56 protein-coding genes and 2 tRNA genes (2 of these 58 cut by a window edge) are annotated in these 57671 nt (G+C 42.5%); 49 read left to right on the top strand and 9 right to left on the bottom strand.

The window, feature by feature from the left end:
• Window positions 1-370, bottom strand: partial view of a 1-deoxy-D-xylulose-5-phosphate synthase gene (locus NBH01_RS10315; RefSeq protein ID WP_225680886.1) — the start only. Its footprint begins 1388 nt before the window's first position; 370 of the gene's 1758 nt are visible here — the first part of the coding sequence; the start codon lies at window positions 368-370; its stop codon lies beyond the left edge, outside the window.
• 405 nt (window positions 371-775) lie between these two features.
• Here NBH01_RS10315 and NBH01_RS10310 point away from each other — a divergent pair, with 405 nt between their 5' ends.
• The 3 genes from NBH01_RS10310 to NBH01_RS10300 are packed head-to-tail and all read left to right on the top strand — an operon-like array spanning window position 776 to window position 3901.
• Window positions 776-1807, top strand: coding sequence for an alpha/beta hydrolase (locus NBH01_RS10310; RefSeq protein WP_225694335.1), 1032 nt, complete (start codon window positions 776-778; stop codon window positions 1805-1807).
• 48 nt (window positions 1808-1855) lie between these two features.
• The gene (locus tag NBH01_RS10305; protein WP_225680833.1) at window positions 1856-2719 is read left to right on the top strand and encodes a DUF3737 family protein; all 864 of its coding nucleotides are present in this window, start codon (window positions 1856-1858) and stop codon (window positions 2717-2719) included.
• 3 nt (window positions 2720-2722) lie between these two features.
• A complete protein-coding gene (locus tag NBH01_RS10300) occupies window positions 2723-3901 on the top strand; it encodes a MalY/PatB family protein (protein WP_225680831.1) in 1179 nt (392 codons plus the stop codon).
• A gap of 13 nt (window positions 3902-3914) precedes the next feature.
• Here the strand turns inward: NBH01_RS10300 and NBH01_RS10295 are convergent, their stop codons facing one another.
• Complete coding sequence (locus NBH01_RS10295) at window positions 3915-4823, bottom strand: helix-turn-helix domain-containing protein (RefSeq protein WP_225694336.1); 909 nt, start codon at window positions 4821-4823, stop codon at window positions 3915-3917.
• A gap of 175 nt (window positions 4824-4998) precedes the next feature.
• On the opposite strand from NBH01_RS10295, the gene NBH01_RS10290 reads away from it, so the two are divergent.
• The 8 genes from NBH01_RS10290 to NBH01_RS10255 all read left to right on the top strand — a co-directional run bounded on the left by NBH01_RS10290 (window position 4999) and on the right by NBH01_RS10255 (window position 12702).
• Window positions 4999-6045: a cyclophilin-like fold protein gene (locus tag NBH01_RS10290; RefSeq protein ID WP_048697713.1), complete on the top strand. Its 1047-nt coding sequence runs from the start codon at window positions 4999-5001 to the stop codon at window positions 6043-6045.
• 172 nt (window positions 6046-6217) lie between these two features.
• Window positions 6218-7426 (top strand): cupin domain-containing carboxymuconolactone decarboxylase family protein, encoded by a 1209-nt coding sequence (locus NBH01_RS10285; protein ID WP_048697717.1) that lies wholly within the window; start codon window positions 6218-6220, stop codon window positions 7424-7426.
• A 716-nt stretch (window positions 7427-8142) separates the two neighbouring features.
• Complete coding sequence (locus tag NBH01_RS10280) at window positions 8143-9267, top strand: OmpA family protein (RefSeq protein WP_250700084.1); 1125 nt, start codon at window positions 8143-8145, stop codon at window positions 9265-9267.
• A gap of 54 nt (window positions 9268-9321) precedes the next feature.
• Entirely contained in the window at window positions 9322-9837 is a 516-nt protein-coding gene (locus NBH01_RS10275; RefSeq protein WP_008762379.1) for an outer membrane beta-barrel protein, read from the top strand.
• Between the two features lie 102 nt (window positions 9838-9939).
• Window positions 9940-10908: a manganese catalase family protein gene (locus NBH01_RS10270; RefSeq protein ID WP_008762380.1), complete on the top strand. Its 969-nt coding sequence runs from the start codon at window positions 9940-9942 to the stop codon at window positions 10906-10908.
• Between the two features lie 885 nt (window positions 10909-11793).
• Window positions 11794-12048, top strand: coding sequence for a GlsB/YeaQ/YmgE family stress response membrane protein (locus NBH01_RS10265; protein ID WP_008762382.1), 255 nt, complete (start codon window positions 11794-11796; stop codon window positions 12046-12048).
• 40 nt (window positions 12049-12088) lie between these two features.
• Window positions 12089-12385, top strand: a complete 297-nt coding sequence (locus tag NBH01_RS10260; RefSeq protein WP_022469990.1) for a YtxH domain-containing protein — start codon at window positions 12089-12091, stop codon at window positions 12383-12385.
• 128 nt (window positions 12386-12513) lie between these two features.
• Window positions 12514-12702 carry a hypothetical protein gene (locus NBH01_RS10255; RefSeq protein WP_008762384.1) on the top strand — a complete coding sequence of 63 codons (189 nt, stop codon included), beginning with the start codon at window positions 12514-12516 and terminating at the stop codon, window positions 12700-12702.
• A 70-nt stretch (window positions 12703-12772) separates the two neighbouring features.
• Here NBH01_RS10255 and NBH01_RS10250 read toward each other — a convergent pair whose 3' ends face one another.
• Window positions 12773-13705, bottom strand: coding sequence for a YihY/virulence factor BrkB family protein (locus NBH01_RS10250; protein ID WP_008762385.1), 933 nt, complete (start codon window positions 13703-13705; stop codon window positions 12773-12775).
• A gap of 254 nt (window positions 13706-13959) precedes the next feature.
• Here NBH01_RS10250 and NBH01_RS10245 point away from each other — a divergent pair, with 254 nt between their 5' ends.
• From NBH01_RS10245 to NBH01_RS10205, 9 genes are all read left to right on the top strand, one after another.
• A complete protein-coding gene (locus NBH01_RS10245; RefSeq protein ID WP_172685142.1) occupies window positions 13960-15093 on the top strand; it encodes an OmpA family protein in 1134 nt (377 codons plus the stop codon).
• A 211-nt stretch (window positions 15094-15304) separates the two neighbouring features.
• Window positions 15305-15766 (top strand): DUF2867 domain-containing protein, encoded by a 462-nt coding sequence (locus tag NBH01_RS10240; protein WP_080979907.1) that lies wholly within the window; start codon window positions 15305-15307, stop codon window positions 15764-15766.
• Between the two features lie 8 nt (window positions 15767-15774).
• The gene (locus tag NBH01_RS10235) at window positions 15775-16338 is read left to right on the top strand and encodes a Crp/Fnr family transcriptional regulator (protein WP_008762388.1); all 564 of its coding nucleotides are present in this window, start codon (window positions 15775-15777) and stop codon (window positions 16336-16338) included.
• A 91-nt stretch (window positions 16339-16429) separates the two neighbouring features.
• Entirely contained in the window at window positions 16430-16756 is a 327-nt protein-coding gene (locus NBH01_RS10230; RefSeq protein ID WP_016267201.1) for a DMT family transporter, read from the top strand.
• A gap of 230 nt (window positions 16757-16986) precedes the next feature.
• On the top strand, window positions 16987-18351 hold the full coding sequence (locus tag NBH01_RS10225; protein WP_055299424.1) for an MATE family efflux transporter: 1365 nt from the start codon (window positions 16987-16989) through the stop codon (window positions 18349-18351).
• A 37-nt stretch (window positions 18352-18388) separates the two neighbouring features.
• Window positions 18389-18937 (top strand): Crp/Fnr family transcriptional regulator, encoded by a 549-nt coding sequence (locus NBH01_RS10220; protein WP_055299426.1) that lies wholly within the window; start codon window positions 18389-18391, stop codon window positions 18935-18937.
• Between the two features lie 123 nt (window positions 18938-19060).
• The gene (locus tag NBH01_RS10215; protein ID WP_055299503.1) at window positions 19061-19939 is read left to right on the top strand and encodes an AraC family transcriptional regulator; all 879 of its coding nucleotides are present in this window, start codon (window positions 19061-19063) and stop codon (window positions 19937-19939) included.
• Window positions 19940-20032: 93 nt separating this feature from the next.
• On the top strand, window positions 20033-20452 hold the full coding sequence (locus NBH01_RS10210; protein WP_048697730.1) for a pyridoxamine 5'-phosphate oxidase family protein: 420 nt from the start codon (window positions 20033-20035) through the stop codon (window positions 20450-20452).
• 151 nt (window positions 20453-20603) lie between these two features.
• On the top strand, window positions 20604-21440 hold the full coding sequence (locus NBH01_RS10205) for an aldo/keto reductase (protein ID WP_055299428.1): 837 nt from the start codon (window positions 20604-20606) through the stop codon (window positions 21438-21440).
• A 206-nt stretch (window positions 21441-21646) separates the two neighbouring features.
• Here NBH01_RS10205 and NBH01_RS10200 read toward each other — a convergent pair whose 3' ends face one another.
• From NBH01_RS10200 to NBH01_RS10190, 3 genes are all read right to left on the bottom strand, one after another.
• Window positions 21647-22240, bottom strand: a complete 594-nt coding sequence (locus NBH01_RS10200) for a type 1 glutamine amidotransferase family protein (RefSeq protein WP_008764908.1) — start codon at window positions 22238-22240, stop codon at window positions 21647-21649.
• A gap of 252 nt (window positions 22241-22492) precedes the next feature.
• Window positions 22493-22566, bottom strand: a tRNA-Asp gene (locus NBH01_RS10195).
• Between the two features lie 53 nt (window positions 22567-22619).
• Window positions 22620-22693: transfer RNA gene (locus tag NBH01_RS10190), tRNA-Asp, on the bottom strand.
• A gap of 443 nt (window positions 22694-23136) precedes the next feature.
• On the opposite strand from NBH01_RS10190, the gene purU reads away from it, so the two are divergent.
• The 9 genes from purU to NBH01_RS10145 all read left to right on the top strand — a co-directional run bounded on the left by purU (window position 23137) and on the right by NBH01_RS10145 (window position 30917).
• The gene (purU, locus tag NBH01_RS10185; RefSeq protein WP_008762395.1) at window positions 23137-23994 is read left to right on the top strand and encodes a formyltetrahydrofolate deformylase; all 858 of its coding nucleotides are present in this window, start codon (window positions 23137-23139) and stop codon (window positions 23992-23994) included.
• The gene (hisH, locus tag NBH01_RS10180) at window positions 23994-24584 is read left to right on the top strand and encodes an imidazole glycerol phosphate synthase subunit HisH (RefSeq protein WP_016267206.1); all 591 of its coding nucleotides are present in this window, start codon (window positions 23994-23996) and stop codon (window positions 24582-24584) included. The genes purU and hisH overlap by 1 nt, the downstream gene beginning before the upstream one ends.
• Before the next feature lie 193 nt (window positions 24585-24777).
• On the top strand, window positions 24778-25497 hold the full coding sequence (gene hisA / locus NBH01_RS10175; RefSeq protein WP_008764911.1) for a 1-(5-phosphoribosyl)-5-[(5-phosphoribosylamino)methylideneamino]imidazole-4-carboxamide isomerase: 720 nt from the start codon (window positions 24778-24780) through the stop codon (window positions 25495-25497).
• Window positions 25498-25604: 107 nt separating this feature from the next.
• On the top strand, window positions 25605-26360 hold the full coding sequence (gene hisF / locus NBH01_RS10170; RefSeq protein WP_008762398.1) for an imidazole glycerol phosphate synthase subunit HisF: 756 nt from the start codon (window positions 25605-25607) through the stop codon (window positions 26358-26360).
• Between the two features lie 62 nt (window positions 26361-26422).
• On the top strand, window positions 26423-27034 hold the full coding sequence (gene hisIE, locus NBH01_RS10165) for a bifunctional phosphoribosyl-AMP cyclohydrolase/phosphoribosyl-ATP diphosphatase HisIE (RefSeq protein WP_008762399.1): 612 nt from the start codon (window positions 26423-26425) through the stop codon (window positions 27032-27034).
• A complete protein-coding gene (locus tag NBH01_RS10160; RefSeq protein ID WP_008762400.1) occupies window positions 27019-27744 on the top strand; it encodes a cell division ATP-binding protein FtsE in 726 nt (241 codons plus the stop codon). Before hisIE ends, NBH01_RS10160 begins: the two co-directional genes overlap by 16 nt.
• A 13-nt stretch (window positions 27745-27757) precedes the next feature.
• Window positions 27758-29077: an aspartate kinase gene (locus tag NBH01_RS10155; RefSeq protein ID WP_008764912.1), complete on the top strand. Its 1320-nt coding sequence runs from the start codon at window positions 27758-27760 to the stop codon at window positions 29075-29077.
• A 78-nt stretch (window positions 29078-29155) separates the two neighbouring features.
• Window positions 29156-30316, top strand: a complete 1161-nt coding sequence (gene lysA, locus NBH01_RS10150) for a diaminopimelate decarboxylase (RefSeq protein WP_008762402.1) — start codon at window positions 29156-29158, stop codon at window positions 30314-30316.
• A gap of 121 nt (window positions 30317-30437) precedes the next feature.
• Window positions 30438-30917: a ferritin gene (locus NBH01_RS10145; protein WP_008762403.1), complete on the top strand. Its 480-nt coding sequence runs from the start codon at window positions 30438-30440 to the stop codon at window positions 30915-30917.
• Between the two features lie 98 nt (window positions 30918-31015).
• Here the strand turns inward: NBH01_RS10145 and NBH01_RS10140 are convergent, their stop codons facing one another.
• Both NBH01_RS10140 and kbl read right to left on the bottom strand, forming a co-directional pair.
• Entirely contained in the window at window positions 31016-31423 is a 408-nt protein-coding gene (locus NBH01_RS10140) for a DUF2721 domain-containing protein (protein ID WP_008762404.1), read from the bottom strand.
• Window positions 31424-31543: 120 nt separating this feature from the next.
• The gene (kbl, locus tag NBH01_RS10135; RefSeq protein ID WP_008762405.1) at window positions 31544-32731 is read right to left on the bottom strand and encodes a glycine C-acetyltransferase; all 1188 of its coding nucleotides are present in this window, start codon (window positions 32729-32731) and stop codon (window positions 31544-31546) included.
• A gap of 137 nt (window positions 32732-32868) precedes the next feature.
• On the opposite strand from kbl, the gene NBH01_RS10130 reads away from it, so the two are divergent.
• From NBH01_RS10130 to NBH01_RS10110, 5 genes are all read left to right on the top strand, one after another.
• Entirely contained in the window at window positions 32869-33825 is a 957-nt protein-coding gene (locus tag NBH01_RS10130; protein ID WP_008762406.1) for an NAD-dependent epimerase/dehydratase family protein, read from the top strand.
• Entirely contained in the window at window positions 33822-34670 is an 849-nt protein-coding gene (locus NBH01_RS10125; RefSeq protein ID WP_008762407.1) for a DUF4348 domain-containing protein, read from the top strand. The genes NBH01_RS10130 and NBH01_RS10125 overlap by 4 nt, the downstream gene beginning before the upstream one ends.
• 19 nt (window positions 34671-34689) lie before the next feature.
• Window positions 34690-35685 carry a UDP-N-acetylmuramate dehydrogenase gene (gene murB / locus NBH01_RS10120; RefSeq protein ID WP_008764915.1) on the top strand — a complete coding sequence of 332 codons (996 nt, stop codon included), beginning with the start codon at window positions 34690-34692 and terminating at the stop codon, window positions 35683-35685.
• The gene (locus tag NBH01_RS10115; protein WP_011107742.1) at window positions 35682-36440 is read left to right on the top strand and encodes an MBL fold metallo-hydrolase; all 759 of its coding nucleotides are present in this window, start codon (window positions 35682-35684) and stop codon (window positions 36438-36440) included. The genes murB and NBH01_RS10115 overlap by 4 nt, the downstream gene beginning before the upstream one ends.
• A gap of 83 nt (window positions 36441-36523) precedes the next feature.
• A complete protein-coding gene (locus tag NBH01_RS10110; RefSeq protein WP_011107741.1) occupies window positions 36524-38101 on the top strand; it encodes a DUF3352 domain-containing protein in 1578 nt (525 codons plus the stop codon).
• A gap of 601 nt (window positions 38102-38702) precedes the next feature.
• Here the strand turns inward: NBH01_RS10110 and NBH01_RS10105 are convergent.
• On the bottom strand, window positions 38703-39077 hold the full coding sequence (locus NBH01_RS10105) for a DUF3127 domain-containing protein (RefSeq protein WP_008764919.1): 375 nt from the start codon (window positions 39075-39077) through the stop codon (window positions 38703-38705).
• Between the two features lie 152 nt (window positions 39078-39229).
• Between NBH01_RS10105 and dnaN the strand changes: the two genes are divergently transcribed.
• From dnaN to NBH01_RS10030, 15 genes are all read left to right on the top strand, one after another.
• Entirely contained in the window at window positions 39230-40354 is a 1125-nt protein-coding gene (dnaN, locus tag NBH01_RS10100) for a DNA polymerase III subunit beta (RefSeq protein WP_008762412.1), read from the top strand.
• A gap of 133 nt (window positions 40355-40487) precedes the next feature.
• Window positions 40488-41267, top strand: coding sequence for a 3'-5' exonuclease (locus NBH01_RS10095; RefSeq protein WP_008762413.1), 780 nt, complete (start codon window positions 40488-40490; stop codon window positions 41265-41267).
• Complete coding sequence (gene coaBC, locus NBH01_RS10090) at window positions 41267-42469, top strand: bifunctional phosphopantothenoylcysteine decarboxylase/phosphopantothenate--cysteine ligase CoaBC (RefSeq protein WP_008764920.1); 1203 nt, start codon at window positions 41267-41269, stop codon at window positions 42467-42469. The genes NBH01_RS10095 and coaBC overlap by 1 nt, the downstream gene beginning before the upstream one ends.
• 37 nt (window positions 42470-42506) lie before the next feature.
• Window positions 42507-44174: a DNA repair protein RecN gene (gene recN, locus NBH01_RS10085; RefSeq protein ID WP_008764921.1), complete on the top strand. Its 1668-nt coding sequence runs from the start codon at window positions 42507-42509 to the stop codon at window positions 44172-44174.
• 33 nt (window positions 44175-44207) lie between these two features.
• Window positions 44208-44951 carry a 23S rRNA (guanosine(2251)-2'-O)-methyltransferase RlmB gene (gene rlmB / locus NBH01_RS10080; protein WP_008762416.1) on the top strand — a complete coding sequence of 248 codons (744 nt, stop codon included), beginning with the start codon at window positions 44208-44210 and terminating at the stop codon, window positions 44949-44951.
• Between the two features lies 1 nt (window position 44952).
• Window positions 44953-46659 carry a serine protease gene (locus NBH01_RS10075; protein WP_008764922.1) on the top strand — a complete coding sequence of 569 codons (1707 nt, stop codon included), beginning with the start codon at window positions 44953-44955 and terminating at the stop codon, window positions 46657-46659.
• Window positions 46660-47210: 551 nt separating this feature from the next.
• Window positions 47211-47783, top strand: coding sequence for a UpxY family transcription antiterminator (locus tag NBH01_RS10070; protein ID WP_008764923.1), 573 nt, complete (start codon window positions 47211-47213; stop codon window positions 47781-47783).
• A 45-nt stretch (window positions 47784-47828) separates the two neighbouring features.
• Window positions 47829-48197, top strand: a complete 369-nt coding sequence (locus tag NBH01_RS10065; RefSeq protein ID WP_151879444.1) for a UpxZ family transcription anti-terminator antagonist — start codon at window positions 47829-47831, stop codon at window positions 48195-48197.
• Between the two features lie 15 nt (window positions 48198-48212).
• Entirely contained in the window at window positions 48213-50624 is a 2412-nt protein-coding gene (locus tag NBH01_RS10060; protein WP_192938733.1) for an SLBB domain-containing protein, read from the top strand.
• A 14-nt stretch (window positions 50625-50638) separates the two neighbouring features.
• Entirely contained in the window at window positions 50639-51760 is a 1122-nt protein-coding gene (locus NBH01_RS10055) for a GumC domain-containing protein (RefSeq protein ID WP_008764926.1), read from the top strand.
• Window positions 51761-51788: 28 nt separating this feature from the next.
• Window positions 51789-53711, top strand: a complete 1923-nt coding sequence (locus tag NBH01_RS10050; protein ID WP_008764927.1) for a polysaccharide biosynthesis protein — start codon at window positions 51789-51791, stop codon at window positions 53709-53711.
• Window positions 53708-54760: an NAD-dependent epimerase gene (locus NBH01_RS10045; RefSeq protein WP_008764928.1), complete on the top strand. Its 1053-nt coding sequence runs from the start codon at window positions 53708-53710 to the stop codon at window positions 54758-54760. The genes NBH01_RS10050 and NBH01_RS10045 overlap by 4 nt, the downstream gene beginning before the upstream one ends.
• A 20-nt stretch (window positions 54761-54780) precedes the next feature.
• Window positions 54781-56094: a UDP-glucose dehydrogenase family protein gene (locus NBH01_RS10040; RefSeq protein ID WP_151879447.1), complete on the top strand. Its 1314-nt coding sequence runs from the start codon at window positions 54781-54783 to the stop codon at window positions 56092-56094.
• A 90-nt stretch (window positions 56095-56184) separates the two neighbouring features.
• Window positions 56185-57315 (top strand): DegT/DnrJ/EryC1/StrS family aminotransferase, encoded by a 1131-nt coding sequence (locus NBH01_RS10035; RefSeq protein ID WP_234141613.1) that lies wholly within the window; start codon window positions 56185-56187, stop codon window positions 57313-57315.
• Window position 57316: 1 nt separating this feature from the next.
• A protein-coding gene (locus NBH01_RS10030; protein WP_055230236.1) for a GNAT family N-acetyltransferase crosses the window boundary here: on the top strand, window positions 57317-57671 show its 5' portion. Its footprint extends 191 nt past the window's final position; the window shows 355 of its 546 coding nt (coding positions 1-355); the start codon lies at window positions 57317-57319; its stop codon lies beyond the right edge, outside the window.

Below are 57671 nucleotides of genomic sequence, written 5' to 3'. Positions count from 1 at the left end.
CGCTTGCCAAGCTGACAGAAGTAGAAGTATGACCGATCACAAAGAAATCATGTTCACTTTCCTGTGGTTCTGAGTAGCCGGATACATGATCATATTCAGCAGGATGGAGAAAAGCATCTTTACGTCCGGTCAGCATCTTATGTACGTAACTCTGATGTGACACATCATATACAATTTTATCTTTCGGTGAATTGAAAACATAGTGCAGGGCAATGGTCGCTTCTACCATTCCGAAGTTAGGGCCGAAGTGCCCGCCATGTTCACTCAGTTTTTGTAAGAGGGATGCACGGATTTCATGACTTAAATCATTTAGTTCCTGAAACGATAACTTCTTTACGTCTGCGGGAGAGTAAATATTTTCTAAATACATATCAATTTGTTTTTTATGTTTATACCTATATTTTTATTTCACTGCAAAGATACTGCCGGATTTGAAATCTGTTTGTATATGAATTACGGATTCTTTTACCTATATTACAGTTCTGCTAAAAATGGGCTTGATAAAACATAAAATACGACTTCCTCTATATCAACCATATGCTCTTTTGCAAGCTTGATTCTTTTCTCCTGAATATACTTTGGATAAGGTATCACGCACGCGTAATCATTATATATAATAGTATATACTCTTATGTGCGGCAAAAAGATAAAACCGATAATCCGTAATTGGGGTAATAATGTCAGTAATTCATCTACAAACACTCTCTTTATTTTACCGTATTTTTGCCATGTAGAAAGTAGACAATCAATTCATTAATAATTAAATGTAAGAGATATGAAACGAATACTATTATTAACCGTTGTATTTATTATGATGCTTGGAACCAGTTTTTCTTTCGCACAGGCTGATGCGGATAATTTTTATAAAAGTGATTGGGTAAAGGTAGAAAAGGTTTCTTTTTCTAACCAGTATAAAATGAAAGTAGCCGGTAATCTGTTTTTGCCGAAGACCATGAAAGGGGGAGAGAAATATCCTGCCATCATTGTCGGACATCCGATGGGAGCGGTCAAGGAACAGAGTGCGAATCTGTATGCTACTAAAATGGCGGAACGTGGTTTTGTAACGCTGTCCATCGACTTGTCTTTTTGGGGTGCAAGTGAAGGTGAGCCGCGCAATGCTGTTTTGCCGGAGATATATGCGGAGGATTTCAGTGCCGCAGTAGATTTTCTGGGTACACGTCCGTTCGTTGACCGGAATAATATTGGTGTAATCGGAATTTGTGGCAGCGGAAGTTTCTCTATCAGTGCGGCCAAGATAGACCCTCGTCTGAAAGCGATTGCAACCATCAGCATGTACAATATGGGTACAGCCAGCCGCAACGGACTGAAACATGCGCTGACTTTAGAACAACGGAAACAAATCATGGCTGAGGCAGCAGAACAGCGCTATGCAGAGTTTTTGGGCGGAGAAACTAAATATATCGGTGGCACTGTACACGAAGTGACAGAAAACTCCGGTCCGATAGAACGCGAATTTTATGAGTTCTACCGCACTCAGAGGGGAGAGTTTACTCCCGAAGGAGCAACCCCGATGACTACCACACACCCTACACTTTCAAGCAACGTGAAATTCATGAATTTCTATCCTTTCGCAGATATTGAGACTATTTCGCCCCGTCCTATGCTTTTCATAACCGGAGAAAATGCCCACTCACGCGAATTTAGTGAAGATGCCTACCGACTGGCTGCCGAACCCAAAGAACTGTACATTGTACCCGGTGCAGGTCATGTAGACCTTTACGACCGTGTGGGGTTTATACCATTTGATAAATTGGAATCCTTTTTTAAGGAATATCTGAAGAAATAAGTATGAACAGGGAAAACAGATAACTATTCAATAAAAGACAATCGAATCATGAAACAAATTAAAAATACACATTACGAAGGCGAACGTCCTTTGTTCGCATCCCACGGGCTTTATTTGGAAGAAGTAACCATTCATGCCGGTGAATCGGCACTGAAAGAGTGCAGTGATATAGAAGCGGTAAACTGTCGTTTCGAGGGAAAATATCCGTTTTGGCACAATGATGGTTTTGTAGTTAAAAATTGCCTTTTTACCGAAGGAGCACGTGCCGCACTTTGGTATTCCAAAAATCTGAAGATGAAGGATACATTAGTGGAAGCACCGAAGATGTTTCGCGAAATGGACGGAGTCGAACTCGAAAATGTACAGTTGCCTAATGCTTTGGAAACACTCTGGTATTGCCGGAATGTAGAATTGAACAATGTGAAGATAGATAAAGGAGACTATCTCTTTATACATGGAGAAGACATCCGCATCAAGAATTTTGTATTGAATGGCAATTACTCCTTCCAATATTGCAAGAACGTAGAAATCCGCCATGCTGAAATCCATTCGAAGGATGCATTTTGGAATACGGAGAATGTGACTGTATATGATTCGGAACTGAATGGTGAATATCTGGGCTGGCATTCCAAAAACTTACGTTTAGTGAATTGTAAGATCTCGGGCACGCAGCCACTTTGTTATGCACACGACTTGATAATGGAAAACTGCACAATGGCGGATGATGCCGATCTTGCTTTCGAACATAGCAGTGTGAAGGCAACGATTAAAGGCCCGGTGCACAGCGTGAAGAACCCACGTACGGGACATATCATTGCCGAGAGTTACGGAACGATTATTTTGGATGAAAATTTGAAATCTCCGGCAGATTGCGAACTGAAACTTTGGGATGACCTGACTTGTTTTGATTGAGATATGCGGTATAATTTCGATGAGATAATTCCGCGCAGAGGCACGAACTCTTATAAATGGGATTCTGCCGCAGATGCCGATGTGTTGCCAATGTGGGTGGCTGATATGGATTTTCGCACGGCTCCCCCCGTCGTGGAAGCATTGAAGAAACGGGTGGAACATGGCATCTTTGGATATGTGCGTGTGCCCGATGCTTACTATGAGGCGATAATAGGATGGTTTGCCGGACGTCATGGCTGGCAGATTGAAAAAGAATGGATTATTTATACGACCGGAGTAGTACCGGCCCTGTCAGCTGTCATCAAGGCGCTGACAACTCCCGGTGATAAAGTAATCGTGCAGACACCTGTCTATAACTGCTTTTTCTCCTCCATCCGCAATAACAGATGTGAGGTTGTTGCAAATCCATTGATTTACATGAACGGAACGTATCAGATAGACTTTATTGATTTGGAACGAAAGGCGGCTGACCCGAGTGTAAAAGTCCTGCTATTATGCAATCCGCACAATCCTGCCGGAAGAGTCTGGACAAAGCAGGAACTGACTCGCTTGGGAGAAATCTGTCTTCGGAATAATATATGGGTAGTAGCGGACGAGATTCATTGCGAACTTGTCTTCTTTGGACACACCTATATCCCTTTTGCATCTGTCTCAGAAGAGTTTTTGATGCATTCCGTTACTTGCACCTCGCCTAGTAAAGCCTTTAATCTGGCGGGGCTTCAGATTGCCAATATTGTTTCTGCCGATGCTGATATCCGTATGAAAATAGACAAAGCAATCAATATCAATGAAGTCTGTGATGTAAATCCGTTTGGCGTTGAAGCCTTGATAGCTGCCTACAATGACGGGGAAGAATGGCTGGAAGAACTTAACCAATACCTGTTTGCCAACTACCATTATTTAAGGGCTTACTTTGATGAATATCTTCCCGAATTTCCGGTGATGCCATTGGAAGGTACCTACTTGGTATGGGTAGATTGCTCGGCTTTGAAACAATCGTCGGAGGATATAGTGAAAACTCTGCTGGAGAAGGAAAAACTTTGGATGAACGAAGGCAGCCTGTATGGAGAGGCTGGTGAAGGATTCATCCGCATCAATATCGCTTGTCCGCGGCAACGGCTGATAGAAGGATTAAACAGAATGAGGCGGGCGTTATCATCGCCTATTACCTCATTCACCTAACCAAGATAGCGTTTCAGGGTTGCAGACGAAATTTATTGGGAGTCATCCCGACAATCCGTTTGAACATCCGACTAAGGTGCTGTGGATACTGGAATCCGATTTCGTAAGCAATCTGGCTGGTGGTCTTGTCCGTAGACAACAGCTGCTCCTTCACTAATCCGATCATTTTATCCTGAATATATTCAGAGACGGTTTTACCGGTCTGTTTACGTACCATGTCACTGAAATAGTTAGCGGAAAGGAATACTTTATCAGCGAAGTACTTGACCGATGGCAACCCTTGTTTTTGCGGGGCATCTCCTTCGAAATATTCGTTGAGCAGATGTTCGAAGCGGACAATGATGTCTTTGTTTACTCCGTTTCGTGTGTCGAACTGGCGTTCGTAAAAGCGCATACAGTAGTCGAGCAGCAATCCTATGTTGGCGCAGATCAGTCGGCGGCTGTGTTTGTCGATGGAATGTTCCAGTTCGATGGTGATTTTTTGCAGGCAGTCCATCACTGTTTGCCGCTCTTCTTCGGAAATATGGAGGGCTTCGTTGGTTTCGTAGGAGAAGAAGGAGTATTTCTTTATTTCTTGTCCGAGTGCAGTGCCACGTATAAGGTCGGGATGAAAAAGAATACCATGCGCGTTGGGCTGAATATTTGGCAGCATTTCCAGGTCGGTGATTTGTCCGGGAGCAAAACAGACGATGGTTCCGTCTTGGTAGTCGTAATATTGGCGGCCGTATTTAATATCACCACATTTTACATTTTTCAAGTATAGTGCATATACTTCGTAACGAAACCACGCACGTGTGGGCCACGTAGTGGATTTGGCCAGATCGATGATGCTGACTAACGGATGTCTGGTTTCAAGCCCGAAGATTTCGTTGTAACGGTCAACGCTGTCTATTACAATCATTTCTTTAGTATTCTCTTCCATATCATAATCTGTTTTTTTAATGCGTTACAAATATAATTCTTTTCTCTTTAAAATTTTTACTCTCCCATCAAAATCCATGATTGGGGTATAAATATCCGTAAATCGTCTACATCCGGGCTGGACCATTCCCCGTAACTTTGTAACCGGTAATTTAACATTGAAAAGAGATAGTAATATGAAAAAGATTCTATTAATTCCATTGATGATGCTGACGATGATGCCGATGGCGGCTTGCGACGGCTCAAACGCTGATCCGATTCTTCCGGAACAGCCGGGACAACCGGGAAATTCCGATGGTGGAGACGAGGATGATTCTACAGACCCGACAAACCCCATTCCGGGCGGTAACGGGCGATATCTGGTACTTTACTGTTCGCGCACCGGCAGCACGGAGCGTATGGCGCAACAGATTCAGCAAACACTCGATTGCGATATCCTGGAAGTGGAACCGCAAACACCTTATGAAAGCGATTATAATGGGATGCTCAACCGTGCACAGGAAGAACTGGCTGCTATCCGTCAGGGGAATTATCCGGCGATTAAAACTTCGGTTGAAGATTTCGGCAACTATGATATCGTGTTTGTCGGCTATCCGATTTGGTACGGTAGCATGGGCACACCGATGCAGACATTCCTGCATAATCATGCCTCGAAACTTGCAGGTAAGCGTATCGCTCTTTTTGCCAGCAGTGGCAGCAGCGGCATCTCTGCATCAGTTGACGAGGTGCGGACACTTTGCTCCGGTGCCACTTTCACCGAAACATTGCTTCTGACTTCTTCGACACTTTCGCAGATGGGAAACCGGATACGGACATGGCTCGAAACACTCGGTGCGAGTCGAGAAAACAATCATCCGTCCACTTCTATGCATGTGAAGATTACAGTCGGTAACCGTACCATTACTGCTACGATGGAAGACAATGCCGCAGCGCAGGACTTTCTTTCGCGTCTGCCGCTTGAAGTGCCGCTGAATGATTATAATAATATCACAGAGAAAATTTTCTATCCGTCGCCTGCACTGACTACGACAGGGGTGACCCGTGGCTGTGCGCCTGTGCCCGGTGATATTACAATCTATGTGCCGTGGAATAATGTGGCGATCTTCTGTAAAAGCGGGTCACAAAGCAATGACTTGATAAAGATTGGCCGCATTGACGGTGACGGAATAGATGCATTGAACGTTCCGGGCAATGTGGCAGTGAAATTCGAACGACAATCATGATTGATGCTACGCCACTCATTCCCGAACTAAAGATGAAGTAAATGACAGGCAGTACTATAAATCCGTAATTTTGGTTTTTATATCCGTAATTTGTATTATAAAGAGTTGGATCAGAACAGCTAACTTTACATTATCGGAGAGTTCTTAAATAGTAAACCATAGACGTCACAGTATGAGAGAATTATATTTTATTTTTGTAACAGTCATCGGATTTCTGCAAATCCCGATGCAATCTATAAATGCACAGAGTATGAAAAAAGAAGAAGTACCTCAGAACATCAGCGCATTTCCGTTAGGAAAGGAAAATACGGGATTCAAGCAATATTTTACAGGAGAATCCTGGCTGGCACCGCTGACCGGTAACAAAGACTTGAATGTACCCATGTCCAACGTTACTTTTGAACCCGGTTGCCGAAATAACTGGCACAGCCATACGGGCGGACAAATCCTCATTGCTGTCGGAGGTGTGGGATATTATCAGGAACGTGGCAAAGCGGCACGTCGACTGCTCCCCGGTGATGTGGTTGAAATAGCACCGGACATAGAACATTGGCATGGTGCTGCCCCCGATAGTTGGTTTTCGCATCTGGCTATCGGCTGCAATCCGCAGACCAACAAGAATATTTGGCTGGAACGGGTAGACGACCGGCAGTATGCCGAAGCTACGAAAGATAACGGAGGAACCGGATTAAGCGCCACCGACCCCGAACTGGATGCAATATTCGGCAATTTCACAAAGGAGGTGCAGCAATACGGCAACCTGGATACTAAAACCCGCCTTATGATAACATTGGCATCCAATATTGCTTCACAGGCACAGACCGAATACCGGATGATGCTTGAAAGCGCTCTCAATGCAGGTATCACTCCGATAGAAATAAAGGAAATCCTTTACCAGGCAGTAGCCTATGCAGGCATGGCTAAAGTGATGGACTTTGTCGGCATCACTAATGAGGTGCTGCTTGCCCACGGTGTACGTCTTCCTTTAGAGGGACAAGCGGTCGTTTCTGCCGAAACCCGTTTCGACAAAGGACTGGCGTTGCAGAAATCCATTTTCGGCGAACGGATAGACCAAATGCATAAAAATGCTCCCGAAAACCAAAAGCATATCCAGCGTTATCTCTCCTCCAACTGCTTCGGAGACTACCAGACACGCGGTGGACTGGACGTGAAGACACGGGAACTGCTGACGTTCTCCATCCTTGTTTCCTTGGGAGGCTGTGAATCACAGGTGAAAGGGCATATACAGGGAAACGTCAATGTAGGTAATAGTAAAGATACCTTGCTGGCTGTCGTGACGCAGCTCTTGCCTTACATCGGCTATCCGCGCACTCTCAATGCCATAGCTTGTTTGAATGAAGTGATTCCGGAAGATAAATGAATTTAAAATAAGGAAATACATGCGTGATATATATACTGACCGAACTGTTGGATGGGGGGATTTATATATATTAACTATGTTCTGTTTTTAAGATTTTTATTGGGCGAATCAGATATCTTTTAAAGTCAGATAGAGAGAGTACTGCATAAAATTATGAATAAATATCTAGTTTAAAGCTCTGCTAGTGCAAAGAAATTGATTATTTATGCATAATAACTAGCAGTGTTTGTGTCTGTTTCTTTTAAAGGAACACTTCGTTCCTTTAAAAGAAACGGAATGTTGGTCGGTGAGGAAGCTACTAAACCTTTAAAAGGAGTGAATGAATTTCTATTTTGTCTGTATAGATTCCCTGGTTTACTTTATTTTATGAAAGGAAAGGAACTGTTAATTTGAATGGATTATATTCCTTTTTGTAACCATTCTAAATGAATTTGAACTAAAATTGTTTCCTATTGAAGGATAAAGCTTAATATAACTATTCTTTGAATACTTCTAAAATAAAAATCCTGCCGTTTTCTGTATCTATCATTAGGCTTTCTTGCATATTTTGCATAAGAAACAAGTTAGATGGTCGTTATTTCATATATGTGCTGTTTTTTAGATTTTAAGACTGTAAAATAGATGTTAATGCAAAACTAAAACTACGAACTATTTTTTTATAGGATATGTTTTTTTTGAGTGAATAGCAAACAAAACTTCACATAAATATTTTAATTATGAAAAGAACTATTATTTTATTAGCTTGTGCATTAGGTATATTTACTGCAAATGCTCAATCGGTGGTAGAAAGTACTAAATTTACAGATAACTGGTCTGTAGGAATCAATGCTGGTGCGATTACACCTCTCACTCACAGTGCTTTTTTCAAGAGTATGCGCCCTGCTTTTGGAGTAGGGTTCTCTAAACAGTTAACACCTAATTTCGGTTTGGGATTTCAAGGTATGGGGTATGTTAATACTACCCGGAGTAAGACAGCTTTTGATGTTTCTGATGTAAGTTTATTGGGAAAGGTCAATCTGATGAATTTGTTTGGAAGCTATTTGGGTACTCCGCGTGTCTTTGAAATAGAAGCTGTGGCCGGAATGGGTTGGTTACATTATTATGCAAGCAGCGATGGAGACCAGAATTCTTGGTCCACCCGTTTTGGAATGAATTTTAATTTTGACCTTGGAGAAAGTAAGGCCTGGACCCTTGGACTTCAACCAGCTATCGTGTACGATATGCAAGGTGATTTTAATAGAGCAAAAAGCCGTTTTAATGTCAATAGTGCGGCTTTTGAAATAACAGCCGGGCTGACTTATCATTTCAAAACAAGTAACGGAAACCATTACTTCACCAAAGTGAAAGTTTATAATCAGGCAGAAATTGATGATCTGAATTCTTCTATCAATGCCCTACGCGGTGAAGTGAATAATAAAAACAGTGAACTGAATAATGCTGTCCAAAGAATCAGTGGATTGCAGCGTGATCTGGAAGATTGCCGCACAAAGACTGTTCCCGCTGCTGTGGTAAAGACAAGCAGGGTTCCGGAATCTATCATTACCTTTAGACAAGGCCGCTCGGTGGTAGATGCTTCGCAACTTCCGAATGTGGAACGTGTAGCTTCTTATATGAAGAAACATCCTGATACAAGAGTCGTTATCAAAGGATATGCTTCTCCAGAAGGTAGTATAGAAGTAAATGATAGAATAGCAAAAGCGCGTGCCGAGGCTGTGAAGAATATTTTAGTCAAGAAATATAAGATTAATATAGACCGCATAACGGCCGAAGGCCAAGGAGTAGGCGATATGTTCACTGAACCGGATTGGAATCGTGTAAGTATCTGTACTATCGAAGATTAATGACTTAGAAGTTCTCTTTTCAATTAAATAGATTATTAACTTAATACCTGAATTATGAAAAAGTTATTATTATCAGTAATGGTTGCACTTGCAGCTTTAGGAATGAATGCCCAGACAAAAAAGGGAGAAGGTTCGTTGATGGGAAGTCTTGGATATCAAACCAATTATGAAAGGTTCGGTTTGCAGGCACAGGGACGTTATGTGATAGCTGACAATCTTCGGATTGCGCCTGATCTCACATTTTTCTTTCCGAAAGATAAAGTGACGGGATTGGATGTAAATGTAAACTTTCATTATGTCTTCAATTTCAGTAAAGACGGGCAAGGATTCTCTGTCTATCCGCTTGCGGGAATAGGCATGCAGAATAATTTCTATGGAAAACAGAAAGTGGAAGTTGACGGTGTGACTACCGAATTAGATAGAAGCAATACTACAAAGTTTGCTTTCAATCTCGGAGGCGGTATTACGTTACCTTTATCAGAACGTAGTTATTTAAATGCAGAGGCGAAATTCATGTTTGCCAACGATGATAATGTCGTCATCATGTTGGGTTATGGTTATAAATTTTGATTCTTGATGTGTGCCGGACAGCTTTTTGGTGCTGTCCGGCCTATTAAAATATAGATGTACATCTCAACCAACCTGAATTATTAACTTTAAAATGAATCAATTATGTTTTATCATGTAAAAGATTTGCAATTCAATGCCCGCGTATCCAAACCGGATCCGCGTTTTGCCCGTATATTGCTCGAAGCATTCGGCGGTGCTAACGGTGAATTAACCTCAGCCATGCAGTATTTTGTACAGGCTTTTAGTTGTCATAATCCGTTTCCTGATAAGTATGATATGCTTATGGATATCGCTACGGAAGAATTGACGCATCTCGAAATAGTAGGAGCTACCATACAAATGCTTCTCGGTCCGGTAAACGGTAAAATGAAGGATGCTGTTGAAACGATGGAGATTAGCAAATTAATGGAAGGTAAATCTGCAAAAGAGGAATATATCCATCAGGCATTTACCAATCCCCAATGTGTAGTTGTTGCTCCCGGCAGTCCTATGCTGACAGATAGTAACGGGAATCCTTGGTGTGCTACATATGTATCTGCCAATGCGGAATTGACGGTGGACCTTCAGTCTAATATGGCTAATGAGTGTCGTGCCAAAATAGGATATGAAAATCTGCTTTCGTTTACAGAGGATCCATTTGTCAAAGAAACCCTTACATTCCTTATGACTCGTGAGATTACTCATTTTCAACAGTTTGAAGCTGCACTGTCAACTATCCAGCCCAACTTCCCTCCCGGTACTTTACAAACTTCACCTAAATATAGTAATCTTTATTTTAACTTGTCAAAGGGTGGAGATTCCCGTGGTCCTTGGAACGAAGGTGAGAGCACGAGACTGAAAGAAGAATGGCAATATATTGATGATCCATTGCAAGAAGTAAGAAATACGAATGGATTGGTGGACAGAAAGCCAGAAGGTACCGAGCGTACCGAAAAGCAAGTACGTGCAATGGACCAAAAGCTAGCGAAAGAACGTAGCAGCCAGGTTCTGTCGGCAACTCCTGATAAGGATTTGACATGGTGTGACTACCAGAAATCTACATCTTTTGGTAAAAAGTCGGATAAGAAATAAGATTACCATTTCTTAAATGAATCTTTTATATTATTCCCGGTCGAAGAATTCGAAGATATCTTTTACCGGGAATTTAAGTTCTTACCTAAATATAACAATTTAATCGGGAATATATAAGATAATTATTATTTATAGCATGGGTGATGGCATGTGCTATTACCTTGGTAATGACATCTTGCGGGGATAAAATACTCAAGACAAGGTTAACAACCGTATCGAGAATGTGAAAAAAGATACAGAGAGAACTCTTTTTATTTAGGTTTCCAGTTTGTATAGCTCCAACTTGAATTGGTTTAAATACCAGCAATTCCCATCACATGTTTTTTTGGAAAGGGCTCCGAAGATTGTCCGACTCATACATCTGTTGCCAAACAGATTACTACAACGTAATCTGTATGCTTCAATAGCGAGTGACCTTTCTACCATACGCCCTTTAGTATATGCATTCGAACACATTCTGTGTATATCATCATAGTCAGGATGATTAAGAAGAAATAGATTGTCATTATTTTCCATATTTATATATTTTAAAAGTCTTATATTTAGTAAAACATCTTGCTTGTAATAGAAGTTTGTCAGAAGAATATAATCATTCTTAAAATCGTAATAATTTAGTTGGATCATATTCTGAAAGTTATGAAAGTGTGATATAAAACGAAATATGTGTTAAACGCAAGTGCTAAAATAGAACTAAATGATACTGAATGGTGTTTATTTTTAAATGAATGACATTATTAATAGTTGAATGAAAAACAGGATCTAAATTAGCGAGATGTTTGGATAGCTTGTTCTTTGGTTTATAAACTAAATAGAAAATGCAGTTTTGGTTTGAGAAAAATATGAACCTTTTTTGAAATGTAAATATAAACCTAAATTTTAAACATTATGAGTGTAATTTGGTACATTATTATTGGAATCGTTTCCGGTTTTATAGCCGGGAAGATTATGAGAGGAGGAGGTTTCGGTCTCCTGATTAACCTTCTTGTAGGTATCATTGGTGGTCTCTTGGGAGGCTGGGTATTCGGACTGCTGGGTATTGCTACTGGTGGCATTTTGGGTAGTCTTATTACTTCGGTTGTAGGTGCAGTATTGCTTTTATGGATTGTATCTTTATTCAGAAGGCATCCGAACGAAGGGTGAAGAACTTTGATTTATTAATAATTTAAACTAAAACTTGATTATGGAAAGAGGAAAATCTAATTTAATTATTGGGCTGGGAGTAGGCTCGGTAGTTGGAGCGCTTGTTTATCATTTTTGGTGTTCTCCTAAGGGCAAGAAGATGAAAGAAAAAGTAAATCATGCCTTTCAGAAAGTAACTGGTGAAGGCATAAACATGATTGATACGGTGAATGATAAAGTATTGGATGCTGGGGTTGAAGTGGCCGATAAGGTAGCGGACGGAACCTTTCATATAGCAGAAAAAGCAGATGATGTAAGAAACAAAGTTCATACTTTCTCGGATAAAGCAAAAAAATAGCTAGGTGTTTGTTGTTCAAAAGTGGGAGGACGGTGTAAATGATAGCTGTTCTCCCCTTTTTGTCATAAACAATCAGAGAGAGTGGAAACGACATTATTTTATATGTTTAACCGTTAACACAATTAATTATGAAAACCGGTAGTTTTAATTTATGGATCAGGCTGACACTAGGTTCAGCAATAGGAGCTCTTATTTATCATCTCTCGCCAGAATCTAAAACAAAGAAATTACGGAAAATGGTGCGTGCTAAACAGCATAGAAGAGAAAATGATATAAAAAGTGAAATCTATACACTTTCTGCCGATGCCCGGAGGTAAGTAGCTGATTAATCGTTTGTCACTAAGTCCGGCTGTATTCGGTTACCGGAACTTAGTGACACTACCCACCCTATGTAAGCGATTTCTTTTCTTCGTGTATCTCTATTATTTTAGTTGCCACCGCATATTCGTCAGGGAAAATCTTTCCTCCCAGCTCATTTGCCCAAGCCTTGGTAAATTCTGCACCTGTATATATGATAATGGCAGAGTAGTAAATCCATATGATGAAAATAGCCATGAATGCCGCAGCTCCGTAAACTGTTTCAATGTTTGCAATAGCTATATAGAACGATATTCCCCACTGACCTGCCAATAATAGTACAGTAGTTACGAGTGCTCCGATAAATACGTCTTTACTTTTAATCTTTGCATCGGGTAGTATTTTAAAGATTAGTGTGAATATGATAGTTGTTACTACTATGTTAACAAATATGCCTATAACTTTTACTAATGATTCGGCTACATCCGGATTGTTGGCAATATATCTGTTACTCAAATCTGTGATAAGGTTAGTAATGGTAAATGTGATCAATAAAATGAAAGCAAATACGAGGATAACAGAAAAAGAGAGTAATCGGTTTTTAATATATTTAAGCCAACTTTTCCGGGGGACTGCCTTTATGCCCCAAATAGTATTCAGTGAACTCTGAATTTCTGCAAAGACAGTAGTTGCACTAAATATAGTAACTCCAACGCTAATAATTGTTGCAAAAGAAGATACGTCTGCTTCTGTCGCGTTCTCGATGATGGATCGGAGCGCCTCGACAACTTTTGGACCTACGACTGGTTCTATCTGGGTATATAATTGATCAGTTAGATCAATCTGAAGAAAGACTCCAATAGTAATTAATAGAGAAAATAATGGAATGATAGAAAATAGGGTAGCGTATGCCAAAGATGCACTCAGTCTCATTACATTGTCATCAACAAATCCTTGAACCGTATCTTTTATTATTTTAAAGGCTAAGGATAGTTTTTGTTTACTTGTAGATAAGGTATTCATTTTTCTTGTTTTTATTGTCTTAACGAATGGATTTAATTATTTGTTCGAATGGAGATGCTGTTGTTGATCATAGGTTCTATGAGACTTTTAAATATCAAATAGTTGTTAATTCAGATAGATGGTCGTGAACTAATATTTGATATAGTATGTTGTTTAAAGTGAATAACAAAATAAATTATAAACTAAAAAATTAGGCATGAGCAGATAAAACATTTCTAATGATTTAGCAAATGGAACATTACAATTTAAAACGTATGATTATGAAGAAATCTATTATTTTATTAGCTATGGTATTGGGTGCATTTACAGCAAATGCTCAATCCGTTGTAGAAGGTACAAAACTTACAGATAATTGGTCTGTAGAGGTAAATGCCGGTGCAATCACTCCTCTTACTCACAGTGCTTTCTTTAAGAATGCACGCCCCGGATTTGGAATTGGGGTTTCAAAACAATTGACTCCTATTTTTGGTTTAGGATTGCAGGGAATGGGATATATTAATACTACTTCAAGTAAAACGGCTTTTGATGCTTCAGACATTAGTCTGTTGGGTAAAGTAAACTTGATGAACTTATTTGCAGGTTATAATGGCACTCCTCGTTTGTTTGAGGTAGAAGCTGTAGCTGGAGCAGGCTGGCTACATTATTATGTGAATGGTGATGGCGACCAAAACTCATGGTCAACTCGTTTCGGATTGAATCTGAACTTTAATCTAGGCGAAAGCAAGGCCTGGACGTTGGGACTGAAACCTGCCATCGTATATGATATGCAAGGGGATTTCAACCAGGCAAAAAGCCGTTTCAATGCTAATAATGCAGCATTTGAACTGACTGCCGGACTGACTTACCACTTCAAGAGCAGTACAGGAAACCGTTACTTCACTAAAGTAAGAGTTTACAACCAGGGAGAAATCGACGATCTGAATGCTTCTATCAATGCCCTCCGCGGACAGGTGAACAATAAGGACGGTGAACTCAACAGTGCTAATCAGAGAATCAGCGGGTTGCAGCAAGAACTGGAAGAATGTCGTACCAAGGTCGTTCCGGTGGAGACTGTAGTGAAAACTGCCCGTGTTCCTGAATCTATCATTACTTTCAGACAGGGTAAATCATCGGTTGACGCTTCACAGTTGCCGAATGTGGAACGCGTAGCTTCTTATATGAAGAAATATGCTGATGCAAAAGTAGTCATTAAGGGGTATGCTTCTCCGGAAGGTAGTGCTGAAGTCAATGCAAGAATTGCCGCTGCACGTGCGGAAGCCGTAAAGACTATTCTGGTCAATAAATACAAGATCAATGCTTCTCGTATCACTGCCGAAGGTCAGGGCGTAGGTGACATGTTTACCGAACCGGATTGGAATCGTGTAAGTATATGTACGATTGAAGACTAAAAACAAGAGATGTAAATAGAATGGTGAGGGCTGCTCCGTAAAAGGGCAGCCCTTGCTGTATATATTCATTTATGACCTTCAGTTTGTGAATAAGTAATAGTAATATCTGTCGGACGGGCAGGAGATAATAGCAGAAAATCGGGCAAAGTCATTGTTTGTCTATCTAAAGTGACTACTTTTGGCAAACCATACTATTAAGGTATGGCTGAAGATGATGAAAGAGCAGAATATACCCCAGGACAGTTTGATAGCCGGCTATCTTCCGGCAGATTATTGCGATTCTTTTTCAAGGAATGTGGTCAGTGAAAAAGCAATCACTTCCGACGAGTTCTTTGATATGGCTTTTAACCACTCTCCGGCGTGGGTGAATGGGCTGATGAAGTTAAGGAATACGATAGTCAAACCGTTAGGTCTGGAAGTTGGTATGCGCTTTGCCGATACGATATGTGAGCAGAATGCACAGGAGATTGTTTTCGGTATGCCCGATAAACACCTGACGTTTCATGCTTCATTATGGTGTGGAGAGAAGGAGCCCGGCGGGCAGACGTTTACAATCACGACCGTTGTAAAGTTCAATAATCGACTGGGCCGGTTGTACTTCTTCTTTATTCGTCCTTTTCATAAAGTCATCATCCGTTCTATGCTGAAAAGGGTAGCAAAACGATTGAAATAAAACAGCTTATGGATATAAATGATATCATAGACTCGATTTACAAGTTGCCGGATGCTTCAAAGGAGGCTTTACTGAGCGATGCTCCCGAAGTAGCCTATCCTAAAGGCTTCCATCTGTTCCGGGCAAACCATAAAAGCTCTAAGTTCTATCTGATGAAGAAAGGGATGCTGCATGCCTATACTCATCAGTCGGATAAGAAGGTTACCTTCTGGTTCGGGAAAGAAGGGGATGCAATCTTCCCTTTGCAAACTCTTTATGATAATCGGGCAGGATATGAGAATATTGAACTTTTGGAAGATAGTGTCCTGTATGAACTCAGTGTCGATAAACTGCACAATCTCTATCTGGAAGATATACATATAGCCAACTGGGGACGGAAGTTTGCCGAGAGAGAATACATCAAATCGGAAAAGCTGTTTATATCAAGGCAATTCAAAACTTCATTGGAGAGGTATCAGGAACTGATATCCGAATATTCCGATATACTTCAACGTGTGCCATTGGGTATTATAGCTTCCTATTTAGGCATCTCACAGGTCAATCTAAGCAGAATTCGTGCGAAGATAAGATGATTTTTTAAACTTTGTAAAATCCCTTTTTTACAAATGTAAAATGAAGGGTGCCGGAAATTCATGACCTTTGCAATCAAAAAAAAGAAGTGTTATGAATTGGATTCTTTTGATTTTGGCGGGATGCCTTGAATTGGTCTTTACTTTCTGTCTGGGAAAAATAAACAGAGTAGTAGGAGCAGAGAAATATATGTGGTCATTAGGGCTGCTGATATCCCTGTGTGTCAGTATGCTCCTTCTCATAAGGGTTACCAAAGCATTGCCCGTTGGTACGGCTTATGCTATATGGACCGGTATCGGTGCCGCCGGTACGGTGCTGATCGGTATCTTTTTCTTTAAAGAGCCGGCAAGTTGGGGCAGAATTTTCTTCATCTTCACATTGATTTGCTCCATTGTCGGTCTGAAATTGGTATCACATTGATACCTTATGGTATCATAAAAAAATAATTATCGATTATAATTTGGTAGTTATGAAAACAAAGCCCATATTTGCACCCCAAAAATAGGGACAGGCATAGAAAATCCTCATCGGAGGGTGCTATAATAGATAATTATAGTGCTGGATAAGATGAATGGTGTGAATCATTCAGCTTGTCCGGCACTTTTTTATTTTGTAACAAGTAAGATAAGAGGAGTAAGTATTGAAAAACTATGAAAGAGTTAAATTTGACACAAGGGAGTGTTCCGAAAGTATTACTGCAATTTGCGGTTCCTTTTCTGATTGCCAATGTGCTTCAGGCACTTTATGGCGGGGCCGACCTTTTTGTGGTAGGACAATACGATGATTCTGCAAGTGTGGCGGCTGTGGCCATCGGTAGTCAGGTGATGCAGACAATCACGGGGATTATTCTTGGCATTACGACAGGAACAACCGTTCTGATTGCCATAGCTACCGGAGCAAAGGATGACAAGAAAGTAGCTTTCACCATCGGTTCGTCCGTATGGTTGTTTTCAATAATCGGGGTGTTGCTTACTTTGGTCATGGTGTTTTTTCATGGTCGGATAGCAGAGTTGATGCATACGCCGATAGAGGCGATGGCGGATACGAAAAGTTACATCCTTGTATGTTCGGCCGGGATATTGTTTATAGTAGGATATAACGTCGTATGCGGTATTTTGCGCGGATTGGGAGACTCCAGAACGCCGCTTTATTTTGTAGCACTGGCGTGTGTGATTAATATTGTACTCGATTTTATACTGGTAGGATATTTCCATTTGGGAGCTACAGGAGCGGCAGTTGCCACCATAACGGCGCAAGGAGTCAGCTTCATGATCTCTCTTTGGTTCTTATATCGGCACGGATTTCATTTTGAGTTTACCCGGAAAGATATCCGGTTGAACCGGAACCTGGCCAAGAAAGTCATGACATTGGGAGCGCCTATTGCGTTGCAGGATGCGCTGATCAATATCTCGTTTCTGATCATCACCGTTATAGTCAATCAGATGGGAGTGATCGCATCGGCTTCTTTGGGTGTCGTAGAGAAGATTATAGTGTTTGCCATGCTGCCTCCGATGGCAATCTCATCGGCAGTAGCGACGATGACGGCACAGAACTACGGAGCCGGACTTATACAACGGATGAACCGCTGTCTGGCTTCGGGGATAGGAATTGCACTTGTTTTCGGTGTATCGGTTTGTGTGTATTCACAATTCCTGCCGGAAACGCTTACCGCATTCTTTACCAAAGATGCTGCGGTGGTATCAATGGCGGCGGAGTATCTGCGGGGATATAGTATCGACTGTATCGTTGTAAGTTTTGTGTTCTGCATAAACTCTTACTTCAGCGGACAGGGAAATTCATTATTCCCGATGATTCACAGTCTGATAGCGACTTTCCTGTTCCGGATTCCGTTGTCGTACTGGTTTAGTCAGATAGACAGTTCTTCCCTGTTTATCATGGGCTTTGCACCGCCTGTTTCAACAGTGGTTTCATTGTTGATCTGTATCTGGTATTTAAGATATACCCGGAAGAAAGTTTATTTGAAAGGCACCATGATGCCTGCTATGTCGAATTAGGTGTTTTAAGTGGATATATTAACTAAAATCAATTTGTATGGAAGCTTATTTGAAGAAACTCTGTTTTGAGTATCAGGTTGAAGAAAAGGAAGTGAAAGAGCTGTTGGCTCGCATGGAAAGAGTGTATCTGGATAAAGGAGAAACGATTGCTTCTGCTACAATGCCCGAGCAGAGCTTGTACATTATCGTTTCCGGTATCCTGCATACATTTACTACCCGGCAGGGAGAGGACAAAACCGTCAGATTCCTGTCCGAAGGTGATGCTATATTGTGCTATAATACAAGTAAGCATTCTGTCAAAACACTGACAAGGTGTGTGGCCTATTACATCAGCGAAGATGAGATCGAGGAATTGTGTGCAACGTCCATCACGTTTTCCAATCTGGTTCGTCAGATGATGGAATATCAGTTTTACCTTAAAGAGGAAATGAGTGTGAATGCACGTAAACTGACGATCAGGGAAAGATACCTTTCTTTATTATCAGAAATTCCCGATATTCTGTACAGAGTCCCTTTGAAGTACATTACTTATTATTTAGGGGCTGATGTGACAAGTCTGGGATATCTGGCCGGAAGCTGTAAATAAGAAATGTCTCATTCTCTATATTTGAAGATATTCCTTGTTGAATAGTCTATTGTTATCCCGGTGCTTCTCAAAACCGGAAAGTCTTTGGATTATTTGATAAGGAATATTATTTTTGTAATCGAAATGAAAAACTTGATTCCCCGATATACTTTCTACAAGAATAAGTATGGAAGTGAACTTTTGATAGATGTCGTCGAACTGAAATACGTAAAGAAGTTCCTCGCTCAGAGTTCAGTCCACACGTTGACTTACTATGATATCACGTTTGTCACGGAAGGGGAGGGCAGGTTTTCGATAGATAATCAGACTAACGAGGCGACTTCCCGTGATGTGTTTTTCTCTAAACCGGGAGAGATTCGGAACTGGGATACCCGCCACATAGTCAATGGTTATGCTTTGATCTTTGAAGATGAGTTTTTATCTTCCCTTTTTAAGGATTCTCTCTTTGTGCAGCATCTTTCATTCTTCCAGTCGGGAAAGCCATCATCCAAATTACGGTTGCCGGATGAACTTTATATGCGTATCCTTCAGATATTGCGCAATATTAAAACAGAGATTGATACATACAAACAGAATGATGTGTATGTATTAAGGGCATTACTTTATGAAGTCCTGATGTTGTTGGACCGGGAATATAAGAAAGTGAATATGGAAGAAGAGACTACATCCAAAGAGGTCGGCAATATCCATATCAACAAATTTATGAAGTTGGTTGAGAGCCATTTGACAGAGCAGCATTCTGTTCAATATTACGCGGATAAACTTTGTATTACCCCGAATTATCTGAATGAGATTGTAACCTCAACAAAAGGGATTAGTGCGAAGCAATATATCCGGAATAAAGTAATGGATGAGGCGAAGAGACTGCTTACTTATACAGATTTCCCTATATCGGATATTGCGTTTGAACTTCATTTCTCAACCGTCTCTTATTTTATCCGTAGCTTCCGGCAACATACTGGAGAAACGCCATTGCTCTATCGAAAAACGCATAAACCGTAAAAAGTGATATTTCTCCCTTTCTTTTTGTTGCACTGATTGTCTTCTATATCCCTACTTTCGCGTCAGATAATAACCAATTAAAATAACTGAACGATGAGAGATGCGGAAAAAACAGTAGGAAACATGATTGATAAGCTGAAAACGGCCTTTATCGGTTCCATAGACAGTGAAGGATTTCCTAATATGAAAGCTATGTTGCAACCCCGAAAGAGGGAAGGGATAAAGACAATTTATCTGACTACAAATACTTCGTCAATGCGTGTGGCCCAATATCGTGAGAACAATCATGCCTGTATTTACTTTTGTGATACGCGGTTCTTTAGAGGGGTGATGCTGCGCGGTACTATGGAAGTGCTGACCGATCCTGCCAGTAAAGAGATGATATGGCAGGAAGGGGATACGATGTACTATCCCGAAGGAGTGACAGACCCCGATTATTGTGTTTTAAAATTTACAGCGATTTCCGGAAGGTTTTACAGTAACTTTAAGTCGGAAAGTTTCACTGTTGAATAGAATCAGTAATAATGGTTGAACAACCCGTAATTTATCTACTGTCAGATGTATGTTTCTTCCTTAATTTTGTACTGCAATAAGATCAATTCGACTATCGATCTTGTTATTGATAGGTATATAGATATTGAATATAATAATTAAAAGTATATTTATGGAAACAATAAGATTGAACAACGGTGTTGAAATGCCGATTTTAGGCTATGGTGTATATCAGGTGACTCCTGAAGAGTGTGAGCGCTGTGTGCTGGATGCTATTAGTGTCGGTTATCGTTCTATTGATACAGCACAGGCATATTATAATGAAGATGGAGTGGGGAATGCAGTCAGGAAATGCGGGGTACCACGTGAAGAACTGTTTATCACCACGAAAGTATGGATTTCGAACGGTGGATACGAAAAAGCAAAAGTTTCTATTGACGAATCCTTGCGTAAGCTCCAAAGTGATTATGTTGATTTGCTGCTTATTCATCAGCCTTTCAATGATTACTATGGTACATACCGTGCCATGGAAGAGGCTTACAAGGACGGAAAAGCTCGTGCCATTGGCGTCAGCAATTTCTATCCGGATCGTTTTATCGACCTGGCGGAATTTTGTGAGATTAAACCGGCGGTGAATCAAGTTGAAACACACGTCTTCAACCAGCAAGTGAAACCGCAGGAGATTATGAAGAAATACGGTACGAAGGTCATGTCATGGGGACCATTTGCGGAAGGACGCAATAATTTTTTCTCTAATGAAGTATTGAAAGCAATTGGAGAACGGTATGGAAAATCGGTTGCACAGGTAGCTCTGCGCTTTCTTATTCAGCGTGATATCATCGTTATCCCGAAATCGACTCGCAAGGAACGCATGATAGAAAACTTCGATGTATTTGACTTCACCTTGTCTGCAAAGGATATGGAAGAGATTGCCGGACTCGATAAAAAAGAAAGTCTGTTCTTCTCCCATTATGACCCTGAAATGGTTAACTTTCTGATTAATTTATAATAGAGGGAATATGTAGGCGGAAGATGTTTAGAAAAGAATCGTCAGGAAAGATTAATCTCTTCTGACGATTCGGAATATTGGAACGTAGCGAAAAATGGAACTTTATTATCCCAATGTTCTCCGTATGTTTTGTCTATTTGGGTATGAGGCTATTTTTATATCTAATGTTAGTTATCCGGTAATTGTTAAACTTAACCTTGCTTTTATTACTCCGGACAGAATCCGTTTTTATAAAACAGATAACTTTTTTCTATTGCTTCGGCTGTATCAGCTTCTAATGCATATAGTATTTCCCTGCAAAATTCCAGTTGTCCGGTTCCGTTAGCGGTTATGATCTTTCCATCTCTTACAGCTTGCTGATCAACGTAGTTCGAATCACCTGTATATCTCTCTCCGACATGTTGTTTCAGATAATCGATTGTATTACTCGTATGCTTTACGTTATTGAGAAATCCATGCATAGCAAGGAAAACGGAAGCATTGCATATTCCGCCAACTACTTTCTTATCTTTGATAGCTTTTTCTACCAGCGGGACTATTAATTCAGCTTCTGGTGAAAACCAGCTCATGCCGCCAATTAATATCAGACCTGCATAATCTTCCGGCATATCTTTCAAATCATAATCAGGCAATACTCTGAATCCCCCTATTGAAGAGACAGGCTCTTTGGTTATAGACAAGGTTTTCACTTTATAAGGAACAGGACTTCCGGGCATAACACCCTGATTCAGGCAGGCAGCTATAAATGCGCCTTCCCAGTCGGCGAACTCATTTAATAATACAAAAATTACTTCTTTCATATATCATTCTATTTTCTTTATGTATGCAAAGGTGCTATTTAAAATTGAATAACCCAGATGATGCAGTGAATTATTATCTTTTTTATATATGACTTTATAGGTCTGATGTCCGATGGCGGGTAACAGAATGTTTAAGATATCCGTCAGTCTTAGTCGTAGACTGTAGCTGTTAGCGATCTTGGTTTCGTGTAATGCATAAAAAAAGTCTTTGATTATCAATGTAATCAAAGACTTTTTTACTTTCTTAAGAAGCGGTGCGTACGGGACTCGAACCCGTGACCCCATGCGTGACAGGCATGTATTCTAACCAACTGAACTAACGCACCAAATATTAAAGACTAATTCATTTTATTTCTCTTTGCTTCTTACTTAAAAGAAGCGGTCCGGACGGGACTCGAACCCGCGACCCCATGCGTGACAGGCATGTATTCTAACCAACTGAACTACCGAACCAGAATTTCATTTTGTTAATCTGCATCTCTCTCGATTGCGGGTGCAAAGGTAGTTGTTTTTTGTAAATCTGCAAATGTTTTGATGAAACTTTTTTCCAATAAAAAGCAAGAAAAAAGCTTAGTGTCTCATTTTGAGTACTTTTATAATGAAAAAAAATATTAGTTTTTTCTTCAGTCAGGATGGTGACACTATCCGGTCGTCATAGTGACACTATCACGATGGGATAGTGTCATTATCCGGAGGCGATAGTGTCACTATCCTGAAGTTTGTCATCTTCTTCTTTGGAAATAGTCTTGGATATCTTTCTATCTGTAAGAAATCACCGTTTTTATATCAACTTTCTGCTTGAATAATTCGTAGTTTTGCAATAAATCGTTATTTTTGCGCACTAAAATTAGATAGGTGGAAGAATTTCCGCCCGGAATAGTAAATTAGTAAAAAGAATGATGACTACAGCCAAACTGTTATTGCACTGTCCCGACAAACCGGGAATCCTCGCGGAAGTGACAGACTTTATTACGGTAAACAAAGGAAATATTATCTATCTGGATCAGTATGTAGACCATGTGGAGAACATCTTCTTCATGCGTATAGAATGGGAATTGAAAGATTTTCTGGTTCCGCAGGAAAAGATTGAAGATTATTTCAGAACGCTATATGGGCAGAAGTATGAAATGGATTTCCGTCTTTATTTCTCGGATGTGAAACCGCGTATGGCTATATTCGTTTCTAAAATGTCTCATTGCCTGTTCGATATGTTGGCTCGCTACACGGCAGGAGAGTGGAACGTGGAGATACCTCTTATTATAAGCAACCATCCGGACTTGCAGCACGTGGCAGAGCGTTTCGGTATTCCTTTCTATTTGTTCCCCATCACCAAGGAGACCAAAGAAGAACAGGAACGCAAAGAAATGGAATTGCTTGCCAAACATAAAATTACATTCATCGTGTTGGCACGTTATATGCAAGTGATTTCCGAACAGATGATCAATGCGTATCCAAATAAGATTATCAATATCCATCATTCCTTCCTACCGGCATTTGTGGGGGCGAAACCTTATCATGCCGCATTCCAGCGTGGAGTGAAAATTATCGGTGCGACCAGCCATTATGTGACGACTGAGCTGGATGCAGGCCCGATCATCGAGCAGGATGTAGTGCGCATTACACATAAGGATTCTATAGAAGATCTTGTAAATAAAGGAAAGGACCTGGAAAAGATTGTTCTTTCGCGTGCGGTACAAAAGCATATCGAACGTAAGATTTTGGCTTATAAAAATAAAACAGTAATATTTAGCTGATGAAAGTAGCAGTTGTAAAATACAATGCCGGAAATATCCGTTCTGTGGACTATGCTCTGAAGCGGTTGGGGGTAGAAGCGGTGATTACTGCCGATAAAGAAATACTTCAATCTGCCGATAAAGTGATTTTCCCCGGAGTGGGAGAGGCGGGAACTACCATGAATCACCTGAAAGCAACAGGGCTCGACGAACTGATCAAGAATCTGCGTCAGCCTGTGTTCGGAATTTGCCTCGGTATGCAGTTGATGTGCCGACACTCCGAAGAAGGTGAGGTGGACTGCCTGAATATCTTTGATGTAGACGTGAAGCGTTTTGTTCCGCAGAAGCATGAAGATAAAGTGCCGCATATGGGCTGGAATACGATTGGTAAGACAAACAGCAAATTGTTCGAAGGATTCACCGAAGAAGAGTTTGTCTACTTTGTACACAGTTTCTATGTGCCGGTTTGTGACTTCACTGCTGCTGAAACCGATTATATCCATCCGTTCAGCGCGGCATTGCATAAAGATAACTTTTATGCCACCCAGTTCCATCCGGAGAAAAGCGGGAAGACAGGTGAAAGGATTCTGAGGAACTTTCTGGATCTCTAATAAACGTTGCAACAGTTTATAATAAACTCCGCTATAGTTTATAATAAACTCCGCTATAGTTTATAATAAACTCGGTCATCGTTTATAATAAACTATTTCCGGCTTTTCGGAGAAGAAGAAAAGGACAGGTATAAGAAGATGGAGTGAACAGCTAAAATAGTAAATCGTAAATGATCAAATTGTATATAAACAGATGATAGAAATTATTCCAGCCATTGATATTATTGACGGGAAATGTGTACGCCTTTCTCAGGGAGATTACGATAGTAAGAAGGTATATAACGAAAATCCGGTGGAAGTAGCCAAGGAGTTTGAAGCGAACGGGGTTCGCAGGCTTCATGTGGTAGATCTGGACGGAGCTGCTTCTCACCACGTAGTCAACCATCGGGTATTGGAGCAGATTGCTACGCGTACCTCTTTAATAGTAGATTTCGGTGGTGGAGTAAAGAGTGACGAAGATTTGAAAATAGCTTTCGAAAGCGGTGCTCAGATGGTGACAGGCGGAAGCGTTGCCGTGAAAGATCCGGAGCTGTTCTGTCATTGGCTGGAAGTATATGGCAGTGAGAAAATAATCCTCGGAGCAGATGTCAAGGAACATAAGATTGCCGTAAACGGCTGGAAAGACGAAAGCGCCTGCGAGCTTTTCCCATTTCTCGAAGACTATATAAATAAAGGTATTCAGAAAGTCATTTGCACTGATATTAGTTGTGATGGAATGCTGAAAGGTCCTTCTATCGATTTGTATAAAGAAATGCTGGAGAAGTTTCCGAATCTCTACCTGATGGCTAGTGGCGGAGTGAGCAATGTGGATGACATAATCGCCTTGAATGAAGCCGGAGTTCCCGGAGTCATCTTCGGTAAAGCATTGTACGAAGGGCATATAACATTGAAAGATTTGCGTATATTTTTATAATCAGGAGTGCTAAAATAAAATGGAGCGCCCTGTTATAATGAAAAATAAAGAAGCAGGTTCTCGGATTAGTAGAATCTAAATTGTCAAATAGTAAATAAGATAGAATTGTGTTAGCAAAAAGAATCATACCCTGTCTGGATATAAAAGACGGACAGACCGTAAAAGGAACGAACTTTGTCAATTTGCGCCAGGCCGGTGATCCGGTAGAGCTGGGGCGGGCTTACAGCGAACAAGGAGCAGATGAACTTGTGTTTCTGGATATTACTGCAAGTCATGAAGGACGTAAGACTTTCACGGAATTGGTAAAGCGGATTGCTGCCAATATCAATATCCCGTTTACCGTGGGCGGTGGCATCAATGAATTGAGCGATGTAGATCGCCTGCTGAATGCCGGAGCGGATAAGATCTCGATCAATTCTTCCGCCATTCGCAACCCTCAGCTGATTGATGACATTGCCAAGAACTTCGGTTCTCAGGTTTGTGTTCTGGCAGTAGATGCCAAGCAAACAGAAAACGGCTGGAAGTGTTATCTGAACGGCGGGCGTATCGAAACCGATAAAGAATTACTGGCATGGACCAAAGAGGCTCAGGAGCGTGGAGCAGGCGAAATCCTGTTTACGAGCATGAACCATGATGGGGTGAAGACCGGTTATGCGAACGAAGCGCTTGCTTCCTTGGCCGATCAACTCTCTATTCCCGTGATCGCTTCGGGTGGGGCAGGGCTGAAAGAACACTTCCGTGATGCTTTTTTAGTAGGAAAAGCAGATGCGGCGTTGGCTGCCAGCGTTTTTCATTTCGGAGAAATTAAAATTCCCGAATTAAAATCGTATCTTTGCGGCGAAGGAATAACCATCAGAGGGTGAGGCGGCATGGGCTCACACAAACGGTATAGTAAATTGAAATAGTAATTAGAACTTAATATAAGATGGAATTGGATTTCGATAAGATGAACGGACTTGTTCCGGCTATCATACAGGACAACGAGACACGCAAAGTCTTGATGCTGGGCTTTATGAATAAGGAAGCCTATGATAAAACGGTGGAAACCGGAAAAGTAACTTTCTTCAGCCGTACCAAAAATCGTCTTTGGACGAAAGGAGAAGAAAGCGGCAACTTCCTTCATGTGGTATCTATCAAAGCGGATTGTGACAACGATACCCTGTTGATCCAGGCAGATCCGGCAGGTCCTGTTTGTCATACAGGCACAGATACTTGCTGGGGTGAGAAAAACGAAGAACCGGTTATGTTCCTGAAAGCATTGCAGGATTTCATTGACAAACGTCACGAAGAAATGCCCCAAGGTTCTTACACCACCAGCCTGTTCGAATCCGGAATCAACAAGATCGCTCAGAAAGTAGGTGAGGAAGCTGTCGAAACAGTGATCGAAGCTACGAATGGAACAAACGAACGTCTGATCTATGAAGGAGCCGACCTGATTTATCACATGATTGTATTATTAACTTCAAAAGGCTATCGGATCGAAGACCTTGCACGCGAATTGCAGGAAAGACATAGCAGTACATGGAAGAAGCATTAATTCAATATAAAAACGTAGAAATCCATCAACAGGAACTCTGTGTACTGAGCGATGTCAATCTGGAATTGCACAAAGGAGAGTTCGTCTATCTGATCGGGAAGGTAGGTTCGGGGAAAACGAGCCTGCTCAAAACCTTTTACGGCGAACTGGACGTAATCGACGGCGAAGCGGAAGTGCTGGGCTATAATATGCGTTCAATCAAACGCAAGCATATCCCTCAGTTGAGAAGAAAGCTGGGAATTGTGTTTCAGGACTTTCAGCTGCTGACGGACCGTACCGTTTACAACAATCTGGAATTTGTGCTTCGTGCCACTGGCTGGAAGAACAAACGGGAAATTCAGGAAAGAATAGAGGAAGTGCTCGACCTCGTGGGAATGTCCAACAAGGGCTATAAACTCCCCAACGAACTTTCCGGCGGCGAACAGCAACGCATCGTTATCGCACGTGCCGTGCTCAATTCTCCGGCTATTATCCTGGCAGACGAGCCGACCGGAAATCTGGATGTGGAAACAGGCAAGTCCATCGTTGAATTGTTGCACAACATCTGCGAATCCGGTTCGTCGGTAGTGATGACAACGCACAATCTGCAATTGCTGAAAGAATATCCCGGCAGTGTATACCGCTGTTCCGAACATCGTATAACGGATGTGACAGACGAATACATGCCCAGACAGAGAACAATAGAAATAGATTTAAATATAGATAACTAAAACAGTAACGAAAATGAAAGTTTTAAAGTTTGGAGGAACTTCCGTGGGTTCTGCTCAGCGGATGAAGGAAGTAGCCAAATTGATTACCGATGGTGAACAGAAGATTGTTGTCCTTTCTGCAATGTCAGGAACAACAAATACATTGGTGGAAATTTCGGACTATCTGTATAAGAAGAATCCGGAGGGTGCCAACGAGATTATCAATAAGCTGGAATCAAAATATAAACAGCACGTTGATGAGCTTTTTGCAACTCAGGAATATAAACAGAAAGGTTTGGAAGTCATCAAGTCTCACTTCGACTACATCCGCTCCTATACTAAAGACCTTTTCACTTTGTTCGAAGAGAAAGTGGTTTTGGCACAGGGAGAGCTTATTTCTACGGCTATGGTCAACTTCTACCTGCAGGAATGCGGTGTGAAGTCCGTATTGCTTCCGGCTTTGGAATTCATGCGTACTGACAAGAACGCGGAACCGGACCCTGTATATATTAAGGAGAAACTGCAGACACAACTGGAACTGTATCCGGATATGGAGATTTACATCACACAAGGTTTCATCTGCCGCAATGCTTACGGTGAGATAGACAACCTGCAGCGTGGTGGCAGCGATTACACCGCATCCTTGATCGGTGCTGCCGTAAAGGCTTCCGAAATCCAGATATGGACGGACATCGACGGTATGCACAATAACGACCCGCGCATTGTGGACAAGACAGCGCCGGTTCGTCAGCTGCATTTCGAAGAAGCAGCCGAGCTGGCTTACTTCGGTGCAAAAATCCTGCACCCGACTTGCATCCAGCCTGCTAAATATGCCAATATACCTGTACGTCTGCTGAATACAATGGACCCGGATGCTCCCGGAACACTAATTTCTAATGACACGGAGAAAGGTAAGATTAAAGCCGTAGCTGCCAAAAACAATATTACAGCTATCAAGATCAAATCAAGCCGTATGTTGCTTGCTCATGGTTTCCTGCGTAAAGTATTCGAGATCTTTGAAAGCTATCAGACTTCTATTGACATGATCTGTACTTCAGAGGTCGGTGTATCTGTTACAATAGACAACACCAAGCATCTGAACGAGATTCTGGACGACCTGAAAAAATACGGTACTGTCACTGTTGACAAGGATATGTGTATTATCTGTGTAGTAGGTGACCTGGAATGGGAGAATGTCGGTTTCGAAGCTAAAGCGCTTGATGCGATGCGGGATATACCTGTACGAATGATTTCCTTTGGAGGAAGTAACTACAACATTTCCTTCCTTATCCGGGATTGCGATAAGAAGACGGCGTTGCAGTCGCTGAGCGATATGCTTTTCAACAACAAATAATTCCACAAATAATACGAGCGCTTTTATTGATACTGATAAAAGCGCTCTTTTTAACTAACTAAACAAGTTTCTTGAATTATGAAAGGAATATTTCCAATCGATAAATTCCGTACTTTGCAGACACCTTTCTATTATTATGATACGAAAGTGCTGCGTGATACATTGTCGGCTATTAACCAAGAGGTTGCCAAATATCCTAGCTATTCCGTACATTATGCCGTGAAGGCGAATGCCAATCCGAAAGTACTTACCATTATCCGTGAAAGCGGAATGGGAGCAGACTGCGTGAGTGGCGGAGAAATCCGTGCCGCTGTCCGTGCCGGATTCCCTGCCAATAAAATCGTTTTTGCCGGAGTCGGGAAAGCGGATTGGGAGATCAACCTCGGACTGGAATATGGCATCTTCTGTTTCAATGTAGAGTCTATCCCCGAACTGGAAGTCATCAACGAACTGGCTGCCGCTCAAAATAAGATCGCTAATGTCGCTTTCCGTATCAATCCGGATGTCGGGGCGCATACGCACGCCAATATCACCACCGGTCTGGCTGAAAACAAATTCGGTATCAGTATGCAGGACATGGACAGGGTGATCGATGTGGCTTTGGAAATGAAGAATGTAAAATTCATCGGTCTGCACTTCCATATCGGTTCGCAGATATTGGATATGGGCGATTTCATCGCTCTTTGTAACCGGGTGAATGAATTGCAGGACAAGCTCGAAGCCCGCCGTATTCTGGTAGAGCATATCAATGTCGGTGGTGGTCTGGGCATTGACTACGGTCATCCTAACCGCCAGTCCGTTCCGGACTTCAAAAGCTATTTTGCTACCTATGCCGGACAGCTGAAACTGCGTCCTTATCAGACATTGCACTTTGAATTGGGACGTGCGGTGGTAGGACAGTGCGGCTCTCTGATATCGAAAGTGCTGTATGTAAAGCAGGGAACGAAGAAGAAATTTGCCATCCTCGATGCAGGTATGACAGACTTGATTCGTCCGGCTTTGTATCAGGCTTACCACAAGATGGAAAACATCACTTCAGAAGAACCTGTAGAGGCTTATGACGTAGTAGGTCCGATCTGTGAATCATCAGACGTTTTCGGTAAAGCGATTGACCTGAACAAAGTGAAGCGGGGAGACCTGATTGCACTTCGTTCCGCAGGTGCCTATGGTGAGATTATGGCATCCGGATACAACTGTCGTGAACTGCCGAAAGGATACACTTCGGACGAGCTGGTGTAAATAAAATGTGAATGTAGTTTAAAAATGCAGGGAGCTTGGAACAATTTTAACTGAAATCTTGTTATTTTTGTAATGAGTTCAAAAGAAAACTACATTAACAACTTAATAAAAATATACGATTATGATTTCAGAAAAATTACAGAAAGCAATCAATGAGCAGATCACTGCTGAAATGTGGTCTTCTAACCTGTATCTGGCAATGTCTTTCTACTTTGAGAAAGAAGGTTTCAGTGGCTTTGCACATTGGATGAAGAAACAATCTCAGGAAGAAATGGGACATGCTTATGCAATGGCCGATTACATCATCAAACGTGGCGGAACTGCTATAGTTGACAAGATTGATGTGGTTCCCAATGGCTGGGGTACTCCGCTGGAAGTGTTTGAACACGTTTACAAACACGAATGCCATGTATCTGCATTGGTAGACAAGCTGGTAGATGTGGCTGCTGCTGAAAAAGATAAAGCTACTCAGGATTTCTTGTGGGGATTTGTCCGCGAACAGGTAGAAGAAGAAGCTACTGCACAGGGAATTGTGGATAAAATCAAGAAAGCTGGTGATACCGGTATTTTCTTTGTTGATTCACAACTGGGACAACGCTGATAATGATCTGAAAAATAGAAAATTATATAAGAGAAGCTGTTTGGGTTTATATTCAGACAGCTTCTTTTTTTATCTTACTTATCAACTTCCCTGCCGGGCTATTTCTTTATCTTTCCTTTTTCCATAGCTCCCAGATAAATCTCCAGCGAGCGGGTAGAAATCTGTATTTCGCGGAAGGATACACCCAAAGAAGCGATTAACAGTATCAATGCCAGTCCGAATACATAAACCGATAACAACTGCAGTCCGATGTAAATAAGAAACATACTGACTACACAGAAAAAGAGGCTTGCTATCCCCAGTCCCTGCATCGTGCGTGTCAGATTCAACCGTTTCCTCAAATTCTCGATTTGTGCTACCGTGATATCCGTAGGATTTTCCATATAGCGGTCCCGCAACTGTCGCACCAGCTGCGCATACGATAAAAAACGATTGGTATAAGCCAGCAAAATCAGCGAAACAGCCGAAAAAAGCAAAGCAGGAGTAGTGAGCGTAAGTTCTTCCATCTTGAAAAATAGGTAATAGGTAATAAATAATAGGTAATAAGTAATAGGTAATAAGTAATAAGTCATGCGGGTAAAGCTACCGGCAGCTACGATTATTACCTATTACCTATTACTTATTACTTATTTCAAGGTTCCTAGTTCTTTGCCAACCTTAATAAAAGCAGCGATACATTTGTCGAGGTGTGCTTTCTCGTGTCCGGCAGAGATTTGTACACGGATACGTGCCTGTTCTTTCGGAACGACCGGATAATAGAATCCCGTCACATAAATGCCTTCTTCCTGCATGCGTGCGGCATAAATCTGAGAGAGTTTGGCATCATACAACATAACGGCGCAGATGGCACTTTGTGTCGGTTTGATGTCAAATCCGGCAGCTGTCATTTGGTCACGGAAATAGTTTACATTCTCTACCAGCTTGTCATGCAGCGCATTGCTTTCTTTCAGCATCTTGAATACTTCGAGACTTGCACCGATGATACCCGGAGCCAATGAGTTGGAGAACAGATAAGGACGGCTGCGCTGACGCAGTAAGTCGATGATCTCCTTGCGGCCGGTGGTAAATCCTCCCAATGCGCCTCCGAAAGCCTTGCCCAGTGTTCCCGTATAGATGTCTACGCGTCCGTAAGTCTTGTACAGTTCGCTGACGCCGTGGCCCGTAGCGCCAACCACACCTGCAGAGTGCGATTCGTCCACCATTACGAGTGCATCATATTTCTCGGCCAAGTCACAGATCTGATCCATAGGTGCTACATTGCCGTCCATAGAGAATACGCCGTCGGTAACAACGATACGGAAACGTTGTGCCTGAGCTTCTTGCAAGCATCTTTCCAGATCCTTCATATCCGCGTTGGCATAGCGATAGCGTTTCGCTTTGCAAAGACGTACGCCGTCGATGATAGAAGCATGGTTCAGAGAGTCCGAGATGATGGCGTCTTCTTCGCTGAAAAGCGGTTCGAACACACCTCCGTTGGCATCGAAACAGGCTGCATACAGAATGGTGTCTTCTGTCTGGAAATAATCCGAGATAGCAGCTTCCAGTTCCTTATGTATATCTTGCGTTCCGCAGATGAAGCGGACAGATGACATACCAAATCCACGGCGCTCCATCATTTCTTGAGAAGCTTTAATCAGACGGGGGTGATTGGACAGTCCCAGATAGTTGTTGGCGCAGAAATTCAGCACTTCTTTTCCTTTTACAGTGATGGCAGCTTGCTGCGCACTTTCGATCAGTCGTTCTTCTTTGTAAAGTCCGGCTTCCTTAATTTCAGCCAGTGTCTGGCTGAGGTGTTCTTTCATTTTACCGTACATAATGTTTGAGTGATTAAGTTAATGGTGCAAAGGACACGATTTTTCTTGGAATAAACAATATCTTTTTGATTTAAATCTGAAAAAAAAGTGCTTACTTTGCGCACTATTTAGCTTAACACTTTTATTTAAAAGGAAAAATGAAACACATTTTGATTATTGGAGCCACCGGACAAATAGGATCCGAGTTGACGATGGAGTTACGCAGGCGTTATGGAAACACAAACGTAGTAGCAGGTTACATCCAGGGTGCAGAGCCCAAAGGAGAGTTAAAAGAGTCGGGACCGTCGGCAGTTGTCGATGTAACGAATGGTGAAATGATTGAATCGGTGGTGAAGGAATACCACATTGATACCATATATAATTTGGCTGCACTGCTATCGGTGGTGGCTGAGTCCAAGCCGAAGCTAGCCTGGAAAATTGGTATTGACGGACTGTGGAATGTTTTGGAAGTGGCGCGTGAGCAGGGATGTGCGGTATTTACCCCCAGTTCTATCGGATCGTTCGGTGCAAGCACGCCTCATACACAGACACCACAGGATACTATCCAGCGTCCCCGTACTATGTATGGAGTCACCAAGGTAACGACAGAGTTGCTGAGTGACTACTATTTTAACAAATACGGTGTTGACACACGTGCTGTCCGTTTCCCGGGCATCATTTCGAACGTGACCCCTCCGGGAGGAGGAACCACCGATTATGCTGTCGATATTTATTATTCGGCAGTAAGAGGAGAAAAATTTGTGTGCCCTATCAAAGAAGGCACTTTAATGGATATGATGTATATGCCGGACGCGCTGAACGCAGCAATCATGCTGATGGAAGCAGATCCGACCAAGCTGATACACCGCAACGCTTTCAATATCGCCTCTATGAGTTTCGACCCTGAGACGATTTTCCATGCCATCAAGAAGCATGTGCCCGCGTTCGAGATGATCTATGATGTAGATCCTTTGAAGCAGCGCATAGCCGACAGCTGGCCCGATAGTCTGGATGACACTTGCGCCCGCGAGGAGTGGGGGTGGAAGCCGGCTTACGATCTGGAAAGCATGACGGTGGATATGCTTGAAAAGCTAAGAGAGAAACTGAAAAAATGAAAAAACTAATTGCGGGGGTTCTGGTGCTCACTATCCTTGGTTCCTGTGGAAACAAGAAAACGAACATCGACCCCTTTGCATCTATCACTCAAGAGGTGGATTCTATCCGGCACAAAGCCGATTCGATCCATCAGGAGGAATTGCCGGAAGAGCCCAAACCGACAGAAGCGGACGAATCTTTCGACGATTTTATCTATAATTTTGCTTCCGATGATGCCTTGCAGCGTCAGCGTGTCAAGTTTCCGTTGCCCTATTACAAGGGAGATGAGAAAACCAATATCGAAGAACGCAACTGGAAGCATGATGACTTATTTACCAAACAGCATTATTATACGCTCCTGTTTGATAAAGAAGAAGACATGGATTTGGTGGGGGACACCTCACTGACCTCCGTTCAGGTGGAATGGATATTCGTGAAAACCCGAATGGTGAAAAAGTATTATTTTGAGCGTATCAAAGGGGCATGGATACTGGAGGCTATCAATCTGCGCCCTGTTGAGCGGAATGAAAATGAAGACTTTGTGGAGTTTTTCAGTCATTTTGCTGCCGACAGCCTTTTTCAAAGCCGACGTGTGCAGGAGCCTCTGGCTTTTGTCACCTCAGATCCGGACGATGACTTCTCTATTCTGGAGACTTCTCTTGATTTGAACCAGTGGTTTGCTTTCAAGCCGGCATTGCCTACAGACCGCCTTTCGAATATCAATTACGGACAGCGGAATGATGATAACTCGCCGACAAAGATTCTCGCCTTGAAAGGAATCGGAAACGGCTTCTCTAATATTCTATATTTCAGGCGGAAAGCAGGCGAATGGCAACTGTATAAGTTTGAAGATACCAGTATTTAGCAACGAAAAAACGGAAGATATGTATTCTCTTTTATCACACAATACGTTCGGCATTGATGTCTATGCCGAACGGTTTCAGGAATATGCTTCGGTAGAAGAACTGAAGACATTGATAGCTCAAGGTGCCCTTACGACACCTTTTTTGCATATAGGCGGCGGAAGCAACCTGCTTTTTGTCAAAGACTATGAAGGGCTGGTCTTACATTCCCGCATCGAAGGGATCGAGGTGACGGAAGAGGACGAACGGAGTGTAGCCGTACGGGTAGGAGCAGGCGTGGTCTGGGATGACTTTGTAGGCTATTGCGTAGAGCATGGCTGGTATGGAACGGAAAATCTCTCCCTTATTCCCGGTGAAGTGGGAGCGAGTGCCGTGCAGAATATCGGTGCCTATGGCGTGGAAGTGAAAGACCTGATCACCTCTGTCGAAACAGTGAACATTCACGGTGAGGAGCGTGTTTATGCTGTAGATGAATGTGGCTATGCCTATCGCGACAGCATTTTCAAACGCCCGGAGAATAAATCCGTATTTGTGACCTATGTCTGCTTCCGGCTCAGTAAGGAAGAACGGTATACATTAGATTACGGCACCATCCGTCAGGAGCTCGAAAAATATCCCGAACTGACCTTGCCGATCCTCCGGAAAGTGATTATCGATATCCGTGAAAGCAAATTGCCCGACCCGAAAGTGATGGGAAATGCCGGCAGTTTCTTTATGAATCCCATCGTTCCGCGCGAAAAACTGGAAGCCTTGCAGCAGGAATTTCCCCGAATCCCCTTCTACGAACTGAATGACGGACGAGTGAAGATTCCGGCAGGATGGATGATTGATCAGTGCGGCTGGAAAGGAAAAGCATTAGGTCCGGCGGCAGTGCATGACAAACAGGCCTTGGTGCTCGTCAATCGGGGCGGAGCGAAAGGCAGCGACGTCCTTGCGCTTTCGGATGCGGTGCGGGCTTCTGTTCGTGCGAAATTCGGCATAGACATTCATCCGGAAGTAAATTTGGTTGGAAAATGAAAGTAAGAATACTTGGAAGCGGAACATCGACGGGAGTTCCTCAGATTGGATGTACCTGTCCGGTCTGCACTTCTGCCGATCCGAAAGATAATCGTCTGCGTGCGTCTGCGATCGTTGAGACGGAAGATGCGCGGATACTTATAGACTGCGGGCCCGATTTTCGGGCGCAGGTGTTACACCTTCCTTTTGAGAAGATAGACGGTGTGCTCATTACGCACGAACATTATGACCACGTGGGCGGGCTGGATGATTTGCGTCCGTTTTGCCGCTTCGGGGCGGTTCCTATCTATGCCGAAGAATATGTGGCACGCGCATTGCGTTTGCGGATGCCTTATTGTTTTGTCGATCACCGTTATCCCGGTGTTCCTGATATTCCCTTGCAGGAAATTGAGGTCGGGCACGCCTTTTCCATCCACCATACGGAAGTGGTGCCTTTGCGGGTGATGCATGGTCGGCTGCCGATTTTGGGCTACCGTATCGGCAGGCTGGGGTATATCACGGATATGCTGACCATGCCCGAAGAATCGTATGAACAATTGGAAGGGATAGATGTTCTGATTATGAATGCGCTTCGTATCGCTCCTCATCCTACTCACCAGAATCTGGAGGAGGCATTGAAGGTGGCAGAACGTATTCGGGCAAAGGAGACATACTTCATCCACATGAGTCATGATATGGGGCTGCACAAGAAGGTAGAGAAGGAGCTTCCTGAAAATATTCACCTTACATATGACGGAATGGAAATCATTTTCTGATTATTGGTGATTTTTTTAGCAAAAGTTTTGTTTTCTTTGTAGAAATTATTATTTTTGCCCCTAGCCGATAAACAGCAAATATTATGAAACTTCGTACGATAGTGAAAATAGCGATCACTTCTTCTGTTGTACTTTTGTGCTCAGGTTTTGCGTTGTACTCTTTTTTTAGGTTGTCGGCTGCCGAAGATCAGAAAGATTTTGATCTCTATACCTTGGTTCCGTCCTCTGTTTCAGCAGTGTTTGCGACGGAAGATGTAGCCGAATTTGTAATGGAAGTGGATGAGCTGACCTGTAGTCGGGATCACCAGTATCTTTATGTTTCCAAACTCTTTTCTTATCTGAAACAATATCTTTATTCTCTTCTCGAAGATGCTCCTCACGGTCTGAGCAGGCAAATGAATCAGATGCTGATCAGTTTCCATGAGCCGGACAATGATCGTAATCAGGTGCTTTACTGCCGGTTGGGGAATGGAGACCGTGCGCTGATCGACCGTTTTGTGCAGAAATATGTTTCGTCGGGCTATCCTCCGAAAACATTCGATTATAAGGGTGAAGATATCATTATCTATCCGATGGCGGACGGTGATTTTCTCGCCTGCTATCTGACGGAAGACTTTCTGGTGCTCAGTTGTCAGAAAAAGCTGATAGAGGAGGTGATAGATATCCGCAAAACCGGCAAGTCGCTGGCTGCCGACTCTGCTTTTAAAGAAGTGCGGGCGCCGAAGAAAAGTCCGACTGTTGCTACCGTCTACACTCGTCTGGCAGGAATGATGGGATGGACGGAGTTTGATATGAAGCTGAAGGATGATTTCATTTATTTCTCCGGAGTCAGCCATTATGTAGATACTTGTTTTAACTTTATAAATGTAATCCGCCAGCAGGAATCTGTCAAAGGATTTCCGGGCGAGACACTGCCTTCCACTGCTTTTTATTTCAGTAAACAGGGCATTACGGACTGGGCATCCCTGCTTTCCTATGGCGGTACGCAGGAATATGCGACGGCAGGCAGAACGAGTGAAGTGCTGAATCGGGATCGGGAATTGTCACGTTATCTGGCAGAGAATACGGGGCAGGATTTGGTGGCTTGTCTTTTCCAGCGGGAAGACTCTCTGATGGGGCCTGCGGCTGTTTTAAGTCTCTCGGTGATGGATGTGGCTGAGGCGGAAAGGATGTTGCGCTCTTTGGTAAATACGGCTCCGGCAGAGGAAGGAACAGGCCGGAATTCACGTATAACTTTTTGTTATACTCCCTCTAAAGCATACCCTGTGTACAGGTTGCCTCAAACAACGTTGTTTACGCAACTAACCAGTTTTGTAGAGCCGTCCTTGCATGTTTTCGCTACATTTTATGGCGGACGTTTACTGCTTGCCCCCGATGAAGATAGTTTGTCACGATATATCCGCCAGCTGGATAATGACGAAGTGCTTGACGGCGCTTTGGCTTATCGGGCGGGGACGGACGGATTGTCCGATTCGTATCATTTCATGTTGATGGCGGACTTTGGACACGTACTCGAACAGTCCGGACATCAGGTTCATTATGTGCCGGAATTCTTTCTCCGCAACTCCGAATTTTTCCGTAATTTCATTCTTTTTGCGCAGTTTACTTGTGCGGACGGGGTGGTTTATCCCAACATTGTTTTGAAGTATAAATCCGAATAGAATTCGATGAAAAAAACAGGCGAAAAATAGAGGGGAAAAACAACTCTTAATTTGTGAAACTAAAAGCTCTGAAACGCCTTCTGGCAGGGCGCGAAAACCGAATGGAAACCAGTAGAGTAGAGAAGAGTATATAATTCTATTCTAAAGAAATAGAATTAATAAGAAAAAAAATAGAGAATTTTGCCGCCGCTGATTCACTTTTTATTCCATTCCGTAAGATGCCTTTGAGAGAATTCATGAAGGGGTGTCAAAAGAACTAAAGTGGGGGCTAAAAAATCGATTCCATCTTGAATGGGGGTGACTAAAAAGTCGATTCTATCTCTATTCTCCTCCTTCCTGAAGGAGGAGAGTTTAGTTACTATTGACTTTTGGCATACCTTCATGGGGGCTTTTCCGTCTCGCTGTCCAATCTCCTTCGTCTCGCTGCTCAATTCCTTTCGCCTCGCTGCTCAGTCCTTTTCGCCTCGCTGCTGAATCCGCATTGGCCCCGAGGTGAATTCACTTCAGCTCGGTGTCTGGTTACTGCAGGGGACAGTCATAAAAAAAACTCCCGGCAGAAATAGTTCCATCGGGAGTTTTTTATGCAGATTGTTTTTAATTCTTAGAACGGCAGGTCGTCTTTTGCGTCACCCATCGTGAAATCCGGGGTAGCAGACGGAGCCGGGGGAGGAACGGGGGCACCCGGAGCCATAGGAGCACCTGCGCCTACACGTTCAACTTTCCATGCACGGATACTGTTGAACCAGCGGTCGTTCCATTGACGGGCGTCAACGTCGAATGATACGGTCAGTTCTTCGCCCATCTGAATGTTGAACTGTTCGATTTTGTCGGCGCCAAATACGTCGAAACACATTTTGCGCGGATATTGGTCATGGTTTTCGATTACGAACTCTTGTGATTTCCACTCGTTGCCGCTAGTCTTTGAAACTCCACCTCTCGGAGGGAGGATAGCGATGATTTTTCCTGTAAATTCCATTGCGATAATTTTAAATTCTGCGGCGAAGTTACAATTTTTTAGGAATATCCCTCACACAATGCTTGTTTTTTCTTTCGTTTTCTTGGGCAGCACGAATCTTTTTTCGTAACTTTGTGCGATATATAATTCAAAACTTAAATACTCGAAAATATATGAAATTTATCGTTTCAAGTACTGCTCTTTCCAGCCATTTACAGGCTATCAGTCGTGTAATTAACTCAAAGAATGCGCTGCCTATTCTCGATTGTTTTCTCTTCGAATTGGAAGACGGAACATTGTCTGTGACTGTTTCTGACAGTGAAACGACCATGGTGACAACCGTTGAGGTAAATGAAAGCGATACAAACGGGCGTTTTGCCGTAGTAGCGAAAACATTGCTTGATGCACTGAAAGAAATTCCGGAACAACCGTTGACATTCTACGTCAACACGGACAATTATGAAATCACCGTGCAGTATCAGAACGGAAAATATAGTCTGATGGGACAGAATGCTGACGAATTTCCGCAGTCGGCTGTGTTGGGCGAAAATGCAGTCCGCGTGGAGATGGAAGCAGGTGTACTGCTGGGTGGCATCAACCGTTCGGTATTCGCAACTGCCGATGACGAGCTCCGTCCGGTAATGAACGGTATATATTTCGATATTACAACAGAAGACATCACGATGGTGGCATCGGACGGTCATAAGCTGGTACGTTGCAAAACGCTGGCTGCCAAAGGAAACGAACGTGCCGCGTTCATCCTTCCGAAGAAGCCCGCTACATTGCTGAAAAACCTGCTTCCGAAAGAACAGGGAACAGTAACCATCGAATTTGACGAACGCAACGCTGTGTTTATGCTGGAAAGCTACCGCATGGTCTGCCGCCTGATCGAAGGACGCTATCCGAACTACAACTCGGTAATTCCGCAGAACAACCCTCATAAAGTGACTGTAGACCGTCAGCAACTGATCGGAGCTTTGCGCCGTGTGTCTATCTTTTCTTCACAGGCAAGCAGTTTGATCAAGCTGCGTATGCAGGAAAATCAGATTGTGATTTCCGCACAGGACATCGATTTCTCCACTTCTGCCGAAGAAACACAAGTTTGCCAATATTCGGGTGCCGCTATGAGCATCGGATTCAAGTCTACTTTCCTCATCGATATCCTGAACAATATTTCGGCCGATGAAGTGGTAATCGAGCTTGCCGACCCGTCGCGTGCCGGAGTCATTGTGCCGGTAGAACAGGAAGAAAATGAAGACTTGCTGATGCTGCTGATGCCGATGATGCTGAACGATTAATTAATTATTTAATGGATAATTGAGAATGGATAATGGATAATGAGCTGCGCTGTCAGTGGTCAGGAATTATCCATTTTTTATGTTTCCTATCCATTATCAATTCTCCATTATCCATTATCCATTAAAGAAAGAAATGAAATTAAATTTGAAAAACCCGATTGTGTTCTTCGATCTGGAGACAACGGGAACCAATATCAACACAGACCGGATCGTTGAAATTTGCTATCTGAAAGTATATCCTAACGGGAATGAGGAAACGAAAACAATGCGTATCAATCCCGAAATGCATATTCCTGAAGCCTCTTCTGCCGTACATGGCATTTATGACGCCGATGTAGCGGACTGCCCGACTTTCAAGGAGGTGGCAAAGAATGTGGCCCGTGACATTGAAGGCTGCGATTTGGCAGGATTCAACTCTAACCGCTTCGATATTCCGGTATTGGCAGAGGAATTTCTTCGTGCCGGTGTAGATATCGATATGACGAAGCGTAAGTTTGTCGATGTACAGGTGATTTTCCACAAAATGGAGCAACGTACCCTTTCGGCTGCCTATAAGTTCTATTGCGAAAAGAGTCTGGAAGACGCCCATACGGCCGAGGCCGATACACGTGCCACTTATGAGGTGCTGAAAGCACAGCTCGACCGCTATCCGGATCTTCAGAACGACATCGCCTTCTTGGCAGAATATTCAAGTTTCACTAAGAATGTGGACTTTGCCGGACGGATGGTGTATGACGACAATGGTGTGGAAGTATTTAATTTCGGAAAATATAAAGGAATGTCTGTAGCCGAGGTGCTGAAGAAAGACCCCGGATACTACAGCTGGATTTTAAACAGTGATTTCACGTTGAATACCAAGGCGGTGCTGACTAAGATCCGTCTGCGTGAAATGAGTAATTTGATTACAAAATAATGCTAAAAGGAAAAAAGATAATTCTTGGAATAACCGGTAGCATCGCTGCTTATAAAGCTTGTTACATTATCCGTGGGCTGATAAAGCAGGGAGCGGAAGTGCAGGTGGTCATTACTCCGGCGGGAAAAGAATTTATTACTCCCATCACTCTTTCGGCTTTGACCAGTAAGCCGGTCATCAGCGAGTTCTTTGCCCAACGGGATGGTACGTGGAATAGCCATGTGGACTTGGGTCTGTGGGCGGATGCCATGCTGATCGCACCCGCTACCGCCTCCACCATCGGAAAGATGGCGAACGGGATAGCAGATAATATGCTGATAACCACTTATCTTTCGGCCAAAGCTCCGGTATTCATTGCACCGGCTATGGACCTCGATATGTATGCACATCCTTCTACACAGAAGAATCTGGATATATTGCGTTCCTATGGCAATCGCATCATTGAACCCGCAACGGGTGAACTTGCCAGCCATCTGGTCGGCAAAGGGCGTATGGAAGAACCGGAAAATATTATCCGTGTGCTGGACGAGTTTTTCTCTGCGAGTACCGAACTTCAGGGAAGGAAAATTATGATAACTGCCGGACCGACTTACGAAAAGATCGATCCGGTCCGTTTTATCGGCAATTATTCTTCCGGTAAGATGGGATTTGCTTTGGCGGAAGAATGTGCCCGTCGTGGGGCAGAGGTGACGTTGATCGCCGGACCGGTGCAACTGAAAACGCAGCATTCGCGTATCCACCGGATAGATGTGGAATCTGCTCAGGAAATGTATGAGGCAGCGCAAACCTGTTTCCCGACTTCCGACGTGGGGATTCTTTGTGCGGCAGTCGCCGATTTCCGTCCGGAAACGGTGGCCGGCAAAAAGATCAAACGGGAGAAGGAAGAAGAACTGACCTTGCATCTTCAGGCTACGCAGGACATTGCTGCAAGTCTGGGAAAGATCAAAGAAGACAATCAACTGTTAGTGGGGTTTGCCCTCGAAACAAATAACGAACAGCAGAATGCCGAAGGAAAGCTCGAACGTAAAAACTTTGACTTTATCGTCCTCAACTCTCTGAATGATGCGGGAGCCGGCTTCCGTCACGATACAAACAAGATTAGCATTATTGATCGCAAGGGTCGCGAGGATTATCCTCTGAAGCCCAAACAGGAAGTAGCGCAAGACATCATCGATCATCTGGTTTCCGTCTTGACTCACTGATCTTTATTTTTTAGGTTTAATTTTTAATTTACAGAAGGTGTTACGTTCACTTTATATTCAGAATTACGCATTGATAGAAAAACTGGATATCGGTTTTGAAACAGGCTTCTCGGTCATCACAGGCGAGACGGGGGCCGGAAAATCGATTATTCTGGGAGCCATCGGTCTGCTGCTCGGACAGCGTGCCGATGTGAAAGCGATTCGTCGTGGAGCTTCTAAATGTATTATCGAAGCACGTTTTGATATCTCGGCTTACGGTATGCGCCCGTTTTTTGAAGAGAACGAACTGGAATACGACGACGAGGAATGTATCCTGCGGCGCGAAGTGCAGGCGTCCGGCAAAAGCCGTGCATTCATTAATGATACGCCTGCTTCGCTGGCACAGGTGAAGGAACTGGGCGAACAGCTGATCGATGTACATTCACAGCATCAGAACCTCTTGCTCAATAAAGAAGGTTTTCAGTTGAATGTGCTCGATATTCTGGCTCATAACGATGATGCGCTGGAGAAGTATCATTCACTGTATAACGAATGGAGGCAGCTCGACCGTGAACTGTCCGAGCTGACGGCACTTGCCGAGCAAAGCCGGACGGATGAGGACTATCTTCGTTTCCAGCTGGAACAACTGGAGGAAGCTCATCTGGTGGAAGGGGAGCAGAGTGAACTGGAGCAGGAGGCGGAAACTCTGAGTCATGCCGAGGAGATCAAAGCGGGGCTTTACCGCATCGAACAGTCTTTTTTCTCGGACGAAGGCGGACTGCTTTCTTTCCTGAAAGATAATCTGAATACGCTGAATAATCTGAAAAAGGTGTATCAGCCTGCCGGAGAACTGAGCGACCGCATGGAAAGTGCCTACATCGAACTGAAAGATATTTCGCAGGAAGTCTCAGCGCAGGGAGAATCCATCGAGTTTAATCCTACCCGTCTGGACGAAGTGAACGATCGTCTGAATTTGATTTACTCCCTGCAACAGAAGCATCGGGTACAGACACTTGAAGAATTGATGGCCTTGGCAGACCAATATCGCAGTAAGTTGTCCGAGATTACCTCTTATGATGATCGCATAGCCGAACTGACTGCCCGCAAGGAAGCCCAGTATGAACGGGTGAAGAAGCAAGCTGCCGTGCTGACAAAAGCCCGTGCGGCAGCCGCCCGTGAAGTGGAGAAACAACTGGCTGAACGGCTGGTCCCGCTGGGTATGCCCAACGTCCGCTTCCAAGTGGAGATGGGATTGAAGAAAGAACCGGGCATACAGGGGGAGGATACTGTCAACTTCCTGTTCTCCGCCAACAAGAACGGAACGTTGCAAAGCATATCTTCCGTTGCTTCCGGAGGTGAAATCGCGCGTGTGATGCTTTCTATCAAAGCGATGATCGCCGGTGCGGTGAAATTGCCTACAATTGTATTTGATGAGATCGATACCGGAGTTTCCGGTGAAATAGCCGACCGTATGGCGGATATGATGCAGGAAATGGGGGACTGTAACCGTCAGGTGATCAGTATCACACATCTGCCTCAGATCGCAGCTCGCGGGCGCGCTCATTATAAGGTATATAAGAAGGACAGCGATACGGAAACGAACAGCCATATCCGCCGTCTCACCGATGAAGAACGGGTAGAGGAGATCGCTCACATGCTGAGCGGAGCCACATTGACCGAGGCTGCTCTCAGCAATGCGAAGGCCCTGTTGGCCCGTACTTCATAATACATAATTCAAAATTTATAATTCAAAATTACAATGACCGATAAAAGTGAAATGATTTTCGGCGTCCGTGCCGTCATAGAGGCCATTCAGGCTGGAAAAGAGATTGATAAGATCCTCGTTAAGAAAGACATTCAAAGTGATCTTTCCAAAGAGCTTTTCGCAGCATTGAAAGGATTGCTGATTCCTGTTCAGCGTGTGCCGGTGGAACGTATCAACCGCATCACACGGAAGAATCATCAGGGTGTGGTCGCCTTCATTTCCTCTGTGACCTATCAGAAGACGGAAGACCTCGTTCCTTTCTTATTCGAGCAAGGCAAGAATCCGTTTTTTGTGATGCTGGATGGCATAACGGATGTGCGTAACTTCGGTGCGATAGCCCGTACCTGTGAATGTGCTGCGGTGGATGCGGTGATTATTCCTGCGCGTGGCAGCGTATCGGTGAATGCCGATGCCATGAAGACTTCCGCAGGTGCGTTGCATACATTGCCTGTCTGCCGCGAACAGAATCTGCGTGCGACTTTGCAGTATCTTAAGGACAGCGGTTTCCGTATCGTTGCTGCTACCGAGAAAGGAGATTATGACTATACGAAAGCCGATTATACGGGACCGATGTGTATCATCATGGGAGCGGAGGACACCGGTGTATCATATGATCATCTGGCTCTCTGTGACGAATGGGTGAAGATACCGATGCTGGGAACCATCGAATCTCTGAATGTTTCCGTAGCTGCCGGTATTTTGATTTATGAAGCTGTGAAACAAAGAAACAACGACTGATATGAAGAAACTTTTAATCTTACCTTTAGCGCTTTTCCTCTTGGTACAGAGCGGTCTGGCGCAAACCCCGAAATGGGTGGAGAAGGCGAAACGTGCTGTTTTCTCAGTAATAACTTATGATAAGAATGACAAGATGCTGAATACCGGAAACGGATTTTTCGTATCCGAAGACGGACTGGCTCTTTCTGACTACAGTCTTTTCAAAGGGGCTGAGCGTGCGGTGATTGTCACAGCCGAAGGCAAGCAAATGCCGGTCAGCCTGATTTTGGGAGCAGATGATATGTACGATGTGATCAAGTTTCGTGTGGCCATCACCGAGAAGAAAGTGCCGTCACTGGTAGTGGCGACTACTGCTCCGGCTGCAGGCGCTGACGCATGGATGCTTCCTTATTCTACGCAGAAGAGCATTGCCTGTGTTTCGGGTAAAGTGAAGGATGTATCGAAAATTGCCGGAGAATATCATTACTATACCTTGAGTATGCAGATGAAAGACAAGATGGTGAGTTGCCCGGTGATGAATGCGGAAGGCCAGGTGTTCGGTATTTCACAGAAGTCCTCCGGTGCGGATACGGTAACGACTTGTTATGCGGCAGGGGCAGCTTTTGCAATGTCGCAGAAGATTAGTGCTCTGTCTTTGGGAGACGTTGCTCTGAAGAATATCGGTATCCGGAAAGGATTGCCCGAAGCGGAGGATCAGGCATTGGTGTATCTGTTTATGGCTTCCACGCAGATGTCGGCTGATGAATATGAGAAATTGCTGGACGATTTCATTCGCCAGTTCCCCAGCAGTACCGATGGATATATCCGTCGTGCCAACTATTACGTAGCAAAAGGTAAGGATGACCAGTCTTATTTTGACAAGGCTGTAGCCGACTTTAATCAAGCCTTGAAGGTGGCGGCTAAAAAGGATGATGTGTATTATAATATCGCCAAGCTGATATACGGTTATCAGCTCTCGAAACCAGAAACGACTTATAAAGACTGGACGTATGATACGGCTTTGAAGAATCTCCGTCAGGCGATGGCTATCGATCCTTTGCCCGTTTATACGCAGTTGGAAGGAGATATACTTTTTGCACAGCAGGACTATGCAGGTGCTTTGGCCGCTTATGAGAAGGTGAATGCCAGCAATCTGGCTTCAGCAGCCTCATTCTTTAGTGCCGCCAAGACGAAAGAATTGCTGAAGGCAGATGCCAAAGAAGTGTTGGCATTGATGGACAGTTGCATTGCTCGTTGTCCGCAGCCTGTCACGGCAAATTTTGCCCCTTATCTGCTGGAACGTGCACAGATGTATATGAATAACGATCAGGCAAGAAATGCAATGCTCGATTATGATGCTTATTATAAGGCTGTGAACGGACAGGTCAATGACCTTTTCTATTATTATCGTGAGCAGGCTGCGTTGAAAGCCCGCCAATATCAGCGTGCATTGGATGATATCGTGAAAGCGATTGAATTGAGTCCCAAAGATCTGACTTATCGGGCAGAACATGCAGTGGTTAATCTGCGTGTAGGACGCTACGAAGAATCCATGAAGATACTGAATGAAATTCTGAAAGACGAGCCGAAATATGGGGAAGCATACCGGTTGTTGGGCCTTTGTCAGATACAGTTGAAGAAGACGGACGAAGCTTGCGGAAACTTCAATAAAGCGAAAGAGCTGGGTGATCCGAATGTGGATGAACTTATAAAGAAATATTGTAAATAAGCGGAGGTGCTTGGAAAGAATAACGTCTTACTTTCTTTTCGGACTCCTTAGTAGTAAAAATAAACCCCTGCCGGCTTCTACAGTCGGCAGGGGTTCTCGTTTTTGGGGACGTTTGTAAAATACTCTCTCTCTCTAATTTCTCCCCACTTGTCAAGTTCAGGTTTCAGGTCTTAATATGATATATAGGTTTGATTCTTTTTTTCTCCCGTTTATAAGTTAAATGCAGCAGTTTATAGAATACTGCATCCTTTCTTTATTTTTTTTCTCAGAATAGTTATTTTTTTCTTTTTATGGTAAAATCTTCTGATAGAGGTGGAGTTTTTAATTCTTTTTTGGGGGCTGGGTAATGAAAATGTCGAATATTTCATTGTTCGTAAATGGTATAATAAATAGGTGTGGAAAATGAAATAAATAGATACTTACCTCTAATTATGGTCGTTTAACGAAAATATTATTGTTTTTTATTTGCGTATATTGGTAAATATGGTCATCTTTGCACCGTTATTCGTTTCTGTTTGTTAAAGAATAACGAATAAGTGTGGGGTAAATAGATGATTTTTAGTAAAAAAGACATTCAAGAAGTTCTGCCGGCAGATGTGACTGGCAGGAGCGTAGCGCACCCTAAACGTTGGTTGGTGGCTTTAGTACGTATTTCTCATGAGAAGAAAACGAGTGAGCGACTATCTAAAATGGGTATTGAAAACTTCCTTCCTGTTCAGCAAGAAGTGCATCAATGGAGTGATCGTCGAAAGGTAGTCGAGCGTGTTCTTCTTCCGATGATGATATTTGTGCATGTCGATATGTATGAACAGAAAGAAGTTTTGACATTGGGCTCTATCAGCCGATATATGGTATTGCGTGGAGAAAGTACTCCTGCTGTCATTCCGGATGAACAGATGCACCGCTTTAAATTTATGCTAGACTATTCGGACGAGGCGATTAATATGAGTACGACTCCCTTGTCACCTGGAACCAAGATTAAGGTTATCAAAGGGCCATTATCCGGACTTCAAGGAGAATTGGTTACAGTAAATGGAAAATCGAAAGTAGCAGTCCGGCTAACTATGTTGGGATGTGCTTTTGTAGATATACCAGTAGGGTGTGTAGAGCCTCTGGAGAAATAAGGGTTTAAATATAAGTGAAACAAGCATTAAGTGAATAAAAGGGGTATGGTGAGTTTTTTACTACAAGAAAATATTGATGAACTGCAACATCTGGCAGATCATTTACTTCACATCGGTGATAAAAATGGGTATGTATACGCCGATAACCTTTCTGCATTACAACAATCCATCCACGAAAAGATAAATGATTTATATTCACAACGGGGGAAGACACCGGAACAGGATGCTACCCTGTGTTTGGCCATCCTTCAGGGATATAATGTGTCGATGTACGCCAATCCGGAAGACGAGGATAGAAAACGGTCTGTCTTGCAGCGTTCTCTGACCCTCCTTGATGTTCTTCCCCCTTCTCTTCTTAAACAACAGTTGTCTGCGGTCTGTCACGGTATGCAGGAACTGTGTGAAACCAACTAACTTTTTTATTTGTCAATGAAAATACAACGACTTTTTAGCATTCTACTTTTTTGTTCTATGCTGGGAAGTGGCTCGCTTATGGCCCAGTCCATGAGTGACTCACAGGTACTGGAATATGTAAAGGACGGTATCCGGCAAGGCAAGGAACAGAAACAGCTTGCTTCCGAGCTTGCGCGTAAAGGTGTGACCAAGGAACAGGCTATGCGTGTGAAGCAGCTCTATGAGCAGCAGAACAATGTAAACACCTCCCAATCCACGGGTACGGATATCAACGAGTCCCGCCTTCGTGAAGAGACTAAGGAGAATACTTCCGACATGCTGGAAGATCATCCGACTACGGAAGATTTGGCCCGTGAGGACCAGGTTTTCGGGCGCAATATCTTCAATACCCGCAACCTGACGTTCGAGCCGAGTGTCAACCTTGCCACTCCTGCCAACTACCGCCTGGGTCCCGGTGATGAAGTCATCATCGATATCTGGGGTGCCAGCCAGAACACGATCCGCCAGCAGATCTCTCCTGAAGGTACCATCAATATTCAGAAGATCGGGCCTGTCAACCTTAGCGGTATGACCGTCTCCGCCGCCAACGACTATCTGAAGGGCGCCCTGAATAAGATCTATAACGGTCTGAACAATACTACCGACCCTACTTCCGACATCCGTCTGACTTTGGGTAATATCCGTACTATCCAGATCAACGTGATGGGAGAGGTCGTGCAGCCGGGTACCTACGCCCTTTCTTCCTTCTCTACCGTCTTCCACGCGCTTTACCGTGCAGGCGGTGTGAGTGATATCGGCAGCCTTCGAAACGTTCAGTTGGTACGCAACGGAAAGAATATCGCCACCATCGACGTCTACGAATTCATCATGAAAGGCAACACACAGGATGACATCCGCCTTCAGGAAGGTGACGTGGTTATCGTCCCCGCTTACGATGTCTTGGTAAAGATCAGCGGCAAGGTAAAACGTCCTATGCGTTTCGAAATGAAGAAAGACGAGAACCTTGCCACTTTAATCAAATATGCCGGCGGCTTTGAAGCTGACGCCTACACCCGTTCATTACGTGTTGTCCGTCAGAATGGTGAGGAATATGAAGTCAACACAGTCAAGGATATGGACTACAGCATCTACACAATGCGTAACGGTGACGTCGTAACAGCCGAAGCCATCCTTAACCGCTTCACAAACAAACTGGAAATCCGTGGCGCTGTCTATCGTCCCGGTATCTACCAGCTCAGCGGTAAACTGAATACGATCCGCGAACTTGTCCATGAAGCTCAGGGTCTGACCGGTGACGCTTTCCTGAATCGTGCCGTCCTTTATCGCCAGCGTGAGGATTTGACCAGTGAAGTTGTTCAGATAGACATCAAGTCTATCATGAACGGTACTTCCCCGAACCTCGCCCTGATGAAGAATGACATCCTTTACATTCCGAGCATTCACGATCTGGAAGATCGTGGCAATGTCACAGTTCATGGTGAGGTCGCCCAACCGGATTCCTATCCCTATGCTGATAACATGACACTTGAGGATCTGATCATCCAGGCCGGTGGCTTGAAAGAAGCCGCCTCCACTGTCCGCATTGATGTGTCGAGACGAATCAAGAATCCCCGTAGTACCGCGGATAATGATACGATCGGTCAGATGTATACCTTCTCTTTAAAGGATGGTTTTGTCATCGACGGTCAGCCCGGTTTTATCCTTCAGCCTTATGACGAAGTTTATGTCCGTCGCAGTCCTGGTTATCAGGCACAACAGAATGTAGTCATTGATGGTGAAATCCTTTTCGGAGGAAATTACGCCATGACCAGCCGTGAGGAACGTCTTTCCGATCTGGTGAATAAAGCGGGTGGTCCTACGAGTCTTGCCTATCTCCGTGGTGCAAAGCTGACCCGCGTGGCAAGTGCCGGTGAGAAGAAACGTATGGGTGATGTGATTCGCCTGATGAGCAGGCAATTGGGTGAGGCCATGATTGACTCTTTGGGTATTGGTGTTGAGGATACCTTTACGGTAGGTATTGATCTGGAGAAGGCTTTGACTAATCCTAAGGGTAGTGCCGACCTTGTCCTACGTGAAGGTGATGTGGTCTTTATACCTAAGAATACTAATACTGTAACTATCAATGGTGCTGTTATGGTTCCGAATACGGTTTCTTATATGAAGGGAAAGAATGTGGATTATTACCTGAATCAGGCCGGTGGCTATTCTGATAATGCAAGGAAGAGTAAGAAGTTCATTGTTTACATGAATGGTCAGGTGACGAAGGTTAAGGGTAGCGGTAAGAAACAGATTGAGCCGGGGTGTGAGATTATTGTGCCTGGTAAGGCTAAGAAGAAAGGGAACATAGCTAATATTTTAGGTTATGCTACTTCCTTCAGTTCTTTGGGTATGATGATTGCTTCTATTGCTAATCTTATAAAGAAATAATAGAATTTACTTTTATGTCAGAACAACAACTAAATAGAAATGTCTCTTCAGAACAGGATAAATTATTAAATGATGAGATGGAAATCGATTTGATGGATATTCTGCGTAAGATAATAAGCATCCGCAAGACATTATATAAAGCTGCCGGAATAGGATTGATTATGGGGATTATAGTAGCATTTAGTATTCCTAAACAATATACAGTCAAAGTGACTTTGTCACCTGAAATGGGAAATTCCAAAGGCACTAATGGGATTGCCGGACTTGCAGCCTCATTTTTGGGAAGCGGCGCAACAATTGGAGATGGTACTGATGCATTAAACGCTTCTCTTTCATCAGATATTGTTTCATCTACTCCTTTTCTTTTAGAACTTATGGATGTGAATGTTCCTACTGATAAAGGTGATATGTTAACTTTAGAAACGTATTTAGACAGTCAATCTTCTCCTTGGTGGAATTATATAATAGGTATACCTGGATTGGTAATTAATGGTGTGAAATCTCTATTTACAGATGAAAATGATAATTCTAATGAAGCAAGTCATGGAACTATTGAACTTACTGAAAAAGAAAGCAAAAAGATAGATGCTCTTAAGAAGAAAATTATTGCTAATGTGGATAAGAAAACAGCTATTACTAATGTCTCAGTAACTTTACAAGAACCTAAAGTAGCAGCAGTAGTAGCCGATTCAGTTGTTCGCAAATTACAAGAATACATCATAGGTTATCGTACTTCAAAAGCTAAAGATGACTGTGTTTATTTGGAGAAGTTATTTAAAGAGCGTCAGGATGAATATTATGATGCTCAAAAAAAATATGCCGATTATGTAGATACACACGATAATCTGATTCTTCAGAGTGTTCGTACTGAGCAGGAACGTTTGCAAAATGACATGAGCTTAGCCTACCAGGTATATAGTCAAGTAGCTAATCAGTTACAGGTCGCAAGAGCGAAAGTTCAAGAAGAAAAACCCGTATTTGCGGTGGTAGAACCGGCAGTCGTTCCACGATATCCTTCCGGTATGGGAAAGAAATCGTATTTAATCATTTTCTTATTTCTGTCTGTTGTAGCTACAGCCGGGTGGTTGCTATTTGGTAAAGATTATTTGGATAAGATAAGGAAAGAACTTGTATAGGGGGTAAAGGGGAAACAAATATATTATTATGAAAAAATCATTGGAAAAGTTCCTTCAATATACTAGCCGGAATTTTTTTAGCTGCTGGATAATTCTAGGAGTAGATACGCTTATAGCCGGCTTATGTACGTTACTTACCTTTATTGGTATTCACTATGTAACAGGCACGGGATGGGATATCATTCAACTAGTTCAAGTGATCGCGCTGGCTTTGGGAGCAAGTATAATTGGAGATCTATTATTTAATACATTTCGGAATACAATTCGTTATTCAGAAATAAAGGATTTATGGCGGGTTATTTGTAGCGTTCTGTTTAAAGCGACATGTTTGGCTATTTATGTTTTTTTCTTTTTGAAAGAGGATAAATTGTTTGGTAGTCAGAATTTAGTATTTGTAATTTCAGATGGGATGTTAACTTTGATATCTTTGATTGGCATTCGTATCATCGTCATAGTGATGTATGAATCATTGATTGGCATTGTCCGCAAAACAGATATGAAAGTTTTTATTTATGGAACGGATGATAAAAGTGTGGCTCTTAAGACTCGTCTCCGCAATAGCTCTCATTATAAAATAGCAGGATTTTGTATTTATAGTCCAGATAATAGTCGCAGGATACTTGTAGATTCACGAGTTTATTCATTTAGTGACAAAGTCAGTTTTAATATTTTAATAAAGAAACATCACATTCAAGGTATCCTTTTTGCGCGCTATGAATCAATAAGGGAAGAAGAAAACAGATTACTTGAATACTGTAAAAGTAGTGGAGTGAAAACATTAATTGCTCCTTCTATCAGTGAAGCAGATGTGAACGGATTCTTCCATCAGTTTGTCCGGCCCATACGTATAGAAGATTTGCTGGGACGTGAAGAGATAAAGATCAATATGCAGGAGATAGCTTCCGAATATTGTGATAAGATTATATTGGTAACAGGAGCAGCTGGAAGTATTGGAAGTGAGCTTTGTAGACAACTGGCTCAGATTGGTGTTCGTAAACTGATTCTATTTGATTCGGGTGAAACTCCCCTTCATAATGTTCGCCTTGAATTTGAGAAAAATTATCCTAATATTGATTTTATACCTGTTATTGGCGACGTGCGGGTTAAACAACGTGTACGCATGGTTTTCGAGCAATATCATCCACAAATAGTATTCCATGCTGCGGCTTATAAACATGTACCTTTAATGGAGGAAAATCCTTGTGAAGCTGTCTATGTCAATGTAATCGGTTCTCGTCAAGTGGCAGATATGGCAGTGGAGTATGGGGCGGAGAAAATGATCATGATTTCAACAGATAAGGCCGTAAATCCCACGAATGTAATGGGAGCTTCCAAACGTCTTGCTGAAATCTATGTTCAGAGTTTGGGAACTGCTATAAAAGAAGGAAAAGCCAAAGGAAAGACAAAATTTATCACAACTCGTTTTGGAAATGTTTTAGGCAGTAATGGTTCTGTGATTCCTCGTTTTAAAGAACAAATTGAGAATGGTGGTCCTGTGACTGTTACTCATCCAGATATTATTCGGTACTTTATGACTATTCCGGAGGCTTGTCGTTTAGTGATGGAAGCCGGTATGATGGGAGAGGGGAATGAAATCTTTGTCTTTGAGATGGGGGAGCCTGTGAAGATTGTAGATTTAGCTACTCGTATGATTGAATTAGCAGGCTACCGTCTAGATGAAGATATCAAGATTGAATATACAGGTTTACGACCAGGAGAAAAGTTATATGAAGAACTTTTGAGTACGGAAGAAAATACTCTGCCTACTAGTAATAAAAAAATAAAAATAGCTAAAGTTCGTCGATATGAGTATAATGACATATTAGAATCATATGCTGATTTTGAAATTTTAGCTAGAAATGTAGAAATAATGGATACGGTTGCTTTGATGAAGAGAATAGTACCGGAATTTATTTCTAGGAATTCACGATTTGAAATATTGGATGTATGAAAATTCTTGTTACAGGAGCTGCTGGCTTTATTGGCTCTTATGTTTGTAAGTATTTGCTTTCTCGAGGAGATGAAGTCGTAGGGTTAGATAATATCAATTCTTATTATGATATTAATTTAAAATATGGTCGTTTACTTACTTTAGGAATAGAAGAAAATGCTGTAAATTGGTATTTGTTTGTAGAAAGCAATGTTTATGAAAAATTCCGATTTATCCGTATGAATCTTGAAGATAAACAGGCAATGCAAATGCTTTTTGCTAATGAGCGGTTTGATAAGGTTGTGAATCTTGCTGCACAGGCAGGTGTAAGATATTCCATCGAAAATCCGTATGCTTATGTGGAAAGTAATATAGATGGTTTTTTAAATGTATTGGAGGGGTGTCGACATTATAGAGTGAAACATTTGATTTATGCTAGTTCGAGTAGTGTTTATGGTTTGAATGGAAAAGTTCCTTTTTCAGAGAATGATAGTGTTGCACATCCTGTCAGTCTTTACGCTGCTACAAAGAAGTCTAATGAACTTATGGCTCACACATATAGTCATTTGTATGCTATTCCTACTACGGGATTACGCTTTTTTACTGTTTATGGTCCTTGGGGGCGTCCAGATATGTCTCCTTTTCTTTTTGCTAGTGCGATACTGAATAACCGCCCAATAAAGGTTTTCAATAATGGTGATATGCTGCGTGATTTTACTTATATTGATGATATTGTTGAGGGAGTTCTTCGGGTGATAGATCATGTCCCTGAACCTAATTTGAATTGGAATGATCAGAATCCTGAACCAAGTTCTTCTAAAGCTCCATATAAAATATATAATATCGGTAATTCTCATCCGGTGAAATTAATGGACTTTATTGAAGCCATAGAAAAAGCTATTGGACATCCTGCTGATAAAATTTATTTTCCGATGCAACCGGGGGATGTTTATCAAACAAACGCAGATACTACAGCTTTGGAAAGAGAATTGGGATTTAAACCCAATAAATCAATAATAGAAGGAGTTCGGAATACGATAGATTGGTATCGTTCTTTCTATCAATTATAACTGTAAGTAAACGTGATGTTATGAAAATAGCAATAGTAGGTACCGGTTATGTAGGTTTAGTTACTGGTAGTTGTTTTTCAGAGATGGGTATAGATGTCACTTGTGTAGATATTCAGAAGTGTAAAATAGAAAATCTGAAGAAAGGTATCATCCCAATTTATGAACCGGGTTTGGAAGACATGGTGCATCGTAATTACAGTGCTGGACGTTTAAAGTTTGCTACTGATTTGAAAGAATGCCTGGATGAAGTAGAAGTTATATTTAGTGCAGTAGGTACTCCTCCTGATGAGGATGGTAGTGCTGATTTGAAGTATGTACTGGAAGTGGCTCGTACTATAGGTCGCAATATAAATAAGTACGTTTTGGTAGTAACTAAAAGCACAGTTCCTGTTGGTACTGCTCAAAAAGTAAAGTCGGTTATTCAAGAAGAACTTGACAAACGTAATGTTCTGATTGATTTTGATGTGGCTTCTAATCCTGAATTTTTGAAAGAAGGAGATGCTGTTGATGATTTCATGAAACCCGATCGTATAGTGGTTGGTATTGAATCTGAAAGAGCTAAAGAAATAATGGAGCGTTTGTACAAACCTTTTATGATGAATAATTACCGGTTGATTTTTACGGATATTCCTAGTGCCGAGATGATCAAATATGCTGCAAACTCAATGTTAGCTACCCGTATCAGTTTTATGAATGACATAGCCAACCTTTGTGAACTAGTAGGAGCAGATGTGAATATGGTTCGTAAAGGTATTGGAGCAGATAGTCGTATTGGTAGTAAGTTCTTGTATCCCGGTTGCGGTTACGGTGGTTCTTGTTTTCCGAAGGATGTGAAAGCTTTGATTAAAACAGCTGAGAAAAATGGTTATTCTATGTATGTTTTGAAATCTGTAGAAGAAGTAAATGAAAGACAAAAGAGTATTCTTTTTGAGAAGTTGTTGAAACACTACAATGGAGATATACAAGGTAAACAAATCACTTTATGGGGGTTGGCTTTTAAACCTGAAACAGATGATATGCGTGAGGCTCCTTCTCTGGTATTGATTCAAAAGTTGCTTGCCGCGGGTGCGACAGTGAAAGTTTATGATCCAATTGCGATGGATGAATGTAGACGTCGAGTCGGAGAGAAGGTCTTTTATGCTACAGATATGTATGATTCTGTATTGGATTCGGATGCTTTAATGTTGGTTACAGAATGGAAAGAGTTCCGTATGCCAAGTTGGGGAGTGATAAAAAAAACAATGAAAAGTGCTGTCGTGATAGATGGACGGAATATTTATGATAAAAAGGAATTGCTAGAAATAGACTTTACCTATTATTGTATTGGGAAATAATCTATTTAGTATTCAAAATAAGATGTTTAAAATTCGATTATAGCTAACGTTTATAATAGGACGTTACCAATTAAAATTAAATCCAAGATTATGTCAATTCAAGTATTGAAACCAAAGTTTGAGATTGAAGAATGTCTCGAGGCGGTAAAGGAATGCCTTGAGCAAGGTTGGACAGGCATGGGCTTTAAAACCGTTCAGTTCGAAGAAGCCTGGAAAGATTACACCGGTCATAAATATGCATATTATCTTAACTCCAACACAGTAGGTCTTCATCTTGCTGTGAAAATTCTTAAAATGCAGAATGGATGGCAAGATGGTGATGAAATTATCTCAACTCCTATCACCTTTGTATCGACCAATCACGCAGTTATGTACGAAAATATGCATGTTACATTTGCTGATGTAGATGAGTATCTTTGCCTTGATCCTATAGATGTTGAGAAGAAAATAAGTGATAAAACCAAAGCTATTATTTTTGTAGGTTATGGTGGACGCGTAGGAAAACTTGATAAGATCATAGAGATATGTAAAAAGCATGATCTGAAACTAATTCTTGATGCTGCTCACATGTCAGGCACACGAATTAATGGTGTAACTCCAGGTACTTGGGATGGCGTAGATGTTACGGTTTATTCTTATCAGGCTGTGAAGAACCTTCCTACGGGTGATAGTGGTATGATATGCTTTGCAAATGAAAAAGACGATAAACTAGCACGTCAGCTTGCTTGGTTGGGTATTAATAAAGATACCTATGCTCGTTCAAACAAAGGGACCTATGCTTGGAAATATGATGTGGACTATGTGGGTTATAAATACAATGGCAATGCTATAATGGCTGCTATCGCATTAGTTCAACTTAAATATCTTGATAGGGATAATGCACGTCGTCGTGAAATTGTGGAGATGTACAGCAAGGCATTTGAAAACAATGCGAAGATTCAGATAGTGAAAGCTCCTCATGCCGATGAATGCTCTTTCCATATTTACGAACTTATTGTACCTGATCGTGAAGGACTTTTAGGTAAACTAGCTGAAAATGATATCTATGGTGGCGTACATTACCGTGACAATACAGAGTATAGCATGTATCTATATGCTAAGGGAACTTGCCCCCGTGCTCATGAAGTCAGCAAACATCTCATTACACTTCCGCTACACATGTGGCTCACTGATGAAGAAGTTAATAGAATCATAGCTGTTGTAAACGATTATGTGAAGTAATATGGTTTATGAAGGAATCCTTGAAGGACGTTTTGTCAATCTTCGTCCTGTCACGAAAGAAGACGCAGAGTTCATTTTGGAAATTAGGAATAATCCGGAAATTTCAAAATTTCTTCCTTCTCTGAATGCCACAGTTGATCAGCAACAAAGTTGGATAGACAAGCAAAGAAACGACATCAATAGTTATTATTTTATTATCGAAGATAAAACTAAAATGCGAATAGGGACCACTAGTGTTTACAACATTATAGAGAATCATGCTGAGGTAGGTCGTTTCTGCTCTTTCGGAAATTCGATTCAAAATTCTGAAGCGGCATTAATGTTGGATGACTTTATATTCCAAAAGTTAGGTATTA

This window comes from Bacteroides sp. B1-V-101 (genome assembly GCF_023656585.1).
GTDB classification, from domain to species: domain Bacteria; phylum Bacteroidota; class Bacteroidia; order Bacteroidales; family Bacteroidaceae; genus Bacteroides; species Bacteroides thetaiotaomicron.
Note: the sequence above shows the minus strand (reverse complement) of the source record. Positions and strands in the feature narration are given on the sequence as shown.

Excerpts from the sequence above, each read along its gene's own strand:
- NBH01_RS10095 (WP_008762413.1), top strand. The coding sequence starts at position 40,488 with ATGAAATTAAATTTGAAAAACCCGATTGTGTTCTTCGATCTGGAGACA.
- NBH01_RS10220 (WP_055299426.1), top strand. The coding sequence starts at position 18,389 with ATGGAAGCTTATTTGAAGAAACTCTGTTTTGAGTATCAGGTTGAAGAA.
- NBH01_RS10305 (WP_225680833.1), top strand. The coding sequence starts at position 1,856 with ATGAAACAAATTAAAAATACACATTACGAAGGCGAACGTCCTTTGTTC.
- purU (WP_008762395.1), top strand. The coding sequence starts at position 23,137 with ATGATGACTACAGCCAAACTGTTATTGCACTGTCCCGACAAACCGGGA.
- NBH01_RS10065 (WP_151879444.1), top strand. The coding sequence starts at position 47,829 with ATGGTGAGTTTTTTACTACAAGAAAATATTGATGAACTGCAACATCTG.
- NBH01_RS10035 (WP_234141613.1), top strand. The coding sequence starts at position 56,185 with ATGTCAATTCAAGTATTGAAACCAAAGTTTGAGATTGAAGAATGTCTC.
- NBH01_RS10070 (WP_008764923.1), top strand. The coding sequence starts at position 47,211 with ATGATTTTTAGTAAAAAAGACATTCAAGAAGTTCTGCCGGCAGATGTG.
- NBH01_RS10250 (WP_008762385.1), bottom strand. The coding sequence starts at position 13,705 with ATGAATACCTTATCTACAAGTAAACAAAAACTATCCTTAGCCTTTAAA.
- NBH01_RS10155 (WP_008764912.1), top strand. The coding sequence starts at position 27,758 with ATGAAAGTTTTAAAGTTTGGAGGAACTTCCGTGGGTTCTGCTCAGCGG.
- NBH01_RS10110 (WP_011107741.1), top strand. The coding sequence starts at position 36,524 with ATGAAACTTCGTACGATAGTGAAAATAGCGATCACTTCTTCTGTTGTA.
- hisA (WP_008764911.1), top strand. The coding sequence starts at position 24,778 with ATGATAGAAATTATTCCAGCCATTGATATTATTGACGGGAAATGTGTA.
- NBH01_RS10240 (WP_080979907.1), top strand. The coding sequence starts at position 15,305 with ATGATGAAAGAGCAGAATATACCCCAGGACAGTTTGATAGCCGGCTAT.
- NBH01_RS10115 (WP_011107742.1), top strand. The coding sequence starts at position 35,682 with ATGAAAGTAAGAATACTTGGAAGCGGAACATCGACGGGAGTTCCTCAG.
- NBH01_RS10280 (WP_250700084.1), top strand. The coding sequence starts at position 8,143 with ATGAAAAGAACTATTATTTTATTAGCTTGTGCATTAGGTATATTTACT.
- NBH01_RS10235 (WP_008762388.1), top strand. The coding sequence starts at position 15,775 with ATGGATATAAATGATATCATAGACTCGATTTACAAGTTGCCGGATGCT.
- dnaN (WP_008762412.1), top strand. The coding sequence starts at position 39,230 with ATGAAATTTATCGTTTCAAGTACTGCTCTTTCCAGCCATTTACAGGCT.
- NBH01_RS10230 (WP_016267201.1), top strand. The coding sequence starts at position 16,430 with ATGAATTGGATTCTTTTGATTTTGGCGGGATGCCTTGAATTGGTCTTT.
- NBH01_RS10140 (WP_008762404.1), bottom strand. The coding sequence starts at position 31,423 with ATGGAAGAACTTACGCTCACTACTCCTGCTTTGCTTTTTTCGGCTGTT.
- NBH01_RS10300 (WP_225680831.1), top strand. The coding sequence starts at position 2,723 with ATGCGGTATAATTTCGATGAGATAATTCCGCGCAGAGGCACGAACTCT.
- NBH01_RS10205 (WP_055299428.1), top strand. The coding sequence starts at position 20,604 with ATGGAAACAATAAGATTGAACAACGGTGTTGAAATGCCGATTTTAGGC.
- NBH01_RS10270 (WP_008762380.1), top strand. The coding sequence starts at position 9,940 with ATGTTTTATCATGTAAAAGATTTGCAATTCAATGCCCGCGTATCCAAA.
- lysA (WP_008762402.1), top strand. The coding sequence starts at position 29,156 with ATGAAAGGAATATTTCCAATCGATAAATTCCGTACTTTGCAGACACCT.
- NBH01_RS10060 (WP_192938733.1), top strand. The coding sequence starts at position 48,213 with ATGAAAATACAACGACTTTTTAGCATTCTACTTTTTTGTTCTATGCTG.
- coaBC (WP_008764920.1), top strand. The coding sequence starts at position 41,267 with ATGCTAAAAGGAAAAAAGATAATTCTTGGAATAACCGGTAGCATCGCT.
- NBH01_RS10255 (WP_008762384.1), top strand. The coding sequence starts at position 12,514 with ATGAAAACCGGTAGTTTTAATTTATGGATCAGGCTGACACTAGGTTCA.
- NBH01_RS10310 (WP_225694335.1), top strand. The coding sequence starts at position 776 with ATGAAACGAATACTATTATTAACCGTTGTATTTATTATGATGCTTGGA.
- NBH01_RS10145 (WP_008762403.1), top strand. The coding sequence starts at position 30,438 with ATGATTTCAGAAAAATTACAGAAAGCAATCAATGAGCAGATCACTGCT.
- NBH01_RS10210 (WP_048697730.1), top strand. The coding sequence starts at position 20,033 with ATGAGAGATGCGGAAAAAACAGTAGGAAACATGATTGATAAGCTGAAA.
- NBH01_RS10275 (WP_008762379.1), top strand. The coding sequence starts at position 9,322 with ATGAAAAAGTTATTATTATCAGTAATGGTTGCACTTGCAGCTTTAGGA.
- NBH01_RS10130 (WP_008762406.1), top strand. The coding sequence starts at position 32,869 with ATGAAACACATTTTGATTATTGGAGCCACCGGACAAATAGGATCCGAG.
- NBH01_RS10045 (WP_008764928.1), top strand. The coding sequence starts at position 53,708 with ATGAAAATTCTTGTTACAGGAGCTGCTGGCTTTATTGGCTCTTATGTT.
- hisH (WP_016267206.1), top strand. The coding sequence starts at position 23,994 with ATGAAAGTAGCAGTTGTAAAATACAATGCCGGAAATATCCGTTCTGTG.
- NBH01_RS10290 (WP_048697713.1), top strand. The coding sequence starts at position 4,999 with ATGAAAAAGATTCTATTAATTCCATTGATGATGCTGACGATGATGCCG.
- NBH01_RS10260 (WP_022469990.1), top strand. The coding sequence starts at position 12,089 with ATGGAAAGAGGAAAATCTAATTTAATTATTGGGCTGGGAGTAGGCTCG.
- NBH01_RS10040 (WP_151879447.1), top strand. The coding sequence starts at position 54,781 with ATGAAAATAGCAATAGTAGGTACCGGTTATGTAGGTTTAGTTACTGGT.
- NBH01_RS10125 (WP_008762407.1), top strand. The coding sequence starts at position 33,822 with ATGAAAAAACTAATTGCGGGGGTTCTGGTGCTCACTATCCTTGGTTCC.
- murB (WP_008764915.1), top strand. The coding sequence starts at position 34,690 with ATGTATTCTCTTTTATCACACAATACGTTCGGCATTGATGTCTATGCC.
- NBH01_RS10075 (WP_008764922.1), top strand. The coding sequence starts at position 44,953 with ATGAAGAAACTTTTAATCTTACCTTTAGCGCTTTTCCTCTTGGTACAG.
- NBH01_RS10055 (WP_008764926.1), top strand. The coding sequence starts at position 50,639 with ATGTCAGAACAACAACTAAATAGAAATGTCTCTTCAGAACAGGATAAA.
- rlmB (WP_008762416.1), top strand. The coding sequence starts at position 44,208 with ATGACCGATAAAAGTGAAATGATTTTCGGCGTCCGTGCCGTCATAGAG.
- NBH01_RS10050 (WP_008764927.1), top strand. The coding sequence starts at position 51,789 with ATGAAAAAATCATTGGAAAAGTTCCTTCAATATACTAGCCGGAATTTT.
- hisIE (WP_008762399.1), top strand. The coding sequence starts at position 26,423 with ATGGAATTGGATTTCGATAAGATGAACGGACTTGTTCCGGCTATCATA.
- NBH01_RS10160 (WP_008762400.1), top strand. The coding sequence starts at position 27,019 with ATGGAAGAAGCATTAATTCAATATAAAAACGTAGAAATCCATCAACAG.
- NBH01_RS10215 (WP_055299503.1), top strand. The coding sequence starts at position 19,061 with ATGAAAAACTTGATTCCCCGATATACTTTCTACAAGAATAAGTATGGA.
- NBH01_RS10200 (WP_008764908.1), bottom strand. The coding sequence starts at position 22,240 with ATGAAAGAAGTAATTTTTGTATTATTAAATGAGTTCGCCGACTGGGAA.
- NBH01_RS10245 (WP_172685142.1), top strand. The coding sequence starts at position 13,960 with ATGATTATGAAGAAATCTATTATTTTATTAGCTATGGTATTGGGTGCA.
- NBH01_RS10265 (WP_008762382.1), top strand. The coding sequence starts at position 11,794 with ATGAGTGTAATTTGGTACATTATTATTGGAATCGTTTCCGGTTTTATA.
- NBH01_RS10295 (WP_225694336.1), bottom strand. The coding sequence starts at position 4,823 with ATGGAAGAGAATACTAAAGAAATGATTGTAATAGACAGCGTTGACCGT.
- NBH01_RS10285 (WP_048697717.1), top strand. The coding sequence starts at position 6,218 with ATGAGAGAATTATATTTTATTTTTGTAACAGTCATCGGATTTCTGCAA.
- NBH01_RS10225 (WP_055299424.1), top strand. The coding sequence starts at position 16,987 with ATGAAAGAGTTAAATTTGACACAAGGGAGTGTTCCGAAAGTATTACTG.
- NBH01_RS10105 (WP_008764919.1), bottom strand. The coding sequence starts at position 39,077 with ATGGAATTTACAGGAAAAATCATCGCTATCCTCCCTCCGAGAGGTGGA.
- kbl (WP_008762405.1), bottom strand. The coding sequence starts at position 32,731 with ATGTACGGTAAAATGAAAGAACACCTCAGCCAGACACTGGCTGAAATT.